This is a genomic window from Paraburkholderia sp. IMGN_8 (genome assembly GCF_038050405.1).
Taxonomy (GTDB): Bacteria; Pseudomonadota; Gammaproteobacteria; order Burkholderiales; family Burkholderiaceae; genus Paraburkholderia.
Map to the genome: position 1 here is coordinate 3,904,307 of NZ_CP150900.1, position 57,671 is coordinate 3,961,977.

Below are 57,671 nucleotides of genomic sequence, written 5' to 3' on the forward strand. Positions count from 1 at the left end.
TTCGTGCACCAGCGCCGACTGGCGTTGCAGCCAGCCTGGCGGCATCGGCCGCGCATAACCGCCGACGCCCTGCGCGGCTTCGCGCTCCTCATCGGTTTCGTACGGGACATCGAGAAACTTGGCGCCTAGCGATTCGATCTGCTCTTTCACCGCCGGACGCACGTCGGACGCTTCGATCACCGCGCCCAGGCGCTTGGCCGTCGCAATCGCCTGCAAACCGGCCACGCCCGCGCCGAGAATCAGCACGCGCGCCGCTTTGACGGTGCCGGCCGCCGTCATCAGCATCGGCATGAAGCGCGGGTAGAACGTCGCCGCCACCAGCACCGCCTTGTACCCGGCGATGTTCGCCTGCGACGACAGCACGTCGAGGCTTTGCGCGCGGGTGGTGCGCGGCGCGGCCTCGAGCGCGAACGCGGTGACGCCGGCCGCGGCGAGTTTCAACGCGTTTTCGGCGTTGAAAGGATCGAGCATGCCGACCAGCGTCGCGCCGCGCTTCAGAAGCGGCAGCTCGGCATCGGTTGGGGACTGGACTTTGAGAACGAGCTCTGCGCCGAACGCGGTGGCCGCATCGACGATTTCCGCGCCGGCGGCTGTAAAGGCATCGTCAGGGAAGCTCGCGCCGGTGCCGGCGCCGCTCTGGATCGTGACCCGGTGGCCCTGGGTCACATACTTCCTGACCGTTTCGGGCGTCGCGGCGACGCGGGTTTCGTGCGCGCGCGTCTCAGCTGGCACTCCGATGTGCATCGTTGTTCCTCCTCGACTTCCTGTTTTACGACAGATCCGCCGACGAGGCACGCCGGCTTGCAAGTGCAACGGCTAACGCGTCACTTTAACCGAAACAGGGGGGTTCGCCGAAATCGGGGACAATCCGGGGGTCCTGGCCCTGCGGGGCGGCTTGCTGGCTGGGCCACCTGGCGCTCGCTGCCGGCAACCCTGCTACCGCCCCGGCCGCTGCCCTAGTCGATGTTCCGCCCACGGCCCCCGTTGCAGCCCCGCCCATCGCCGGTCGCCCCCCGCCGGTCGCCCCCCGCCGGTCGCCCGCTTCCCGGCAGCCCAGGCCCATAGGCGGTAAAATGCGCTCCCATGAGACCGGAAACCTGGGTGCCGCACGTCACCGTTGCGGCCATTGTCGAGCGTGACGGACGTTTTCTCGTGGTCGAGGAACATACCGTCGACGGCCTGCGCCTGAACCAACCTGCCGGCCATCTGGAGGCGGGCGAAACGCTTCTGGAAGCGGTCATCCGCGAAACGCTCGAAGAAACCGCCCATCCGTTCACGCCCGAGGCGCTGGTCGGCATGTATATGACCCATATCGAGCGGCCCGGCGATGAAGGCGTGACGTATCTGCGCTTCACCTATTGCGGCAAGAGCGGCGAAGAGGACGCGAAGCGCGCACTCGACCCCGACATCGTCCGCACGCTGTGGATGAGCGCCGACGAATTGCGTGCATGTCCCGAACGGCACCGCACGCCGCTCGTCATGCAATGTATCGACGATTACCTCGCGGGCCGGCGTTTCCCGCTCGACTTCGTGCACACGCATTCGGTCGGGCCTAATCAGTCCACAAACGCGGTCAATGACCGATCAATGAAGTCAGGCAGCACGCAGTGAGCACCTTATGAGCAAGCAGAAAGTCGTAGTAGGCATGTCGGGCGGCGTCGATTCGTCGGTCACCGCGTGGCTGCTGAAGGAACAAGGCTACGACGTGGTCGGCCTGTTCATGAAAAACTGGGAAGACGACGACGACAGCGAGTACTGCTCGACGCGGCAGGACTGGATCGACGTCGTCTCGGTGGCGGACCTGATCGGCATCGACGTCGAAGCGGTCAACTTCGCCGCCGAATACAAGGACCGCGTGTTCGCCGAATTCCTGCGCGAATATTCGGCCGGCCGCACGCCGAATCCGGACGTGCTGTGCAACGCTGAAATCAAGTTCAAGGCCTTCCTCGACCACGCGATGTCGCTCGGCGCGGAAACCATCGCGACCGGCCACTACGCACGCGTGCGCGAGAACAACGGCCGCTTCGAACTGCTGAAGGCATTCGATCACACGAAGGATCAGTCGTACTTCCTGCATCGGTTGAATCAGGCGCAGTTGTCGAAGACGCTGTTTCCGTTGGGCGAGATTCCGAAAACCAAAGTGCGCGAAATCGCCGAACAGATCGGGCTGCCGAATGCGAAGAAGAAGGACTCGACCGGCATCTGCTTTATCGGCGAACGGCCGTTCCGCGATTTTCTGAATCGCTATCTGCCGACCCAACCCGGGCCGATGAAAACCACCGACGGCAAAGTAGTCGGCGAACACATCGGTCTCGCGTTCTACACGTTCGGTCAACGCAAGGGCATCGGCCTCGGCGGCAGCAAGGACGGCAGCGGCGAACCGTGGTTCGTCGCCGGTAAGGATATTGCGTCGAACACGCTGTATGTCGCGCAAGGTCACGATCATTCGTGGCTGCTGAGCCATACGCTCTGCGCGGGCAATACGAGCTGGGTGGCGGGCGAACCGCCGGCGGAAGGCTTCGCGTGCGGCGCGAAAACCCGCTACCGGCAAGCAGACGCGCCCTGCACGTTTAGCGCGGCGGCTAGCGCGGCGGGCGTCGCCGAGGGCCTGTTCGAGCTGAATTTCGACGCGGCCCAATGGGCTGTCACACCGGGGCAATCGGCCGTGCTCTACGATGGCGAGGTCTGTCTGGGCGGCGGCATCATCGAACACGCGGTGACCGGGCAGCCGACTGCGCGTCAACCACAAAAGGCGGCGTTGCTCACCGCCCGCTAAGCAAAAGTCCTATCGTGCGGCGGCACTTACCGCCGCTGCACGCGCTTCACCCGCTCGTTTCATCTTCAAGCCGCAGCTTCACCATAAAAGGTCAGCTGTTCGTTTCCCTTCCCGGCGGATTCCGCTTGCGCCCACGGCGTTGGCGATCCCTCCGTGACGACCTTCACTGCACTGGAGACCCCATGTTTTCTCGACGTTATCTGGCGATGTGGTGCGCAGTCGTGCTGCTCGCCGTCTGCGCGGCGCTCGTCGCGACGCATCACATTTCGTGGCTCTGGATCGCCGTGCCGGTGGCGCTCGTCGCGCTCGGCATCTTCGATCTGACGCAGGAGCATCATGCGATTCTGCGCAACTATCCGCTGTGGGGCCACTTCCGTTTCCTGTTCGAATTCATCCGGCCGGAAATCCGCCAGTATTTCGTCGAAGGCGATACCGACGAGAAACCGTTCTCTCGCGCGCAACGCAGCATCGTCTATCAGCGCGCGAAGAACGACGTCGACAGCCGCCCCTACGGCACTGAACTCGACGTTAAAGCCGTCGCGCATGAATGGATCAGCCACTCCCTCGCGCCGACGACGCTCGACAATCACGACTTCCGCATCGTGGTCGGCCCGGATCGCGCGCAGCCTTACTCGATGTCGATTTTCAACGTGTCCGCGATGAGCTTCGGTTCGCTGTCGGCGAACGCGATCATGGCGCTGAACCTCGGCGCGAAGAAAGGCAACTTCGCGCACGACACCGGCGAAGGTTCGATGTCGAAATATCACCGCGAGCATGGCGGCGACATCATCTGGGAAATCGCGTCGGGCTATTTCGGCTGCCGTAACGACGACGGCACCTTCAGCGCGGAGAAGTTCGCGAAGCAGGCCGCCGAACCGCAAGTGAAGATGATCGAGGTGAAGCTGTCGCAAGGCGCCAAACCCGGTCACGGCGGCGTGCTGCCGGCCGCCAAGATCACACCGGAGATTGCGGAAACGCGCGGCGTGCCGATGGGCCGCGACTGCATCTCGCCGGCCACTCACTCCGAGTTCTCGACGCCGCGCGGCCTGCTCGAATTTATCGACCGCCTGCGCACGCTGTCCGGCGGCAAACCGACCGGGTTCAAGCTGTGCATCGGACATCCGTGGGAATTTTTCGGCATTGCGAAGGCGATGCTGGAGACGGGCATTTTGCCGGACTTTATCGTGGTCGACGGCGCTGAAGGCGGTACGGGCGCCGCGCCGCTGGAATTCACCGATCACGTCGGCGTGCCGTTGCAAGAAGGGCTGCTGATGGTGCACAACACGCTGGTGGGTATCGGCTTGCGCCAGCGCATCCGCATCGGCGCGAGCGGCAAGATGATCACCGCGTTCGACATTACGAAGACGCTGGCGATCGGCGCCGACTGGGTCAACGCGGCGCGCGGCTTCATGTTCGCGGTCGGCTGCATCCAGGCGCAGACCTGCCACACCGGCCGCTGCCCGACCGGCGTCGCGACGCAGGATCCGGTGCGCCAGCGCGCTTTGGTCGTGCCGGACAAGGCTGACCGTGTCTTCAACTTCCATCACAACACGCTGCACGCGTTGAAGGAAATCATTCAGGCAGCGGGGCTCAAGCATCCGGCGGAACTGCGCGCGCATCACATCGTGCGGCGCGTGTCGTCGCATGAGGTGCAGTTGATGTCGGAACTGCTGAAGTATCTCGAGCCGAACGATCTGCTCAATGGCAACTATCGTTATTCCTTGTACGAGAAGTGGTGGCCGGTGGCGCAAAGCGATTCGTTTGCGCCCAAGATGGAACTGGCCGCGACGTAATTTGGGAGTGGTGGCGATCGGCTCGTGGGCCGATCGTCGCAAAGTCTCGGGTGTTGACGACGAAGGGCCGCTTTGCGCGACCCTTCGTCGTTTAGAGATCCCTCCAGGCCCGTCCGACCCCGCAAAACGGACACCCCCCTCCCTTTCCGTTAAAATCTACTGTTTAGCACTTCGCTCCACGGCCAGCTCGCGCGCTTCGGCGCTTGCGGCGCGGCCCTATGCCCGAAAGGCACTTCATGCTCACGTTTCAGCAAATTATCCTGACACTGCAATCCTATTGGGATAAGCAGGGTTGCGCGTTGCTCCAGCCGATCGACATGGAAGTCGGCGCGGGCACGTCCCACGTCCACACGTTCCTGCGCGCGATCGGCCCGGAACCGTGGCGAGCCGCCTATGTGCAGCCGTCGCGCCGCCCGAAAGACGGCCGCTACGGCGAGAACCCGAACCGTCTGCAGCATTACTACCAGTACCAGGTGGTACTGAAGCCGGCGCCGGAAAACATCCTCGACCTGTACCTCGGCTCGCTCGAAGCGCTCGGCTTCGATCTGAAGCAGAACGACGTGCGTTTCGTCGAAGACGACTGGGAAAACCCGACGCTCGGCGCGTGGGGCCTCGGCTGGGAAGTGTGGCTGAACGGCATGGAAGTCACCCAGTTCACCTACTTCCAGCAAGTCGGCGGTCTGGACTGCAAGCCGGTACTCGGCGAAATCACCTACGGTCTCGAACGTCTCGCGATGTACTTGCAGAAGGTCGAGAACGTCTACGACCTGGTCTGGACCGAGTGGGAAGAGCAAGGCCCGAACGGCCCGGAAATCCGTCGCCTGACTTACGGCGACGTGTATCACCAGAACGAGGTCGAACAGTCGACCTACAACTTCGAGTACGCGAACGTCGAGTTGCTGTTCTCGATCTTCAACAGCTACGAAGCGGAAGCAAAGCGGATGATCGAAGCGCAGATCGCGCTGCCCGCTTATGAACTGGTGCTGAAGGCCGGCCATACATTCAACCTGCTCGACGCGCGCGGCGCGATTTCCGTCACGGAACGCGCGGCATATATCGGCCGCATCCGTGCGCTGTCGAAGCTCGTTGCACAGGCTTACTACGACTCGCGCGAAAAGCTCGGCTTCCCGATGCTCGGCAATCCCGTGCACCCCGTGCCCGGCCTCACGACCGACGCACAAGATGCCGCGATGCCCGCGTGGGCGCCGCCGCTGAAAGTCGAACGCAAAATCGATCAGGACTGACGAGAACACCTGGAAATGACTCATCCCCATCAAGCTACCCTGCTCGTCGAGCTGCTGACCGAAGAACTGCCGCCGAAAGCGCTCGCGCGTCTCGGCGACGCATTCGCCGAAGGCATTGCGCAGCGCCTCGCGGCGCGCGATCTGATCGAAGGCGAACTGTCGTTCGAACGTTATGCAACGCCGCGCCGGCTCGCGGTCACGATCAAGAACGTGCGCACGGTCGCGCCGGAAAAACACGTGCGCGAAAAAGTGCTGCCGGTTTCCGTCGCGCTGGACAAAGACGGCCAGCCTACCGCGCCGCTCGCCAAGAAACTCGCCGCGCTCGGCTTCCCCGATTTTTCGGTGAACGACCTGGAACGCGCGTCGGACGGTAAGGCCGAAGCCTTCTTCCTGCGCTACGCCGCGCCGGGCGCGACGCTCGCCGAAGGCCTGCAAACCGCGCTCGACGAAGCGCTCGCCGTGTCGAAGCTGCCGATTCCGAAGGTGATGACGTATCAGCGTCCGGACGGTACCAACATCCAGTTCGTGCGCCCGGCGCAGCGTCTGACAGTGCTGCATGGCGACCAGATCGTACCGGTCAGCACACTGGGCATCGACGCCGACGACACCACGCTCGGCCACCGTTTCCTGTCCGAAGGCTTTGTGCAGATCCAGCACGCGGATGCGTACGCCGAGACGCTGATGCGCAAAGGCCGCGTGGTCGCGAATTTCGCCGACCGCAAGGAAACGATCCGCACGCATCTGCTCGCGCAAGCGAACGGCGACCAGGTCGTGATGCCGGAAGCGCTGCTCGACGAAGTGACGTCGCTGGTCGAATGGCCGATCGTCTACGCCTGCCGTTTCGAGGACGAATTCCTGCAAGTGCCGCAGGAATGCCTGATCCTGACGATGCAGACGAACCAGAAGTACTTCGCGCTGACGGATGCGAACGGCAAGCTGCGCTCGCGCTTCCTGATCGTGTCGAATATCGAAACGGCGACGCCGGGCGATATCGTCGAAGGCAATGAGCGCGTGGTGCGTCCGCGTCTGGCCGACGCCAAGTTCTTCTTCGAGCAGGACAAGAAGAAGCCGCTGGCCGATCGCGTGCCGCTGCTCGCGAACGTCGTGTATCACAACAAGCTTGGGTCGGCGCTGCAACGCGTCGAGCGCGTCGAAGGGCTGGCCGGTGCAATTGCCACGCTGATCGGTGCCGATGTCGCGCTCGCCAGGCGCGCCGCGCGTCTGGCGAAGGCGGATCTGATCACCGACATGGTCGGCGAATTCCCCGAGCTGCAAGGCACGATGGGCACGTACTACGCGCGCCACGACGGCGAGCCGGAAGAAGTTGCGCTCGCGTGCTCGGAACACTATCAACCGCGTTTCTCCGGCGACGCATTGCCGGCCACCGCAACCGGCACCGTCGTCGCGCTGGCGGACAAGCTCGAAACGCTGGTCGGGATCTGGGGCATCGGCCTGCAACCTACCGGCGAGAAAGACCCGTTCGCGCTGCGCCGCCATGCGCTCGGCGTGCTGCGGATTCTGGTCGAGAAGCAGTTGCCGGTCGATCTCGTCGAACTGCTGCGCACCGCTTACGCGCAATTCGCCGCGGTGCCGAACGTCGCCGATTCGACGCAAGCGATCTACGAGTTCTGCATGGACCGTCTGCGCGGCTTGCTGCGTGAACGCGGCCACGCGCCGGGTGAAATCGATGCGGTGCTGGCCCTGAACCCCACGCGCCTCGACGACATCGTCGCGCGACTCGATGCGGTGCGCGAATTCGCGACGCTGGTTGAAGCGGCATCGCTCGCTGCGGCCAACAAGCGCATTTCGAACATTCTGAAGAAGTCGGACGGCGCCACGACCGGCGGTGTGCAGGTCACGCTGCTGACCGAAACGGCGGAAAAAGCCTTGCATGCGCAGCTCGAACAGGTCGCGCCGCGTGTGCAATCGCAACTCGCCGCACGCGACTACACGGGCGCCTTGACCGCGCTCGCAGCATTGCGCGAACCGGTCGACACGTTCTTCAACGACGTGATGGTCAACGCCGAAGATCCGGCGTTGCGCGCCAACCGTCTGGCCTTGCTCGGCACGCTGCATCAGCAGATGAATTGCGTCGCCGACATTTCCCGACTCGCCGCCTGAGCCCCGCGCCATGCCGACCAAAAAAGTGGTGATCCTCGACCGCGACGGCGTAATCAACGTCGATTCCGACGCGTTCATCAAGTCGCCGGACGAGTGGGTCGCGTTGCCCGGCTCGCTCGAAGCGATTGCCCGTCTGAACCAGGCCGGTTATCGCGTCGCGATCGCGACCAACCAGTCGGGGATCGGCCGGGGTCTTTTCGACATGAACGCGCTCAATGCGATGCATCTGAAAATGCACCGCATGGCGGCGGCGGTCGGCGGGCGCATCGACGCGGTGTTCTTCTGCCCGCACACGGCGGAAGACCATTGCGAATGCCGCAAGCCGAAGCCCGGCATGCTGAAGATGATCGCCGAGCGCTTCGAAGTCTTGCCGGAATATACGCCGGTGGTCGGCGATTCAATGCGCGACCTGCAAGCAGGCGCCGTGCTCGGACATCCGACCCATCTGGTGCTGACCGGCAAGGGCCGCAAAACGCTCGAGGCCGGCGGCTTGCCCGAGGGCACGCGCGTGCACAACGACCTGCGCGCGTTCGCACTCGACTTCCTCTCCGACGATCACGCGTGATGCGCAGCGAGCGCGTCCCCAACCCTCACTGACCACGCCGATGCGCTTCATTCGTTCTTTGCTGCTGCTGATCTACTTCGTCCTGTTCACGGTGCCGTACGCGATCGCGTGCTTCATCGCGTTTCCGTTCATGCACGCCGACAACCGCTACTGGATGGCTGCCGGCTGGTGCCGCGCAACGCTCCACACGGTGCGCTGGCTGAACGGCATCCGCTACAGGATCGAGGGCTACGAGAATCTGCCCGACGGTCCGGCCGTGCTGCTGTCGAAGCATCAATCGGCGTGGGAAACGCTGGCGTTTCCGGCGCTGATGCCGCGGCCGCTGTGCTACGTGTTCAAGCGCGAGCTGCTGTACGTGCCGTTTTTCGGCTGGGCGCTGGGTATGCTGAAGATGGTTCACATCGATCGCAAGGAAGGCAAGTACGCGTTCGAGTCGGTCATCAGACAAGGCAAAGCGCGCATGGCCGAAGGCGCCTGGGTCATCATGTTTCCCGAAGGCACGCGCACGCCGACCGGCAAGCAGGGCAAATACAAAACCGGCGGTGCGCGTTTCGCGATTGCCAGCGGCGCGCCGGTCGTGCCGATCGCGCACAACGCGGGACGTGTGTGGCCGCGCAACTCGTTTCTCAAATATGCGGGTATAGTCACGGTGTCGATCGGCAAGCCGATCGAGACGACGGGGCTCACGCCCGATGAAGTGAACACGCGCGTCGAAACGTGGATCGAAGCTGAAATGCATCGCATCGATCCTACCGCGTACCGCGCGGCGGAAAGCACCTCCGCCGCCGCACCAATCTGACGCGCCCGCGCCCTCGATGGCGCATTTGCGCGAAGCCGAATCCGATGCAGAAGTCTCCTACGCCGCAGCCCGCTGCAGCGCTCGATAGCCGGCAACTCGATCTCCCGCTCTTCGCCGAGGCGGGTTCGACGTCGTCGTCTCCTTCACCGTCTACACCTTCGTCCGGCGCTTCGCCGAGCTCGCAGAACGGGCAACAGCCGGCCGTGCCGCTCGCGCCGGACGGCAGCAAGCTGCGCAGCCTGACGATCGGTTCGCAGATACTGCACTACCAGCTCAAGCGCTCGGCACGCCGTTCGATCGGTTTTGCGATCGACAGCAGCGGCCTGATGATTACCGCACCACGCTGGGTCACGCTCGCCGATATCGAAACCGCGATCACCGAAAAGCAGCGCTGGATTTTTGCGAAGCTGATCGAGTGGCAAACGCGTGTCGAGCAACGCGCGTTGCCCAAGGTCGATTGGAAAGATGGTGCGGAAGTGCCGTATCTCGGCCAGCCGGTACGCGTGAAGCTCGGCTCGCCGCAAGGCACGCTGGCGTTCAACGCAGATGAAGCGGCGCTCGCACTGCCGCTGCCGTTGCAAGCCGATCCGCAGCAGATCAAAGACCGCGTGCAAGGCTGGCTGCAAGGCGAAGCGAAGCGTCTGTTCGGCGAGCGCCTCGCGATTTACGCGGAGAAGCTGGGTGTCAACTATCGTGCGTATGCGCTCTCGTCGGCGGCGACGCGCTGGGGCAGCTGTTCGAGCGACGGTAAGATCCGCCTGAACTGGCGGCTGATTCACTTCCCGCTGTCGATCATCGATTACGTCGTCGCGCACGAACTCGCGCATCTGCGCGAGATGAATCACAGCCCGCGCTTCTGGCAAACGGTCGAATCGATTTTTCCGGAATTCCGCGAGGCGCGGCAGACGTTGAAGTCGCACCCGCCGGAGTTGCTGCCGACGCTTTAAAGCGCCGGCGCTTCAGGCTGAAACGCCGGCCTTCTGAAGCCCGCGCGCGGTTTCAAGCCGTGCAGAAGGTTTCCTGCAGATGACGCCACGTCACCTTGCCGTGCGCGTCGATGTCCATCACCGCCGTCGAGCGCCGCACGTTTGCGTTGCCCGCGTCGTCGCGCTGATATTCACGATACTTCACCACCGCGCCCGACGGATACTCCGCCACGATCTCCATATCGCGGATCTTGATCTGCGAGCCGGGACGCGCACCGCGGAGCTTCGCGAAAATCTCGCGCACGCCGGCGTGGTCCAGTGCGACGCCCGACGTCATGACCAGCGTGAACTGCGGCGCGAAGCGCGCCATGATCCGCTCCAGCGCGCCGGCATCCGCCGAGCCATCGAACAACGCCTGAATTTCGACGTGGGTAGTGTCCAGTTCTTCGAAGTAGGGATTGTTGTTGTTCATTGCTTGAATCCTCGCCGCGGCGCGTGCGTTATTTTTTCTTCTGGATGAACTCGATCTTGTAGCCGTCCGGATCGGTGACAAAGGCAATCACGGTGGTGCCGTGTTTCATCGGGCCGGCTTCGCGCACAACCGTGCCGCCCTGCGCCTTGATTTTGTCGCATGCGGCGTACGCGTCTTCGACTTCGACGGCGAGGTGCCCGAAGCCGGTGCCGAGGTCGTACGACGGCGTATCCCAGTTGTGCGTCAGTTCGATGACGGTGCCATCACGCTCGTCTTCGTAGCCGACGAAAGCAAGCGTGAACTTGCCGTCCGGATAGTCGTCGCGGCGCAGTAATTTCATCCCGAGCAGTTCGGTGTAGAACGCGATCGAACGGTCCAGGTCGCCGACCCGGAGCATGGTGTGAAGCAGGCGCATCGTGTACTCCCTGTTGCGTGATGTCGAGAACGTAAATGTACCCGGAATCACACTGCGCTGCAGGGCGCGGAACGCGTCGTGCGGCGCGCGTCCGCTCCCTTTTCAACCCACGTTCTTCACTTCGTCGCGCAGCGCGCGCCGCAGAATCTTGCCGACGTTGGTCTTCGGCAGTTCGGTGCGGAACTCGACGATCCGGGGGCGCTTGTAGCCCGTCAGTTGTTCCTTGCAGAACGCGAAAACGTCCGCTTCGGTCAGCGCCGGATCTTTCTTCACGATGTAGAGCTTCACCACCTCGCCCGACTCCGCATCCGGCACGCCGACCGCCACCACTTCGAACACGCCCGGATGCTTCGCGACCACGTCTTCCACTTCGTTCGGATAGACGTTGAAGCCCGACACCAGAATCATGTCCTTCTTGCGATCGACGATCTTCACGAAGCCCTCTTCGGTCATCACGCCGATATCGCCCGATTTGAAGAAGCCGTCGGGCGTCATCACCTTCGCAGTCTCGTCCGGCCGGTTCCAGTAACCGGCCATCACTTGCGGGCCGCGAATGCAGATCTCGCCGCGCTCGCCAAGCGGCACTTCGTTGCCGGCATTGTCGCGAATCGAAATGTCGGTGGACGGCAACGGCAAACCGACCGTGCCGGTGAAGGTGGTGGAAGTCGGCAGATTGGTGGTGGCGCACGGCGAGGTTTCCGACAGCCCGTAGCCTTCGACGATCGGCACGCCGGTCAGCGCCTGCCAGCGTTGCGCGACCGCTTGCTGCACGGCCATGCCGCCGCCGGTCGATTGCACCAGCTTCGAGAAGTCCAGGGTTCTGAAGTCCGGTTCGTTCAACAGCGCGTTGTACATCGTATTGACGGCGGGGAACGAGTTGATCGCATAGCCTTGCAATGCCTTGATGAGGCCGGGCAGATCGCGCGGGTTCGGAATCAGGATACCCATGCCGCCGCAACGCATCGTCAGCAAGCCGCAGACCGTCAGTCCGAAGATGTGGTACAGCGGCAGCGCGACGACTGTGATGTACTGCTTGATATCAGAACGCCCGCGATATGCCGGCTCTCGCCACAATTCCGATTGCAGGATGTTGGCGATCAGATTGCTATGCAAAAGCGTCGCGCCTTTCGACACGCCGGTCGTGCCGCCGGTGTATTGCAGCGCGGCGATATCGTCGCCGGTCAAGGCAACGGGCGTGAAGGCCGTTTCCGCACCACGTGCAATCGCATCGTTCAGCGCGATGCGCGACGACGGTGCGTCTTCCGCAATCTCAGGGCTGCCTGTGCCAAGCATTTCACCGACGGACGTCAGCACGACATGCTTGATCGAGGTGTGCGCCTGCACGGCATCGAGCGTTTTGGCGAACGTATCGAGCAGCACGATCGCTTCGGCGCCGCTGTCGTTCAACTGATGCTCGAGTTCGCGCGGCGTGTACAGCGGATTGACGTTCACCACGACGTAACCCGCACGCAGAATGGCGGCCATCGTCACCGGGTATTGCAGCACGTTCGGCAGCATCACCGCGATGCGCGCGCCGCGCGCCAGGCCTTGCGATTGAAACCACGCCGCCAGATGACGCGAGCGCGTGTCGAGTTCGCCGTAGGTCAACTCGCGTCCCATGCAAACGAACGCGCGTTCTGCCGTGTACTTCTGAAAACTCTGCTCCAGCAAATCCGCTACGGAGCTGAACTGCACCGTATCGATCCCGGCCGGCACACCCGGCGGATACGACTTCAACCAGATTTTTTCCATGTCTCCTCCCTTGGTTTCGCATCTCGATGCGCTAGTGCATGATGCGCCACTGCAACCTCAATACTTCTAGCGCGCAGCCCGCGCGGGCTGGTCAAAGCATTCGAAGAATGTACGCAACTGATCGGCCGTACCGAATGTCTCCTTGAAAGATTCGGTTGCGTCTCGCGAAAGCTCGCCGTCTGTCATTCATCCGAATTATCGGAAACGGAATTCTTGTTCCGATTATCCCGTAAAAAAATCAGCCGTCCGGCAATCCGAGGCAGCGCCGCAGCCGGATTTTCAACCATGCCGGCAGTTGCCGGCTGGAGAGCGACAAAGGACCCGGGTCGTTCAGCACGCTATTGACCAGCATGCCCAAGATCATTTGCAGCGTTGCGCGCACTTCGAATTCGAGCGACCGGCTGGTATTTTCATCGGCCTTGACGCCGCGCGCTTGTGCCAATGCGCTGACGAAGCGCGGCACGATCAGCGCCAACACCTCGTGATTGGTGGCCTTCGCGGCGTCCCAGTTGGCTTTGCGCTGCGACGCGCGCAACAGCGACGCGTGATACAGCCCGCGATTGCGCCGGAACGTCTGCACGTAGAACGAGATGACCGCATCGGCGAGCGTGGCCGCATCGTTCGAACGCCACGCCGGGTCGCGCTCGACCGTCTCGCGCACTTGCTCGAGCCCCTGCTTCATCGCCGCGTCCTGGACGACTTCGAAGAAGCTGTCCTTGTTGTCGAAGCGCCGATAGAAAGCGCCGATCGAGGTGCCCGCTCGCTCGACGATATCGTTGATCGACAGATCGTCGAGATTGCCGCTCGCTTCGATCAACTCGCGCCCGGCTTGCAGCATGCGTGCGAGGCCCTGCTGGCTGCGCGCCTGACGCGGCGCCGCGATGGCGCTCGGCAACGGTTCGCGGCTGCGCGATGAAATCGTCGTCATACGGTGTTCAATCTCGGTTCGCTGCTCAGGACAAGTTGAAGATTCGCCCAGAACCGGAATCTTGATTCCGGATAGTCGGCGATCAGAACCGTCTTGTCAATCGAGCCCAGGGTAATTACCGGGCCACCTGTTTGACCACTCATCTGACCCGCTTAGCGGGCGATGCATCGGGATGCAGCAGGCCATGCGCGGCGCGATCGGCGTCTTCCATCACCTGCTCGGCGAGCCCGAGCGCCGAATGCGCGGCCGGCGATGGGCGCGGCTATGATGTGAACGCCGAGCACCGCAGCAGCGTCGAGGGCAATGCCGGGGCGCGTTGGAGCGGGTGATCAAAACTGATGCCGCACGCCCGCCATCACGCCGATCTGCGTTCCCTTCTGGGCCAGTCCGACGCCGTTGACGCCTTGCAGCTGAGCGCCGATCAGATCGCCCCGGTACAGCGAGTAGTCGCCTTCCAGATAAACATCCGTGCGCCTGGACAGGTTGTAGTCGGCAACCAGCTGGTACTGCCATGCTGAGCCGTCCTGAGCGGCTTTCTTGCCGTCCTGCAGCGTACGCCACATATTCGCCGCGAAGTGCCACGCGTTGCCGACCTGCTGCGTGATGCCGCCCATGATCATGCGACGCCGCGAAAAGTCGGTGTACTTGAGCGCGGCCAGCGCGGGTGCGGTGAACGGTCCGTTGGCAAAATTCGAAAAACCGGCGTCGTTCTGATTGACGATGTAACCGACCGCGAAGCGCGTCTTGTCCCACGTGTACGAACCGCCGAAGCTCCACGCCTTCAGGGCTGCGCCGTTGACCGAGTCTTTCGACTCTTCGTAGGCGCCGCCAATGGTGAACGGACCGGCGGTCGGCGCATACGCCGCAGCGGCGCCGATCTGGCTGCCGTATGAATTTCCCGCGTTGCCGCCGAACGCGTAGCCGGCGGCGAACATCAAGCCGTTGTAGTGCGCCTGATACTGCACCTGGTTGCTGGTCCAGATACCGCCGGTCATCGTCACTTCCGGCTGGAAGCTGAAATCGTATGGAATCCAGGGATTGCTGCCGTAGCCGCCGATCGTGACACCTTCGATCATCACGTTGTACTGGCGGCCCAGGATCACCTGGCCATAAGAATTCGAGCGCACCCCCACTTGCGCTTCGTTGAAGAACGGCAAGGTGGGATCGCTTTGTCCGCTATTGATGTAAATACGGTTTTCGAGCTTGAAGAACGTGGACCAGCCGCCGCCCAGATCCTCGACGCCCTTCAGTCCCCAACGGCTTTCGGTCATGCCGCCACTGCCGAGGCCAACCGATGAATCGCCGGCTTTGTTCGCATGGGTCAGGTACCGCACGCTCTCATCGACCACGCCGTACAGCGTCACGCTCGATTGCGCGTGCCCCATCTGACAGGCCAATGCCGCGGCCACCATCGCCACCGCCCACTTGCTCACGTTTTTCATAACGCTCCTCATATGGGTTCCGCTTGTCGCGGATATGGGTCGTTCGTTTCGCTCTTCGGGCACACATCAGTCAGGCTTTCAGGCGAGCGGCCCATCGCATGACGCGTAGGCATCCTGTCTTTTTAGCCGCCGTCTCGTGCCGTCGACGCCGCCCGCCTGATGTAAAGTACCGGCGCCGCACCGGTTGGGAGCCACGCCAATGACCTGACGAAATACGCGTGAGTGGAACCATATCCTGAAATGGGCATGGCAAGAAAATAGACTGTGCCGGTGTTGCGCAGGTGCTGTTAAGTCAGCGAACTACTTGCAGTGCGTCAGAAGCACGCGTAGGCGGTGGAGTCATCGCATGGCAGCATGGACGGGTTTGTTATCGTATGACTTATGATCGCCGCGCTGTCAGCTTGCCGGCTTCGCCATTTAAGCGCGCCGTAGGACGCAGCGCGCTTCCTTCAAGGCTTAAGCCGTGAAACTCAGGCGTCGCCGTTCTCAGCGGCCGCGGCGCCGCGCGACGGCAACGCCGCCACGGCCTGCGCCACGCGCACATATTCGGCGACCGGCACATCTTCGGCGCGGCGTTGCAGATCGAAGCCGAGCGCGTCGAAATCCACCGAGTCACGATAGGCTGCCAACGTATTGCGCAGCATCTTGCGCCGTTGCGAGAACGCCGCCGTCACCACTTCGCCGAGCACACGCTCGTCCACCGGCGGCAATTCGTGCAGTTCGTACGGGATCATCCGCACGATCGCCGAATCGACCTTCGGCGGCGGCTGGAACGCTTCGGGCGGCACGTCGAGTTGCTTGTCGATCACGTAGCGGTATTGCAGCATCACCGAGAGCCGGCTGAACGCCTTGGTGCCCGGCTCCGCCACCATCCGCTCGACCACTTCGTTCTGCAGCATGAAGTGCTGATCGATCACGCGATGCGCGAACGACGTCAGATGAAACAGCAGCGGACTCGAAATGTTGTACGGCAGATTACCGACAATGCGCAGCGACGCCTTGTCGCCCGGCGCCGCAAGCGAGCCGAAGTCGAACGTGAGTGCGTCGCCCGCATGCAGCTCAAGCAGGTCGCCGAATTTCTTCTTGAGCCGGCCGATCAGATCGCGATCCAGTTCGACCGCGTGCAGCGGCGCTTCAGGCGTCGCCAGACGTTCGATCAGCGGTTCGGTGAGCGCGCCCAGCCCCGGCCCGATCTCGACCATGCGCTCGCCGCGCTGCGGCCGGATCACGTCGACGATCGAATCGATCACGCCCATATCGACCAGAAAATTCTGGCCGAAACGCTTGCGTGCGGTATGACCCTGATGCTGGGCCCGTTGCTGTCTGCTGGTGGACATCGAAGAAACGCTAGGAAGAGAACTGCTTAAAAAAGGAAACGCCGGAAACGCGGGTAAAGCGATGCTGGTGAAACGCTGCTGGTGAAACGACAAGCAGCGTGAATTAGCCCCCGCGACGATGCTGCGCCATCGACACAGCCGTATCGATCGCGGCGAGCAGGCTGCCGGAATCGGCGCGGCCGGTGCCGGCCAGATCGAGCGCGGTGCCGTGATCGACCGAGGTGCGGATGATCGGCAAGCCGAGCGTGATATTGATGCCTTCGCCGAAAGTCGCGTACTTCAACACCGGCAGCCCCTGATCGTGGAACATCGCGAGCACGCAATCGGCTTCGTTCAGATAGCGCGGCTGGAATAGCGTGTCGGCCGGATAGGGACCGCGCGCGTCGATGCCCTGTTCGTTCGCGAGCTTCAGCGCCGGCGAAATCACGTCGATTTCTTCGCGGCCAAGATAGCCATTTTCGCCCGCATGCGGGTTCAACCCGGTCACGAGGATGCGCGGCGCCGGCAGACCAAAATGGTGGCGCAGATCGTGATCGATGATACGCAGTGTCTCGCCGATGCCGTCGATCGACAACGCCGCCGACACGTCTTTCAACGGCAGATGCGTGGTGGCGAGCGCGACGCGCAATGGGCGCTTGCCGGTGCCGGCCAACATCATCACCACGCGCGGCGTGTGCGTGCGTTCGGCCAGGTATTCGGTGTGGCCGGTGAACGGCACACCGGCATCGTTGATCGTACTTTTTTGCAGCGGCGCGGTGACGATCGCGTCGAACGTACCGGCCACCGCGCCGTCGATCGCGCTGTCGAGCAGATCGAGCACGTAGCGGCCGTTCGCGGCGTCGAGCTTGCCTGCCTGCGACGGCGCGCCGAGCGGCCGGTGCTGCACCCGCACGCGCTTGCCGTCAGCCACCAGCGCAGTCCAATCGACGCCTACCGCGCGGGCGCGTTCGGCGAGCAAGCCCGCATCGCCCAGCACGGTGAATTGCGCGCCGGGCCAATGCGCCGCCGCCCCGGCCAGCGCCTGCGCCGTCAACTCAGGGCCGACGCCGGCCGGTTCGCCGGTCGTGATCGCGATTTGCAACGGGGCGCTGGCGAACTGGGCGGCGGTTGTCATGACGTTTATGGCAAGCTTGCTTGAGCGGGTTTTACGTCGACATACGCAGTGTCGCGCAATTCACGCAGCCAGTCGGCGTAGGCCTGTTCCGCCTTGCGCTGACCGATTGCCTGACGCGCCAGATCCATCTGCTGCGAGACCGAGCCTTCCGATTCGCGGCGGCCCAGCACCTGGATCAGGTGATAGCCGTATTCGCTGCGTACCGGATCGCTGATTTGACCGTCCTGCAGGCTGTTCATCGCCCGCTCGAATTCCGGCACCGTCTCGCCCGGGCTGATCCAGCCCAGGTCGCCGCCTTGCGACGACGAACCGTCTTGCGAGTAGGTGTGGGCGAACTTCGCGAAGTCGCCGCCGCCGGCAATCTGGTTCTTGATTTCGAGCAGCTTCTGACGTGCTTGCGGCTCCGACATGCCGTCGCCGACGCGCAGCAGAATGTGGCGCACGTGCGTCTGCACGAGCTTTGTCGCATCCGCCGAACTCGCGCCCTGGCCCGTGCGACGATCGACGAGGCGCACGATTTCGAAGCCGTCGCTGGTGCGGATCAGATCCGGATTGACCTGACCGGGGCGCAATGCCGCGGCGGCCTTAACGAATTCAGGCGGCAGCTTGGACGGCGGCACGAAACCCGTATCGCCGCCCTTCGAGGCATCCGGCGCTTGCGAATTCGACTTCGCGAGCTTTTCGAAGTTGGCGCCGCCTTTGGCTTCCGTCAGCAGCGCCTGGGCCTTTTGCTGTGCCGCTTCGATATCGGTTTCCGACGCGTTCTGCGGCGCCTTCAGGAAAATGTGCTGGAAGTGCAGATCGCTCGTCAGGCCGGCGTTCGGGCCACGCTGACTGGCGATGTAGTTCGCGACTTCCGCGTCCGACACCGTGACCTTGCTGTCCACTTCCTTCTCGCGCAGACGCGAGAGCGTCAGTTCGGTACGGGCGTCGCTCGTGAACGTGCTCCAGGGCACGCCTTGCGCCTCAATCCGCGCGCGGTACATGTCGAGCGTCATGTTGTTCGCTTGCGCGAGCCGTTCGAGCGTTTTTTGCACGGCGGCGTCGTCGACATTGATGCCGTCTTCTTTCGCCTTCTGCAACTGGATGCGCTCCAGCACCATCTGGTTGAGCACCTGCTGGCGCAACTGGTCCATCGGCGGGACCGGCGCGTTCTGCTGGTTCAGCCGGCGGGTAATCAGGCCCATGCGCTCGTCGAGCTCGCGCCGCGTGATGACGCCGTTATTGACCACTGCGGCGATGGTGTCGACCGTCTGGCCGCTATCGCCGCGCAGCGCCTGCGCCTGAACCGGCGCGACCGACAGGAAAGACGCCACTGCGGCGAGACCGGCCGCAAGCGTTGCCAAGCGAAGCTTTTTCATGATTGCCACAGATACTCCAATGATGTCGGGCGCGCCTGGCCCGTCTTTTCGCATTCTATAAATGATCGGACGAGCGTCATTCGTAATTGGTGAAACGCGCTTCCGGCGGCGGTGGCGGTGGCAACGGCGTGTAGCCGGCCACGCTGGAGCGGAACGCGGCCATCAGCCCGTTGTCGACGCTCGACAAGCCCTTGAACGTCAACTGCGCGAGAAACCGCGTGCCCGCCTGATGCTGCCCCGAGGTATTCAGACCGTTCGCATAACGCTGGATCCCGGCGCCGAACGTCCAGCAGTCGGCGTCGTATTGCAGGCCGACCAAGCCGTCGACGATCCGGTGCCCGCCCAGGTCGTAATTGAAACGGCCCACACCAAACACCCGATGCGACAACGGCCATTGCCCCGAGACCAGCACCTGATTGATCGGCTGATTGTCCAGCGTGGTGTTCGCGCGGGTGTAGCGGTACCCGACATTGACCACCCGGCCGGTGCCCGGACTGAACCCGAAACCGACGCTCGTTTTCACCAACTGGTTGTTGTCGGCATTATATTGGAACGCCGTTTCCGAAGCGAAACCGGCGCCGAGCTTGAGCGACGCACCCGCGATCAGGTCCGAATGGGTGGCTTGCGTGCTGGTCTGCGTAGGCAGCAGCGTGACGCGCTGATCCTGGAAATAGTACTGCTGCGCGAGCACGAAGCGCGCGCGCTCGTCGCCGGTAGCCGGGTTGATGAAGCGCGTGGTGATGGCCGCGGTCAGCCGGTTCGCGTCGGCGATACGGTCGTTGCCGACGAAGGTATTCGGCGTGAAGATTTCCGCCAGGCCGAAGTCGGAGTCGGCGGTATCGAACAGCGGCGCGGACGCCTGGTTCCGGAACGGCGTGTACACGTAGTAAAGCCGCGGCTCCAGCGTCTGAATGTAATCCTGACCGAAGATCCGCACCGAACGGTCGAAGATCAGCCCGGTGTCGAAGCTGAGCGTCGGGATCGATTCGGTGAAGTTCTTCGGCGTGCCGGCCGGCACGTCGTTGCTGATGTTGCGCAGGTTGTACGACGCAAAGTGCCACTGCACCTTCGGCGTGACGAAGTAGCCCGGCCCGACCACCGAATACGAGATGTACGGGTTGAACATCAACCGCTGACCTTCGGTCTTGTCCGCGGTCGTGATGCGGAAATTCGTGTAGTCGGCTTCCGCGCCGAAGTCGAAGCCGCCGACGTTGTACTTTGCGTACTTCACGTTCAACTGCGGCTCGCGACCGTACGGCGCCACTGACGGCGTCAGCGTCTGCCAGTGCTGTTCGCGTGCGAGCACCGACCACGGCCCGTTGTTGTAAGTCAACCCGGCCTCCTGTTGATACAGGAGCTGGGTGCCGTTCATAAACTGACTGACCGACGACGACAGGTCTTCCGGATACGTGTTGTCCGAAACCTTGTTGTAGTAGATGTAGCCGCCGAACCCGTTGCCGAAGTTCTGGTTGTGCTGGATGTACAGCGCGTAGCGGTTGGTCTTCGTCAGGCGGTCGTTCGGCAGGAACTCGCCGGTGATCGAGCCGGAATAGGTCGGCGACAGATAGCGGAAGGTCGACTGCAACTGCACGCCGCGCTTCGAGATCAGACGCGGTGTGACCGTCAGATCGCGGTTCGGCGCGAGGTTGAAGTAATACGGCACCGACAGTTCGAAGCCGTTGCCCGAACTGAGCGAGAACGTAGGCGGCAGCAGGCCGCTACGGCGCTCGCCCGACAGCGGGAACGACAGCCATGGCGAAGCGAATACCGGCACGCCCTGGAAAAACAGCACGCCGTTGTGCGCGATGCCTTCGTCGGCGCCGGTGTCGAAGTCGAACTCGCTGCCTTTGATGTACCACGCCGGATCGTCCGCGCACGCGCAGGCCGTGTAAGTGCCGTGCGTGAAGACCGACCGCTCGTTGTCGAGCAGATCGACGCGCTCCGCGCTGCCCGAGCCGCCCGTCAGGTTGAAGCGGTACTTCGGCGAGGTCATGAAGCCTTCGCTCGAATCCACTCGCATATGCGCTTCGGGGCCGACGAACGTATTGCCGTTGTTGATCACGTGGACCTGGCCGTAGGCGTCGGCCATATCCGTGTCCTGATCGTAATGCAACGCGTCGGCCTTGATCGCGACCGTATTGCGACGCACCTCGGCCGAGCCTTTGGCGGCCATGTCCTGATCGGTGGTGCCGCTGGTGGTGTCGCCGAGCACGAAGGTGGCCGGCTTCTGGCCAGGCTTCAACGGATGCTCTTCGAGTTGTGGGGCGAGTTGCATGCCCCAGGGGGCGTCAATAGGCTGCGGCTGCGCGGCTTCCCCCGTCAACTGGGCGTGCGCAAGCGCGGGCATCAGGCCCGGAACGGCGATCAACGCCGCGACGAGCCGCCTTTTGCGCGGCACAACAGCACAAGAGGGAGTCGTTTGGGAAAGCTGTCTAGGCGGCATGTATCGTTTGGCGAATCGGCTCGTCAGGCAGCTTCTGCAGTCACGGTCCACCGCCTGCACACCCCGACCGTGACAGTCGGCTGCACATCAATATTTACAATCTGTCGAACGGTGAGGCGGGCGGTAAAGCGGAATACGCGAAAGCTGGCGTAAGTCGCGTCAAAAAAGTCGTGGGGTATTATATGGCAAGACGTTGCCCCTCTGAATTTGCCGCCGGTTTTCATGACGCTGCCCCCTTCCCAAGACACAACCGATACCCGTCTCGACCTGCTCACAGCCTGGCTGAACGGCCACGCAGCGCGTTATGCGCTCGAGCTCGCCACCCTTGCACCGGCCTCCTCCGACGCCAGTTTTCGCCGCTATTTCCGGCTCGCCGGTAAGGCGGCGGAAGGCGAAAGCATCGGCACGGTGATCGCAGTCGACGCCCCGCCGCCCGAAAAGTGCCGCGAATTTGTGCAGATCGCACAGTTGCTCGACGCAGCCGGCGTGCATGTGCCGCGTGTGCTGGAGGTCGATTTCGACGCGGGCTTCATGCTCGTCACCGATCTGGGCACCGAGTCGTACCTCGGCGCGCTGAACGAAGCACAGAAGGACGACAAGCCCCGTGAGGCCCGCACGCTGATGCGCGACGCGCTCGATGCGTTGATCCGTTGGCAGCTCACTTCGCGCGAAGACGTGCTGCCGCCGTTCGACGAAGCCTTCCTGCGCCGCGAGATGGAATTGATGCCGGAGTGGTTCATCGGCCGACATCTGGGCCGCGAGGTCGACGACAAGACCCGCGGGCTGCTCGATCGCACCTTCGCGCTGCTGATCGCAAGCGCCCGGGCGCAGCCGCAAGTGTTCATGCTGCGCGATTTCATGCCGCGCAATCTGATGATCGCCGCAGCGCCCAGCCCCGCGAACCCCGGTGTGCTCGACTTCCAGGACGCGGTGTACGGCCCGATCACCTACGACGTCGCTTCGCTGCTGCGCGATGCGTTCCTCAGTTGGGACGAGGAGTTCGAGCTGGATTGCTTCGTGTACTACTGGGAGCGCGCAAAAAAAACCGGCCTGCCGGTCGACCCGGACTTCGGCGAGTTCTACCGTCAACTCGAATGGATGGGTCTGCAACGACACATCAAGGTGTTGGGTCTGTTCTGCCGGATCAATTATCGCGACGGCAAACCGCATTACATGAAGGATCTGCCGCGCTTCATCGGCTATGCGCGCAAGGTCGCCGAACGCTACGCGCCACTGCGCCCGTTCGCGAAGCTGCTCGACGATCTTGAAGGCCGCGCGAATGAAGTCGGCTACACCTTCTGACCGATGACAATGTCTCTGAAGAAAGCGATGATTTTCGCCGCGGGCCGCGGCGAACGCATGCGTCCGTTGACCGACACACGCCCGAAGCCCTTGCTCGAAGCGGGCGGCAAACCGCTGATCGTGTGGCAGATCGAACGGCTTGCGCGCGCCGGCTTTCAAACCATTGTGATCAATCATGCCTGGCTAGGCGAGCAGATCGAAGCCGCGCTCGGCGACGGTTCGCACTGGGGCGTGCAACTGCGCTACTCGGCCGAGCACGAAGCGTTGGAAACGGCAGGCGGTATCGTGCAGGCGCTGCCGCTGCTGGAAGACGCTGGCCGCAGCGAGGTGTTCGCCGCGGTCAGCGGCGACGTTTATGCGGATTTCGATTACGCGGCGCTGAATGATCGCGCCGGCAAGCTCTCGACACTGCCCGAACCGGGCATGCATCTGGTGATGGTGCCGAACCCGGCGTTTCACCCGGACGGCGATTTTGCCTTGATCGACGGCGTGCTGTCGCTCGACGCGCAACCTCGCTTCACGTTCGGCAATATCGGTCTGTACGACACGCGGATGTTTCGCGATCTGCCGCGCGGCACGCGGCGTGCGCTCAAGCCGTACTACCGCGACACGATTGCGCGCGGCCTTGCGAGCGGCGAGCTATATGAAGGTTTGTGGGAAAACGTCGGCACGCCGGCGCAATTACAGGCGCTGGATCAACGTCTGAGCGCACGCTAAGCCTCGAACGTGCGTCGAACGTCCGCCGTGTTGGCAGACGCCGTGCGGTAACTCGCCGTTCAATGCTCAACGCGTCATACAACAGGCAAACGCGGCGCATTCCGCCGCCGCTTGCTTACTATCGCCCGCCGGCTCCACCCTCTCCACCATCGCCCGCGCCCACCGTTTCGGCGGCCTCGGGCGCCTCTGCCGCGCGTTGCTGCTGCAACGCCCACATCTGCGCGAACAACCCGTTCGCGCTCAGCAATTCGGCGTGCGTACCGCGCTCGACGATGCGTCCTTTGTCCATCACGATGATCTGCTGAGCGTGCACCACGGTCGAAAGCCGGTGCGCGATGATCAGCGTCGTGCGCTCGCGGGCGATCTGATCGAGTTCGTGCTGGATCGCGCGCTCCGAACGCGAATCGAGCGCTGAGGTCGCTTCGTCGAACAGCAGGATCGGCGGATTCTTCAGGATGGTCCGCGCGATCGCGACGCGCTGCTTTTCACCGCCCGACAACTTCAAACCACGCTCGCCGACAGGCGTGTCGTAACCCTTCGGCAGACCTTCGATGAAGTCGTGAATATGCGCGGCGCGCGCCGCCGCGATCACCTCGTCACGCGTGGTCGACGGTCTGCCATAAGCAATGTTGTAGTAGATCGAATCGTTGAACAGCACCGTGTCCTGCGGCACGATGCCGATCGACGCGCGCAGCGAATCCTGCGTGACGTCGCGAATATCCTGGCCGTCGATCGTGATCGCGCCGCCGCTCGCCCGATCCAGATCGTAGAAGCGGAACATCAGCCGCGCGAGCGTCGATTTGCCCGAGCCGCTGTGGCCGACCACCGCCGTCGTGGTGCCCGCCGGAATCGTGAAACTCACATCGTGCAGAATCTTCCGCGCGGGTTCGTACGCGAAGTTCACGTGTTCGAAGCGGACCTGCGCGCCGCTCACTTGCAACGCGGGCGCATTCGGCACATCCGGCACCTCCTGCGAGGCGCCGAGCAGCGTGAACATGCGGTCCATGTCGGTGAGACTCTGCTTCAGCTCGCGATACACGACGCCGAGAAAATTCAGCGGAATGTAGAGCTGCAACATGAAGGTGTTGATCAGCACCAGATCGCCGAGCGTGAGGCGCCCGGCCATCACACCTTCAGTGGCGCGCCACAGAATGAACACCAGCCCAGTGCCGATGATCGCCTGCTGACCGAAATTCAGCGCCGACAACGAGCGCTGCGATTTGATCGCCGCCGTGCGATAACGCTTGAGATTTTCGTCGTAGCGCTGCGCTTCCCACTCCTCGTTGCCGAAGTACTTGACGGTCTCGTAGTTGAGCAGCGAATCGATCGCGCGCGAGTTCGCCCGCGAGTCGAGATCGTTCATCGTGCGGCGAAAATGCGTGCGCCATTCGGTTACTTTGACGGTGAACGTGATGTACACGGCCAGCGCGATAAACGTGACGATCGCGTAATACGCTTCGTATTTGACGACGAAAAAGCCGAGTACGAGCCCGACTTCGACGAGCGTCGGCAGAATGCTGTACAGCGAATACGAAATGAGCTGCGTGATGCCGCGCGTGCCGCGTTCGATATCGCGCGACATGCCGCCCGTCTGCCGCTCGAGGTGAAACCGCAACGACAGCGCATGCAAATGGCGGAACACTTTCAACGCGAGTTGCCGCACCGCGCTCTCGGTCACTTTCGAAAACAGAATCTCGCGCAACTCGGTGAAAAGCGACGTGGACAGCCGCACCACCGCATACGCAACGACCAGCAAACCGACACCGCCCAGCAACACGATGCCCGGCGAATCGTGCGCGCGGCCGAGCGCCGTCAGATGCTGCACGGAGGCGAGGTTGTCGACGATCCGCTTCATCACGATCGGCACGCCGAGGTTGGCGATCTTCGCGCCGATCAGGCAGCTCAGCGCGAAGACGACGCGCCATTTGTAGGTGGCGAGGTAGGGCAGCAACGACAGGATCGTCTGCCAGTCGTTGCGCGGCTGGGTCGAGATCGGTGAAGGTTCGGAGGCGGGCGTGCGGCGCATGGAATCGGCTGGGGGAGGGTGTGGAAGCGACGGAGTTCGCAGCGGCGCCGACAGGCAGTTGGCAAACTGCTTTTTGTCGCGCGACCCGGCTGGGCGCTTTCCCGTACAATTCCTGATCTTTCTATTGTCGCAGAAGCCGGCTGGCGCCGCTTTTCATGGGCTGTGCGGCCGTCAGTGACGCGCGTCTCGTTTACGCGCTGGTCATGCCGCTGTGTCGTGCAGTTGTCGTGAAATCCCCCGCCTGCTGGTCGAGCCGACCGAGCCAATACGTTTCTCAAGGGTGCCCCGATGACCAATCTTCTTCAACTCCCGCAAAAGTCATGTGCGCTGCGCGTCGTGCCGCAGCCGTCGGACGCGAACGTCCACGGCGACGTGTTCGGCGGCTGGATCATGGCGCAAGTGGATATCGCCGGCTCGATTCCGGCGAGCCGCCGCGCCAACGGGCGGGTGGCGACCATTGCGGTCAATTCGTTCGTCTTCAAGCAGCCGGTGTTCGTCGGCGATCTGCTGAGCTTTTACACGGATATCGTGAAGACGGGCAACACCTCGGTGACGGTGTCGGTCGAGGTATACGCGCAGCGCATGAGCCTGACCGAAGAAGTCGTGAAGGTGACCGAGGCGATCCTGACCTACGTCGCGACCGATAGCGACCGGCGCCCGCGGGCATTGCCGGTGCTGGACTGACCGGTACCCACGCTCAACCACCCTCGCGCAAATATTCGTCGACCTGCTCTTCGATCCATTGCGCGAAGTGCGCCTGCTTCGCATTGAGGCTCTCGCGTTGGGGCCACACAAGCCAGTAGGAATACCGATACGGCACGCGGATATCGGTGATCTGCACCAATTCGCCTTTCGCCAACGCACGCGCGACCAGACTGCGCCGCTCGAGCGCAACGCCCTGCCCGAGCAATACCGCGCCCAGCACAATGTTCGAATCGTTCGCCGACATGACGATGCCCTGGGCGGGCGGCTCCGCCACCTGCGCCGCCTGGCACCATTCGCTCAACGGCGTGTTCGGACTGGAGATCAGCGGGCACGCCACTACGTCTTCGGCGGTCACCGGAAAGCGGCCGTGAGGGCCGCCCGTGAAATGCGGCGCCGCGACCATCAGCATTTCGTCGTCGAACAGTTTCTGTTGCGCGACATCGGCCCAATGGCCCTGCCCCATGCGGATACCGATGTCGCTCACACCATGGCGCAAATCCTCGACCTGCAGCGTCGTCAGCAACCGGATCCGATAGTACGGATGCGCTTCGCGGAAGCTGGCAAGGCGCGGCACGAGCCAATGCTGCGCGAACGACGGCACGGTCGCGATGATCAGTTCGCTCTCGTGCGGGCGCGCCTGCGCACGGCGCGTTGCGTTCGTGATGTCGCGCAGCGCCGCCCGTATTTCAAGCGCGTAGAGCCGCCCGTCCTCGGTGAGCCGCAAACCGCGCGCTTCGCGCATGAATAGCGCGACGCCCATCGAATCTTCCAGCACCTTGATCTGCTGACTGACCGCCGAATGGGTCACATGCAACTCGCGCGCGGCCCGCGTCACGCCGCCGAGCCGGGCGACGGCTTCGAAGCAGCGGAGAGCGGCGAATGGCGGGATGGGTTTCATGTAAGAAATTCTGACGTAAATCGTCGATTAATGTCGCTTTTTTTACCGTCAGAAGATGCTTAATCTGTTGGTTGAACGCAATTGGAGCACGCCCCGGCGGACTTGGGCGCGCCATGATAGATCTTCTAACGGGATAGCGATGAAACTGATCGGAATGCTTGACTCGCCCTATGTGCGCCGCGTCGCCATCTGCCTCAAGTTGATGAAGCTCGACTTCGAGCACGAATCGATCTCGGTATTCAGGCACTACGACGAGTTCGCGAAGATCAACCCGGTCGTCAAAGCGCCCACGCTGGTGCTCGACGACGGCCAAACCGTGATGGAATCGACGGTGATTCTTCAGTACGTCGCCACGCTCGCCGGACCGGATGAGCGGATTTTCCCGTCGCAGCCGGAGCATTGGACGCGCGCAGCGCGCCTGACGGGGCTGGCGCTAGCCGCATGCGAAAAGTCGGTGCAAATCGTCTACGAACGCAATCTGCGGCCGGCGGAGAAGCAGCATGAGCCGTGGGTCGATCGTCTGAACGGGCAATTGCATGCCGCTTATCGCGAACTCGAGGAGGAACTCGCAGCCGCCCCACTGCCGATCGAGCCGGACCGCTTTGGCGCGGCGGACGTCACCGTGGCGGTCGCGTGGAACTTCACGCAGATGTTCCTGCCGGAAATCGTCGCGAAGGCGGCGTATCCCCGTCTGCAGGCTTTTTCCGAATCAGCCGAACAGTTGCCGGCTTTCGTCAGCACGCCGGCTGTTTGAGGCTGCACGTCGCGGGACGGACCGCGACTTAGGCTTACGGTCCGTTGCACGCGCCAAGGCGCGCGCCTGAGCCCGCGCTAACACTCAGACTGCGACGATCTCCCGGCCCACTCCGCCCTGGAACAACGCGGAGATCGCGTCCGTCGACAACGGTTTGGCGAAGTAGAAACCTTGCATCTCGTCGCACGCGCGCTCTTTCAGGAAGTCGAGTTGAGCTGAGGTCTCCACGCCTTCCGCGATCACCTGCAACTTCAGCGAATGCGCGAGCGCGATGATCGCCGAGGTGATCGTTTCGTCGTCGCCGCTAACGCCGATGTCCGACACGAACGAGCGGTCGATTTTCAGGCGGTCCACCGGGAAGCGTTTCAGATAGCTGAGGCTCGAATAGCCGGTGCCGAAGTCGTCGATAGCGAGACCGATACCCAGCGCGTGCAGTTCGTTGAGCATCGACACCGCTTCTTCGGCGTTGCGCATGATCGTGCTTTCGGTCAGTTCGAGTTCGAGGTATTGCGGCTCGAGGCCCGTCTCATCGAGCACCTGCATCACCAGCTTGGCAATATCGCGCTGCTGGAACACACGCGCCGACAGATTCACCGACACCCGCGCCGGCGGCAAGCCCTGATCCTGCCAGGCCTTGTTCTGCCGGCACGCTTCGCGCAACACCCACTCCGACAGCGGCCCGATCAAGCCGCTTTCTTCCGCGACCGGAATGAACGACGACGGCGGGACCAAGCCGACTTCCGGATCGCGCCAGCGCACCAGCGCCTCGGTGCCGACAATCTGCCCGCTCTCGATATCCACCTGCGGCTGGTAGTGCAGCAGGAATTCGTCGTCGCGCAACGCACGGCGCAAACGCCGTTCGAGATTCAACCGAGCGCCCGCGCTCGCGTTCATCTCCGGCTGATAAAACTGGAACGTGTTGCGGCCCATGTCCTTCGCGCGATACATCGCGAGGTCGGCCTTTTTCATCAGTGTTTCCGCGTCGTCGCCGTCCTGCGGGAACAGGCTCGCGCCCATGCTGCAGCCGACATACAGCTCGGTGCCGTCAAGCCACACCGGCTCGGAAATCGACGCGCGCACACGCTCCATCCACGCGATCAGCGACTGTTCGTCGACGGTGTCGGTCATCACGATCACGAACTCGTCGCCACCGTGACGGGCCACCGTGTCGCTCGTGCGCGTACAGCGAGCGAGCCGCTCGGCGACCACGCTCAGCAGGCGGTCGCCGACGCTGTGACCGAGACTGTCATTGACGTTCTTGAAGCCATCCAGATCGATGAACACCACCGCGACGCCCTTGTGATGCCGCTGCGCGACGATCAGCGCATGCTGCAGGCGGTCACGCAGCAGGTTGCGATTGGGCAGCCGCGTCAGGCTGTCATAGTTGGCCTGATATTCGAGTTGTTCCTGATAGCGGATCAGATCGGTCACATCGTTGATGACGCCGATGTGATGCGTGATGACGCCCTCCGCGTTCGGTACCGGCGCGATGAAAAGTTGATTCCAGAACAGCGCGCCGTCCTTGCGATAGTTGCGCACCACGGCGCTGACCTCGCGGTTCGCCGCGAGCGCCTGACGAATCTCGGCGACGCCCTCCTGATCGCGGTCGTCGCGTTGCAGCACGCGGCAATCGTGACCGATCAATTCGGCCGGATCGTAGCCGGTGATGCGTTTGAACGCAGGGTTCACGTATTCGATCAGATTGCCCGACGGCGACGGCGCGGTAATCAGAATCGCGTTGACGCTCGCATCGAGTGCGCGGCTTTGCAGACGCAAGGCCAGGTCGGCGCGCTTGCGTTCGGTGATGTCCGTATAGGAACCGAGCACGCCGATGACGCGGCCGTCGCTATCGGTGAACGGCAGCTTGCTCGTGACCGTCGTACGGTGCACGCCGTCGATGATCACGTCGACTTCGAAGCTCATCTTCGGCACGCCGGTGCTCAACACCTCTTCGTCGTGCCCGCGCAGCTGGTCGGCGAACGCGCGCCACGGCATATCGACATCGCTCTTGCCCACCACCTGCTCCGGATAAGCGAGCCCCGCGTCGCGCGCGAACGCCATGTTGCAGCCGAGATAGCGCGATTCCCGGTCCTTCCAGAAAATGCGCTGCGGAATGTTGTCGATCACCGTCTCCAGCATCTGGTTCGAGCGCTGCGCTTCGGCTTCGGCATTGATCTGCTCGGTGACATCGTCGGCCAGCACGAAGAAGGCGGCGCGCCCCATGAAGTTCAGCGCGTGGTACGAAATATCCGCGCTGATGGTCGAGCCATCCTTGCGCCGGTGATGCCAGACGCCTGCCATCGTGCGGCCGCGCGACACCGCGTCGCTACGCTGCATGTGCGATTCGAGGCGCCCGATTTCGGAATTTGGCCGGATCGCGCGGATCGTCATGCCGAGAAATTCGCTCTCCGTGTAACCGTATTGCTGAACGGCGGCCGCGTTGACAGCCAGAAAGCGCAGCGTGTCGCGATCGAAGATGTACATCGGCACTGGATGGTCGTCGAACAGGCCGCGAAAGCGGTCGTCGTGGCGGCCCAGCGCGCGAACCATGCGCAATTTCTCGCGCGCGCTGTTTTCGCGCGCGCCGAACGTGTAGATCAGCAGCGCGCTGCCGGCCAGCATCGTCAGGATCAGGAACAGCATCGCGTGCCGGGTTTCATGCGTGGAGGCCGCGAGCGACGCCTGCAACGCATGATTCTCCTGCGCCCGCAGCGCTGCCAGCCCGGCTTCGACGCGGTCCTGTCCCATGCCGAGACGCGTGTAGGCCGACGACGCCCAGGCGCGCGACTCGTTCGGCGCGGCGCTCGCGCCGCGCAACAGCGCCGCATCGATGTCGCGTTGCAGCGCGTGGCTATCCGCGCTCAGTTTGCCGAGTGCATCGAGCATGGCCGGCTCTCCGGCCAGATCGCTGCGCAACTCGCGCTCCAGCCGGGCCAGCGACGCCGCCACAATGGCGGTCTCTTTCGCAGGCGGAACCTCGCCCGACGCTTCGAAACGGCCGAGCGCGGCGAGGCCGCCGTCGAGCGCCATCTGGTAGGCGTCGAGGTCCTCGCGCACGCTTGTCGAACGCAGCACGCGCGCGTCGATGTCGCGCTGGCCGCAAATCTGCGTATAGGCGACGAACGCGTTCGCGCCGACCGCCGCGGCGACGACCGCCAGATTGATCAGCAGCCGCTTCGATAAAAAAGGAATCATGGGTTCCGAACGTCAATCGTTCTGGGGGCGGGAGCGCGAGCTCGCGTCGATACGAGTTTTTTTGCGCGCTATCCCATGGATAACGGCAGGGTTCGGAACAGCTTGAGGGTGTCGAGAGAAAAAATTGGCCCGCCGCACCTAGCCGGCCGCACCAAATTCCTTCATCGCGGGGACAAAGTCGTGGTTACCTTCCGGCTTGCGCGACAGTTTGGCGAGCACGTAGCGCTTGAACGGCGCCAGTTTGGCCCACTGGGCAACGTCCGGCGCGGGCAAGCCGGCGAGTCCCGCCTGGTGCGTGACGCCCTCCGGTACGCTATCCGTGCGGCGCCAGGCAGGCGCTTCGTCGGGCGTGAACCACTCCGGTTCGACGTTCGCGTGGGTGCGCAGCATTTCGAACAGTGCGTGATCGAAATTCGGCTCGATTTCCGTGTCTTCCTCGACCGGAAAACGCGCCAGCAGCTTGCGATCTTCGAGCGGCAGCAACTGCCACTGCGCAAGCGAGATACGCAGCCCGAAACGGTCCAGATTGAAGCGCACGGACATTGGAATGAAAGTGAAATTCTCCGAAGACTCGACTTCGAAGTTGAACAGAAGCGGTGCTTCGTTGAGTCCCATGACAGTATCCCTCTTTGACGGCGGCCGACGCGCAAACCCGCCTTGGGGTATTTTAGAACCTTATTCGCGTAACAGCGGCGCGGACTGGGGCCGCTTTTCTGCGCCAGGCAAGGTTTGAAGCCGCTCGCGCGCAGCATGGCAAAGGAGTGAGGCAACTTGAACGAACTGGAAACGGCTGGACAGCCGGGCGCCGTGGAGCGCCAGGTGCACCGGCACCGCGGCGCGGCGGTCGAAACCGTCACCGATCACGTCGGTCAGGAGTGGCCGGTCGCACTCGTCTTCAATGGCATTTCGCACGCGGTGATGATGTGCACGCCGCGCGATCTGGAAGCGTTCGCGGTGGGTTTTGCGATTTCGGAAGGGATCGTGGAGCGCGGCAGCGACATTCAGGACATCGAGGTCGAACTGCATGACGACGGCGAATTGCCGCATGCCGAAGTGCAATTGCAAGTGGTGCAACAGGCTTTCGTCGCGCTGAAGGAAAAGCGCCGCGCACTGGCCGGGCGTACCGGCTGCGGCGTATGCGGGATCGAAAGCATCGATCTGCTGGATCTGAAACCGGAACGCGTGCCGGACACCGGTTTTCTGCAACGGCTCGCGCCGGATGCGATCGCTCGGGCCGCGCGCGAATTGCCCGGGCACCAGGCGCTGACGCGCTTGACCGGCGGATTGCACGCTGCCGCATGGTGCGATGCGGCAGGCGCGATCCGCTACGCATTCGAAGATGTCGGCCGTCACAACGCGCTCGACAAACTGATCGGCCAACTGGTGCTCGATCGCGCGGATACGAAAGAGGGTTTTGTGTTTCTGTCGAGCCGCGCCAGCTACGAGCTGGTGCGCAAGGCGGCGCGCGTCGACGTGCCGATGGTCGCCACCATTTCGGCGCCGTCGTCGCTGGCGATTGCGATTGCGCGCAAGGCCGGCGTGCGGCTCGTCAGCTTCTGCCGCGAAACCAGCTACGTCGACTACGACACGTTGCAGCCGACGCAGCCTTGAACGTCTGAACGCTGCCGATCAATCGAATTGCCGGAAGTCCGGCTTGCGCTTCTCGAAGAACGCCTTGAACGCCTCGCGCGCTTCGGGCGCGATCAGCATCTTGCCGAAATGCACCGCTTCCTCGGACATCTGCGTTTGCAGCTCATGCTGGCTCGCGCGCTTCATCAGACTCTTCGTCACGCGCAACGATGAGGCCGGCAGCGCCGCCAGCTTCGCTGCTTGCGCTGCCGCGAATGCGTCGACTTCAGCCGCGGGCAGCAGGCGATTCACGAAGCCCATGCGTTGGGCTTCGCGCGCGTCGAACGCTTCGCCGAGCAGCAGCTTTTCAGCCGCGGCCTGATAACCGGCGACGCGCTGCAACAAGAGACTCGAGGCCGCTTCCGGGCACAACCCAAGCTGCGCAAACGGCAGTGAGAAGGTGGCTGTGTCGGCGGCGTAGACCAGATCGCAATGCAGCAGCAGCGTCGTGCCGATGCCGACAGCCGGACCCGCCACGGATGCCACCACCGGCTTTTCCGCCGAACTGATCGCACGCAGGAACTGGAATACCGGCGAATTTTCGCCGCCTGGCGGCTTCTTCATGAAGTCTTCGAGATCGTTGCCGGCGCTGAAAATGCCGACGCTGCCACGAATCAGGATCGCCCGGACCGATGCGTCGCCGTGCGCTTCTGCCAGCGCATCGGCCATCGTCTGATACATCGCGGCCGTAATCGCGTTCTTCTTGTCCGGCCGGTTGAAGGCAATCGTCAGCACGCCGTCCGCGCGCTCGACCAGAATATCCATTGTCATCTCCTCACACTGCTGAATGGAAAAACGGTTCGCAGGCCAGTCGGCCTGCGAACCGTTCATGTGGTCCTTAAGGGATCACTGTGGGGTTCCCCTCGGGGACCAGAGCGAACACGATTACAGACGTTCGATGATGCCCGCGGCGCCCATGCCGGTGCCGACGCACATTGTCACCATGCCGTACTTGTAGTTACGGCGCCGCAAGCCGTGCACCACCGTCGACGCACGGATCGCGCCGGTCGCGCCCAGCGGGTGGCCGAGTGCGATCGCGCCGCCGAGCGGGTTGATCTTCGACGGATCGAGGCCGAGGTCCTGAATCACCGCCAGCGATTGCGCGGCGAACGCTTCGTTCAGTTCGATCCAGTCGAGGTCGTCCTGCTTCAGGCCAGCGGCCTTCAGCGCAGCCGGAATCGCTTCCTTCGGACCGATGCCCATGATTTCCGGCGGCACGCCGCGCACGGCGAAGCTGACAAAACGCGCGAGCGGCGTCAGGTTGAACTGCTTGAGCATCTTCTCCGACACGACGATCAGCGCGCCCGCGCCGTCCGACGTCTGCGAGCTGTTGCCCGCCGTCACCGAACCCTTGTTCGCGAACACCGCGCGCAGCTTCGCCAGGCCTTCCATCGACGTGTCCGCACGCGGGCCTTCGTCGAGCGCGACCTCGCGCGTCTTGACCCGCACTTCACCGGTGGCGAGATCAGGGAAACGCTCGGTGATCGTGTACGCGGCGATTTCGTCGTTGAATTCGCCGGCTTGCTGTGCGGCGATGGCGCGGCGATGCGACTCGACCGAGAACTGGTCTTGTGCTTCGCGGCTGATCTTCCAGCGCTCGGCGACCTTCTCGGCCGTCAGGCCCATGCCGTAAGCGATGCCGATATCTTCATTACGATCGAAGATGTGCGGCGACATCGACGGCTTGTTGCCCATCATCGGCACCATGCTCATCGATTCGCAGCCGCCCGCAAGCATCGCGTCCGATTCGCCGACGCGAATGCGGTCAGCCGCCATCGCCAGCGCTGTGAGGCCCGATGCGCAGAAGCGGTTCACCGTCACGCCGCCGACCGTATTCGGCAGGCCGGCCAGCAGCGCGCCCATCCGCGCGACGTTCAGCCCCTGTTCGGCTTCCGGAATCGCGCAGCCGATGATTGCGTCTTCGATCACCTTGGTGTCGAGACCCGGCACTTGCGCCACGGCCGACTTGATCGCGTGCACCAGCAGTTCGTCCGGGCGCGTGTTCTTGAACATGCCGCGCGGCGCCTTGCCGATCGGCGTGCGGCTCGCGGCGACGATGTATGCGTCTTGCAATTGCTTTGTCATTTAAAGCTCTCCTTTGTCGACCAGAGTTGGCGCTTTAGTGCCTTACTCTGGTCCCATGCAGTCTTATCGCAGTCGACCAGAGTTGGCGCTTTAGCTGTCGACCAGAGTTCGCGCTTTAGCGCGTTACTCTGGTCCCATGCAGAGCACTTACTCCGGTCCCATGCATATGGATGCTGCCCGCTCGTCGCTTAGTTGCGCACCGGCTTGCCGGTTTGCAGCATGCCCATGATCCGTTCCTGCGTCTTTTGCGTGCCGAGCAGGTCCACGAACGCACGACGCTCGAGTTGCAGCAGCCATTCTTCATCGACCAGGCTGCCCGCTTCGACATCGCCGCCGCACACCGCTTCGGCGATGCGACCAGCGATCAGGAAATCGTGCTCGCTGATGAAGCGGCCATCGCGCATGTTGACAAGCGATGCCTTGATGGTCGCAATCGCCGAGCGGCCCGCGACCGGTACTTGCGTCACGCGCAGCGGCGGACGGTAACCCGCTGCGGACAGTGCACGCGCTTCCTTCTTCGCGACGTCGAGCAGTTCAAACACGTTGAAGACGATCGTGTCGGACGGCTTCAGATAGCCCATCGCGCGGGCGTCGAGTGCGGAGGCCGACACCTTCGCCATCGCCGCATTTTCGAACGACTTCTGCACGAACTTCAGCAGGTCGTTGGTCGCGCCGGCTTGCGTCGCGGCTTCCGCTGCGCGCAGTGCCGCTTCCTTCAGACCGCCGCCGGCCGGCACGAGACCCACGCCGACTTCAACCAGACCGAGATAGCTTTCGATGTGCGCGACACGCTTCGCGCTATGCAGCGCCAGCTCGCAACCACCGCCGAGCGCAATACCCGACACGGCCGAGATGACCGGCACGCTCGCGTACTTCACGCGCAGCATCCCTTGCTGGAACTTCTTCACGAACGGCTCGATACCCTTCGCGCCACCCATCATGAACGCCGGCATCGCTTCTTCGAGGTTCGCGCCTGCGGAGAACGGGCCACCCGGCGTGCCGAGTTTCAGCGACGTCGGCTGCCACACGACCAGACCCTTGTAGTCTTTTTCGGCCAGTTCGATGGCTTGCGTCATGCCGTCGATCACCGACGGTCCGATCGTGTTCATCTTGCTCTTGAACGACACGATCAGGACGTCGTTCTCGCCTGCACGGTCGTCGACCCATGCGCGCACAGCGTCGGTTTCGAACAGCGTCTTGCCGTAGGTCTTCGGATCGGCCGCCGTTTCGCCGACCAGCGGCGCACGGAACACCTGTTTGTCGTAGACGCTAAGGGACGAGCGCGGCACGAACGTTTTCGAAGCCGGTGACCACGAACCTTCGTTCGTATGCACGGCGCCCTTCTCGGCGACGGGACCTTCAAGGACCCACGACGGCAGCGGCGCGTTCGACAGCGCCTTGCCTGCCGCGATGTCTTCCTGCACCCACTCGGCGACCTGCTTCCAGCCGGCCGTCTGCCAGCCTTCGAACGGGCCTTCGTTCCAGCCGAAGCCCCAACGGATAGCCAGATCGACGTCGCGCGCGTTGTCGGCGATCGACTCCAGATGCACACCGATGTAGTGGAACACGTCGCGGAAGATCGACCACAGGAACTGCGCCTGCGGGTGTTCCGATTCGCGCAGCAGCTTCAGACGCTCTGCCGGCGGGCGCTTCAGAATGCGTCCGACCAGTTCGTCCGCCTTCGCGCCGCCGTCGACGTACTCGCCCGTCTTCGGGTCGAGCACCTTGATCGCCTTGCCTTCCTTCCTGTAGAAGCCGCCGCCGGTCTTCTGACCGAGCGCGCCCTTCTTCACCAGTTCGGCGAGCACGGCGGGCGTTTCGTAGACCGGGAAGAACGGATCGTCCTTCAGGTTGTCTTGCATCGTCTTGATGACGTGCGCCATCGTGTCGAGACCGACCACGTCCGCGGTGCGGAACGTCGCCGATTTCGCTCGGCCGAGGCGGCTACCCGTCAGGTCGTCCACTTCGTCGAAACGCAGGCCGAACTTCGCGGCTTCGGTAATGACGGCGAGGATCGAGAAAATACCGACGCGGTTCGCGATGAAGTTCGGCGTATCTTTGGCGCGCACGACGCCCTTGCCGACCACGCTCGTCAGGAACGATTCGAGTTGATCGAGGATTTCCGGACGCGTCGTTGCGGTCGGAATCAGTTCGACCAGATGCATGTAGCGCGGCGGATTGAAGAAGTGCACGCCGCAAAAGCGTGACTTCAATTCATCCGGGAAACCATTCGACAGTTCGGTAATCGACAGACCCGACGTGTTGGTCGCGAAGATCGCATTCGACGCGATGTGCGGCGAAACCTTCTTGTACAGGTCGTGCTTCCAGTCCATGCGTTCGGCGATCGCTTCGATCACGAGGTCGCACTCGGCGAGCTTTTCGATGTCGTCGTCGTAGTTGGCCGGCTGGATGTATTGCGAGTCGTCCTTCACGCCGAACGGCGCCGGCGACAGCTTCTTCAGATTCTCGATCGCCTTCAGCGCGATCGCGTTCTTCGGGCCTTCCTTTGCGGGCAGGTCGAACAGCAGCACGGGCACCTTGGCGTTGATCAGGTGCGCGGCGATCTGCGCGCCCATCACGCCGGCGCCGAGCACGGCTACCTTGCGAATGATCAGATTGCTCACGTCGTTCCTCCGGGGAGTTATGCGGGGTCGCGAATGTTTCATCAGCTTTTCGCGATGTGTGTGGCTGGCGGAGCGCCACACTCTTTTGCGAGCGTGGCGCTTGCCTCGATGGGTGCTTAGAACAGCGCTTCGTCGACTTCCATCAGCGACTTCGAACCAGCGCGCGCCTGACGGATCGTCATCGCCGTTTCCGGCAGCAGCTTCGCAAAGTAGAAACGTGCGGTGGCCAGCTTCGCCTTGTAGAACGCATCGCCCGATGCTTCCTTGTCGAGCGCGATGCGCGCCATGCGCGCCCAGAAGTACGAGAACACCAGGTGGCCGACGGTACGCAGATACGGCACAGCCGCGGCGCCGACTTCGTCCGGGTTCTGCATCGCCTTCATGCCGATTTCCATCGTCAGCTTCTGCACCTTTTCACCGATGTCGGCGAGCGGGTTGATGAACTCCTGCATTTCCGGCTTCACGCCTTCGGCTTCGACGAACTCCGACACCAGCTTGCCGAATTTCTTCATCTTCGCGCCCATGTCGCCGAGAATCTTGCGGCCCAGCAGGTCGAGCGCCTGAATCGCGTTGGTGCCTTCGTAGATCATATTGATGCGCGCGTCGCGCACGTATTGCTCCATGCCCCACTCGGCGATGAAACCGTGGCCGCCGTAGATCTGCATCGCGTGATTGGTGCCTTCGAACGCGTTGTCCGACAGGAAGGCCTTCAGGATCGGCGTGAGCAGCGCGACCAGATCGGCGGCTTCTTTACGCACCGATTCGTCGGCGTGCGACAGTTCCTTGTCGATGTGCAGCGCGGACCAGTACGAGAAAGCGCGCGCGCCTTCAGCGTAGGCCTTTTGCGTGAGCAGCATGCGGCGCACGTCCGGGTGCACGATGATCGGGTCAGCCGCCTTTTCCGGCGCCTTCGGGCCGGTCAGCGAGCGCATTTGCAAACGCTCTTTCGCGTACGTCAGCGAGTTCTGGTAAGCGATTTCGGTCAGGCCCAGGCTCTGCATGCCGACGCCTAGACGCGCGGCGTTCATCATCACGAACATCGCGTTGAGGCCCTTGTTCGGCTCACCGACCAGCCAGCCCTTCGCGCTGTCGAGATTGATCACGGCGGTCGCATTGCCGTGGATGCCCATCTTGTGTTCGATCGAGCCGCACTTCACTGTATTGCGTGCGCCCGGTTCACCCGCCTCGTTCGGCACGAACTTCGGCACGATGAAGAGCGAAATGCCTTTGGTGCCCATCGGCGCATCCGGCAGACGCGCGAGTACCAGGTGAACGATGTTCTCCGACAGATCGTGTTCGCCGCTGGAGATGAAGATCTTCGTGCCGCTGATCGCGTACGAGCCATCGCCGTTCGGCTCGGCCTTCGTGCGCAGAATGCCGAGATCGGTGCCGCAGTGCGGCTCGGTCAGACACATCGTGCCCGTCCATACGCCCGACACGAGCTTCGGCAGATAGGTTTTCTGCTGCTCCGGCGTGCCGTGCGCATGCAGACATTCGTACGCGCCGTGCGACAGCCCCGGATACATCGTCCAGGCCTGATTCGCCGAGTTGAGCATTTCGTACAGCGCGTTGTTGACGAACGCGGGCAGGCCCTGCCCGCCGTATTCCGGATCGCAACCGAGTGCGGGCCAGCCTGCTTCGACGTACTGTCGATAAGCTTCCTTGAAGCCCTTCGGCGTGGTCACAACGCCGTCGCCGACGTACGTGCAGCCTTCCTGGTCGCCGCTCTGATTCAGCGGGAACAGGACTTCGGAGCAGAACTTGCCGGCTTCTTCGAGCACCTGGTTGATCGTGTCGGCATCGAGATCCGCATGCTTCGGCATCTGCTTGATCTCAGCTTCGACGTTAAGCAGCTCGTGCAACACGAATTGCATGTCGCGCAGCGGCGCGGCGTACTGTCCCATGACTCTCTCCAAAGTTTGACAAGAAGCCAGGCTGTCAGTTGGGTCCGTGGAAACGGACTTTCAGCGCCGCTGAATCTGCTTAAGTTCGGCGGCCCTGCTAACGGCTTTCGCTCTGATACGAAATAATCAATTTTTCCAGCGCGGCCCACGTGAGGCGCACCGCATCCGGCAAGTGCAGGAAGCGCGCGTCGTGATGCAGGCCGAGCGTGAAGCTGTACAGTTCGAACAGCATCAACTGCGGATCGGTATCGGCACGCAGATGCCCTTCTTCCATCGCCTGCGAAATCGCGCGAGTGAGCGCCGCACGCCAGATCGTCACGCTCGACACCAGTTGCTCGCGCACCGGGTTGTCCGCGCGATCGTCATACTCGACCGCGCCGCTGATATAGATGCACCCAGTCGTGACTTCCTGAATGCGCTTCTCGATCCAGCGGGAGATCATTGCGCGCAGACGCGGCAAGCCGCGGGGCTCGCGCAAACTCGGGAAAAATACCTCGTCTTCAAAACGACGGTGATATTCGCGCACGACTTCGACCTGCAAATCCTCGCGCGACCCGAAATGCGCAAACACACCGCTTTTGCTCATCTGCATACGCTCGGCCAGCAGCCCAATCGTCAGACCTTCTAGTCCGTCGCGGCTTGCCAGATCAAGTGCTGCTTCGAGAATCGCGGCTCGCGTTTGTTCGCCTTTTCGCATAGCTTTTTTTACCGTTCTAATGTGACCGAAAGAAAATCGAACGGCCGTACTATTATTGAGTGCCGCCGTCCGCGAAACAAGGACTTTATTAGAAACCGGTTTCTAACCCGGTTTCAATTCTGCTGCATCCGTCAATCGGAGGAAGGAGATTTTTTAGAGGCGTTTGCCTTCTTTTTTATCCTTACCTTGGCGCCGCGCCCTTGCGCTTATGTGAGAGAGGAGGACGCACTAGTCATAGCCGCCCACCGTCAGTAGCTTCATCACGGCCCGATAGGTCGTGTAAGCGAGCCAGTTGAGGAAGCGCTCGCCGGCCGGACGGGCACGGTAACGCACCTCTTCGATCCGCCGTGAATCCTTGAACGCCACGAGGATCGCTTCGCGCAGCGCATTGATCTGTGGGTCGTTCACCAGCACCACGTTGGCTTCGTTGTTGAGCACGAGGCTAAGCGCGTCGAGGTTCGACGAGCCAACGGTGGCCCAGTTCGAATCCACCACCGCGACCTTGCCGTGCAGCATGGTTTTCTCGTACTCGGCGATCTCCACGCCTGCTTTGAGCAGCGCACGATACAGGAACGGCACCGCGTAATCGAGCGCGGCAAACTCCTTGCGCCCGATGATCAGCTTTACATCGACGCCACGCCGGGCCGCAAACACCAGCGCACGCCGCAGCTTGCGGCCCGGCATGAAGTAGGGATTGGCCAGCAGCACTTCGCTGCGCGCCTGGCCGATCGCGGTCAAATAAGCTTTTTCGATGGCGCGCCGGTTGATCAGGTTGTCGCGCGCGACGAAGGCCACGCATGGCTGTCCGCCGGCCCATAGCGCCTCGTTGCGGTTGCGGTTGCGGCGGCGGCGCCGCCGCAGCGTGCCGAGCGACGCGCCGGTCTTCGGCGCAGGATCGGGCTCCATAGACTCTAAGGGCCGATGGCCAAGGCGAATCCGCTGCCATTGCAGCTCGAATGCCTGGCGGATATCGCCGACCACCGGCCCGTGCAACTCGACTGCGAAATCCCAGCGCCGGTACGGCAGCTTCTCACCGTTGTTCTCGTAATCGTCGACGATATTGATGCCACCGCAATACGCGAACTGATCGTCCACCACCGCCAGTTTGCGGTGCGTGCGCGAGAAGCCGAAGCGGCCGAACAGATGCGGGTTGTAGATGCGGTGTTCGATGCCGGCGAGTGTCCATTCGTTGAACAACGGCAGGCGCGCGGTGCCGATGCCGTCGGTGATCACGCGCACCTTCACGCCGCGCGCGACGGCGCGCAGCAGCGCCGCGCTAACGGCATGGCCGGCGCTGTCGTCGCAGAAGATATAGGTTTCGAGAACGACGTCGGTCTGCGCCGCGTCGATACGTCCGGTCAGCACCTCGAAGAACTCGTCGCCGGAACGCAGCAGCTTGACGTCGTTGCCGCTGGTGAAGCGATATCGCTGCCAGTAGCGGCGGCCAAGCAGCGATTGCCGGAGTCGCGCGAAACGGCGCGCGCCGCCGACGCTCACCGGGCACGCTCCTTCAGGCGCTCATCGAGCCGCCCATTCAGCCTCTTGGGTAACTGCAAGATCGCGTCGGCATTCGACGACGAAAAGCAGCGCGACGCAGCCTCTTCATACGGCAGCCACAGGAACGCGGTGTGCTCGCGCGGCGCGAGCGTCACCTCGATCTGCTCGGGCACTTGCAGGCTGAACCAATGCTCGGTGTTATGGATCACGCCCTCGGCATAGCGATGGCGAAACTCCGGGTAAATCTCGTACTCGATCTCGTATTGCCAATCGAATAGCGCGCTCTGCGGCACCGGCATACTGCCAACCACGATGCCGGTCTCTTCCGCGACTTCGCGCACGGCCGTTTCGGCGAGCGGCTCGTCGAGATGGTCTTTGGAACCTGTCACCGACTGCCAGAAGCCTTCATGGTCGGCGCGCTCGATCAGCAGCACCTCGAGCGCGGGCGTATGGATGATGACGAGTACAGATTGCGGGATCTTCGGCGGTTTCGGCATGGCGTTAAAACTGGGCGCAATGCTTGCGCGGTACATGTCGGCGAGTGGTCCGATGAGCGCTCGAGACCGGTTGCTTCGACTGTAACGCAAAAAACGAAAAAGGCGCATCACGCGCCTTTTTCGTCTCGCTTTTCGTCTACCTCTTGCTGTCGTTTTCAGAGAGCTTTGGCTTGACCCGTTTCCGGTTACACCTTCGGTTCCGGCGTACGCAGGCGGATGTGCAACTCGCGCAACTGGCGCTCGTCCACTTCGCTCGGCGCCTGCGTGAGCAGACACTGCGCGCGTTGCGTCTTCGGGAACGCGATCACGTCGCGGATCGAATCGGCGCCGGCCATCATCGTGACGATGCGGTCCAGACCGAAGGCGATACCGCCGTGCGGCGGCGCGCCGTATTGCAGCGCGTCGAGCAGGAAGCCGAACTTGGCTTGCGCTTCTTCCGCGCCGATCTTCAACGCGCGGAACACCTTGCTCTGCACTTCTTCACGGTGGATACGCACCGAACCGCCGCCGATTTCCCAGCCGTTCAGCACCATGTCGTAAGCCTTCGCGAGGCAGCGCGCCGGATCGGTTTCCAGATACTCGAGGTGCTCGTCCTTCGGGCTCGTGAACGGGTGATGCGCGGCGACGTAGCGGTTGTCTTCTTCGTCGTATTCGAACATCGGGAAGTCGACCACCCACAGCGGCTTCCAGCCGGACTCGACCAGACCGTTGGCCTTGCCGAATTCCGAATGACCGATCTTCAGACGCAGTGCGCCCAGGCTGTCGTTCACCACCTTCGCGCGATCCGCTGCGAAGAAAATGATGTCGCCGTCTTGCGCGCCGGTGCGCTCGATGATCGCCTTGACCGCTTCGTCGTGCAGGTTCTTGACGATCGGGCTTTGCAGACCGTCACGGCCCTTCGCGACTTCGTTGACCTTGATCCACGCCAGGCCCTTCGCGCCGTAGATGCGCACGAATTCCGTGTAGCTGTCGATGTCGCCACGCGAAAGCTCGCCGCCCTTCGGAACGCGGATTGCCGCGACGCGGCCGTCTTTCGTGTTGGCCGGCGTGCTGAACACCTTGAAGTCGACGTCCTTCACTGCATCCGTCAGGTCCGTGAATTCGAGCTTCACGCGCAGGTCCGGCTTGTCCGAACCGAAGCGGCGCATCGCTTCCGAATACAGCATGACCGGGAATTTCTCGTCCAGCGAAACGCCGATCGTTTCCTTGAAGACGTGACGGATCATCGCTTCGAACAGATCGCGGATTTCCTGTTCCGACAGGAACGAGGTTTCGCAGTCGATCTGCGTGAATTCCGGCTGACGGTCGGCGCGCAGGTCTTCGTCGCGGAAGCACTTGACGATCTGGTAGTAGCGATCGAAGTTCGCCACCATCAGCAGTTGCTTGAACAGCTGCGGCGATTGCGGCAGCGCGAAGAACTGGCCCGCGTTGGTACGCGACGGCACGAGGTAATCGCGCGCGCCTTCCGGCGTGCTCTTGGTGAGCATCGGCGTTTCGATGTCGATGAAGCCTTGCGCATCCAGATACTTGCGCACTTCGATCGCGACGCGGTAACGCAGACGCAGGTTGTGCTGCATCTGCGGACGGCGCAGGTCGAGCACACGGTGCGTGAGACGCGTGGTTTCCGACAGGTTGTCGTCGTCGAGCTGGAACGGCGGCGTGATCGATGCGTTCAGCACGATCAGCTCATGGCACAGCACCTCGATCTTGCCGCTCTTCAGCGCGGCGTTCGTCGTGCCTTCCGGCCGGCTGCGCACCACGCCCTTGATCTGCAGGCAGAACTCGTTGCGCACGCCTTCGGCGGCTTTGAACATCTCCGCGCGATCCGGATCGCAGACGACCTGAACGAGGCCTTCGCGATCGCGCAGGTCGATGAAGATGACGCCGCCATGGTCGCGGCGGCGGCTTACCCAGCCGCACAGCGAGACGGTTTGGCCCAGCAGTTCTTCGGTCACCAGACCGCAGTATTCAGATCTCATCGACATGATGTTTGTCTTTCGTTTTGCATTGGTTGAACGGCGCGCCGCAATGAAACACTGCGTGAAACGCTGCGCGCCGGAATTACAGCGGAGGCTCGACCGTCGTGCGGCGCACCGGCGCCGGCGGCGACGGCGACGGCACGGACGGCGCCACGACGCCCATCGAGACGATGTACTTGAGCGCAGCGTCGACCGTCATGTCGAGCTCGATCACTTCGCTCCTGGGCACCATCAGGAAGAAGCCGGAGGTCGGATTCGGCGTAGTCGGCACATACACGCTGACGTAATCTTCTTTCAGGTGATTGACCACGTCGCCGCCCGGGATGCCGGTCAGAAACGCAATCGTATAGGAGCCGCGGCGCGGATACTCGATCAGCAGCGCCTTGCGGAACGCATTGCCGCTGCTGGAGAGCAAGGTGTCCGACACCTGCTTGACGCTGGTGTAGATCGGGCCGACCACAGGAATGTGCGCGACCACGACTTCCCACCACTTCACGAGCTTCTGCCCGATGAAGTTCTGCGTCAACAGCCCGACGACAAAGATGAACGCCAGCGTCAGCACCGCGCCGAGACCGGGCAGACGGAAGCCGAGCGCGCGCTCCGGCTGCCACGCACTCGGCAGCAGCAACAGTGTCTGGTCCATTGTGCCGATGATCAGGCCGAGCACCCACAGTGTGATGGCCAGAGGCACCAGCACCAGCAGGCCAGTCAGGAACACCGATTTGAGCGTCGTTTTTTTCGTCGTCATGTGTACCGCCAGAAAGCCGCGCGAGCCAAGGCTCGAGGCGCGGTGTGTGCGCCGCCCCGTGGGCGGCAGTCCTGCTAGGCGCTGCCCGAACCGCTCGATGTTGCCGAAGCGGCCGGTGCGGCTGAGGGCGCGGCCGGCGTTGCGGCTGCGCTCGAAGTACTGGCTGCGGCCGTGCTGCTGGCCGAACCCGAGTCTGAATTCGCGGCGCCGTTATTCGCAGACGCGCCGTTCTCGCCCGAGTTCGCATTCGAACCCGCATTCGCGTCGGGCTTCGCCGGCGCGCTCGCGCCGCCATTACCACCGCGAAAATCGGTGACGTACCAGCCGGAGCCCTTCAGCTGGAAGCCGGCGGCAGTCACCTGTTTGCGAAAGGTGTCTTTCCCGCATTCGGGACACTGCGTCAACGGAGAGTCGCTCATCTTCTGAAGCACATCCTTCCCGAAGCCGCACGATTCGCAACGATAAGCGTAGATCGGCATGATCCTTTCCCTACTGAAATCTTGTAAACGCTTGCAAAGCTTTGAATTATAGCCGCAAACGGCACCCCACCCCCGGATTTCCGGGTCAAGCGCCCGACGCAGCCGCCGTCGCTCTAAATGAGGGCGGCCGATAGCGGATCAAGTGCTATTTCAGCGGCGGCGCCAGGTCAGCCAACGCTCGCGTCCGGCAAACACAGCAATCGAATCGTTCACGGCTTCGTCTTCGATCAGATCGAAATGTGGCGTGAGCAGCGCGTCGAGTTCGGCGCGCTCCATACCGAACGGCGGCCCTTTGAGCGTCGCGCCGAGGAAAAAAAACCCCGCCAGCAGAGCTCCGCCGGGCAACAGTTCGGCCATCCGTTGCGCGTAGTCCGCGCGGCGCGCTATCGGCAGCGCGCAGAGGAACGCGCGCTCATAGATCCACGCGGGTGCAAACGGCGGCTGGTACGTAAAAAAGTCCGCCCGCTCGACCAGATCCGTATGCTGCGCACCCAATTGCTCACGTGCTGCGGCTACGGCGGCCGGTGAAAAATCGATCGCACGGACCGGATTGCCGTGCTCGGCCAGCCAAAGCGCCTCGTAAGCACTGCCGCAGCCCGGAATCAGCACGGCCACGCCGCTATGCCGCTCGGCGAACGACCGAAACGCCGCCGGCACCCCGGCCTGATCCCACGGCGTGTAATGGCGTTCGAAGCGCTCGTTCCAGAAATCCGGCGAGTTCGGATCGCGGCTGGCGAAGTCAGGCGCGGAAGGTTCGTTCGGGTCGCTCATTGGACGCCTCGTGTGTATTAACCGCCGTAAGCGACCGCCAGAAACGCTCGCGCCAGCACCGCGCCGACACCGACCGCCACGCCGAACAGCAGCAGCCCTTGCAGCAACCGGTTGGTACGCCTTTGCTCGAGCAGGATCTGGTGAATCATGTCGTCGTTCGCGCCGCGGGTGTTGTCGTGACGCTCGGCCAGCACGTGATGGATCAGGCGCGGCAACTGCGGCAGCGTCTTGCTCCACTGCGGCGCCTCGATCTTCAGCCGCTCGTACCAGCCGCGCACACCGATCTGCTCGTTCATCCAGCGTTCGAGGTACGGCTTGGCGGTCTTCCACAGATCCAGCTCAGGATCGAGCGAGCGGCCGAGCCCCTCCACGTTCAGCATGGTTTTTTGCAACAGCACCAGCTGCGGCTGGATCTCGACGTTAAAGCGGCGCGACGTCGAGAACAGGCGCATCAGCACCTGCCCGAGCGAAATATCCTTCAGCGCGCGATCGAAATACGGCTCGCAGACCGCGCGGATCGCGCTTTCCAGTTCTTCGACGCGGGTGGTCGGCGGCACCCAGCCGGACTCCAGATGCAGCGTGGCGACGCGATGGTAATCGCGCTTGAAGAACGCAAGGAAGTTTTGCGCGAGGTAGTTTTTATCGAAGTCCGACAGCGCGCCGATGATTCCGAAGTCGAGCGCGATATAGCGGCCGAAGTGCGCCGGATCGAGGCTCACCTGAATGTTGCCCGGGTGCATGTCGGCATGGAAAAAGCCGTCGCGGAACACCTGGGTGAAGAAGATCTCGACGCCTTCGCGCGCCAGCTTCGGGATATCGACGCCCGCCGCGCGCAGCGTGTCCACCTGGCTGATCGGCACGCCGATCATGCGCTCCATCACCAGCACGGTGGGCGTGCAGAACTCCCAGTACATTTCCGGCACCAGCAGCAGATCGAGCCCGGCGAAGTTACGGCGCAACTGGCTGCCGTTGGCCGCCTCGCGCATCAGGTCGAGCTCGTCATGCAGGTATTTGTCGAACTCGGCGACCACCTCGCGCGGCTTCAGACGCTTGCCGTCCGCCCACAGCCGCTCGGCCCACATGGCGATGTCACGCAGCAGTGCCAGATCGGAATCGATCACCGGCAGCATGTTCGGCCGCAACACCTTGACCGCGACGTTCTTGCCCGCGTGCTGGCCGGCCTTCACCTTCGCGAAGTGCACCTGCGCAATCGACGCGCTCGCCACCGGTACCCGCTCAAAGTCGTCGAACAGCACGTCGACCGGTGCACCGAGCGACTTCTCGACCAGACCGATCGCTACTGCCGAATCGAACGGCGGCACCTGATCCTGGAGCTTGGCAAGCTCGTTGGCGATATCGACCGGCAGCAGATCGCGCCGGGTGGAGAGCACCTGGCCGAACTTGACGAAGATCGGCCCGAGGCTTTCCAGCGCGAGCCGCAGCCGCACGCCCGGCGGTTGTTCGAACTTGCGGCCGATGGTGGTGATACGCAGCAGCAAACGCACGCGCCGGTCGTTGACGCGGCTGAGCATCATCTCATCGAGACCGAAGCGGATGACTGTGAAAAAAATCTTGAGGAAACGCAGAAAACGCATAGTTGAGCCCGGTGACTAGCGCGTGCCGCGCAACGTGGCGGCGCCGCCCGACGCATCGGCACCACGGGCTTCGACCTTCTGTTCGAGACGTTCGAGGCGCTTTTCAACGCGCGCCAAAGCATCGCGTGCACGTGCCAGTTCGACGTTGAAATCGTCGAGCGCGGCGCGCCGCACCAACTGCGGATTCTCATCGAGCAGATATTCGGCGGCCGTATCGAGCAGGTTGCGGCCGGTGCGCCGCGCATGTTCGCCGACCGTGCGCACGACCGACGCAACCCGCCATGCCGGACCATCGCCGATCAGTTTCGCCAGGTCCTCTTCCGGCTCCCAGCGCAGATGCTCGGCGAGCTTCGCGATCACGGTTGCGAACTCGGCGTCGCCTTCGATCTTCACGTGCTTCATCACGCCGGTCTGGCCGCCTTGCACGAAGGCCGGCAGCGCGTCGGACGGCACCGCGATGGTCACATCGAACTGTTGCGCCTCGGTTTCGCCGACCGCGCTCAGGTAGCCATCGGGTTGCACCAGCAGCGTCAACACGACCGGCGGACACGACAGTCTGGCGGTTTTGCCCGCGTACGGGGCGAGGCGCTCACGAGCCCACGATTCACGGGCGAGCAGGTGATTGACGGCAGCAGCGAAGGGCTTGGCGGCGAGGGTCATTGAAAGTGGCAAGAAAAAACCCGCGCGGGCGAGGTGCCCGCGCGGGTTCCTATTGTAACGTCCGTTCGCTTCGCGGCTTGCTATGCCGAACGGCCAATGCTTTGTGCGAAGTCAGGACGAGCGGTGCTGCCTTAGCGTTGTCTTAGTGCTGTGCCACTTGCTGAATGCCCGCCAGCAGCCAGCCTTCGCCGGCGCGGTTCGACTTCGACAAATTCCAGACTTCGACAAACGGCTCGGCCGCCGCACCCGCCGATTCGCGGATCAAGCCGGAGAAGCGCACGCTGGCGAAGTGCTCGTTCGCGCGCTCTTCGACGCCCAGCAGCTCGGCGTTCAGTTGCACCACGTCCGTCTGATTCGACTCCGCACCGCGCGAGCTCAGATCGACCTTCACTTCGGCGAACATTTCCGGCGTCGTGAATTCGCGGATGTCTTCCATGTTGCCGACGTCCCATGCCGCTTGCAGGCGCACGAAGTACACCTTGGCGTTACGCAGGAACGCTTCCGAATCAAAGCCAGCCGGCACAACGGGCGCGGCGTTGATGGACGGCGTGCTCAGCGGATTGCCTTGCGGTTCGAGGTACGAGCCGGTGGGCGGTGCGCCGTAGCGCGGTTCCTGCGCGTAGCCGGTGCCGCCCGAGTTCAGCGACGGCGAGCCGCCCGCGTAAGCCGGTTGCCCCGCATCGCGCTTGCGGCCCATGAAGCGGCGGATCAGCCAGATACCGATCATCGCGATCACGGCGATCACGATGATGTTGGCCATGGCGCCGGCAAACGCGCCGCCAAGACCGAAGTGCGACAACAAGGCAGCGATGCCGAGACCGGCCGCGAGACCGGCGATCGGGCCGAGCCAGCGCGAGCGGTTAGGCTGTGCGGCCGGTGTCGGCGCGGGCGCCGGAGCCGGCTGCGCACGCTGCTGCATCGCCTGATTGCTTTGGGACGGCTGCGCCGGCGCAGATTGCTGCTGAACCGTATTCGACTGACGGCCGATGCTGCGGCTGCCGCCCAAGCGGCGTGCTTCGACATCGAGCGAGGCGAGAGAGCCGGCCATGATCAGACCGACCATCGCGATCAGTCCGATTCTTCTCACCAACGACCTCGAAACCTTACGGGGAGATAACACACCTGAATCGGACATTTTCGTACTTTCCTTTAAAAAACGATGGGTTAGGAACCCTAGTATTTGGTCCCCACATGTAAAGCTACCACGCCAGCTGACAAATTGTAATATTTGACGCCGTCCAGGCCCGCTTGTTCCATCATTGTTTTTAAAGTTTCCTGATCCGGGTGCATTCGGATCGATTCCGCGAGGTAGCGGTAGCTCTCGGCGTCTTTCGCAAAGCGGTCGCCGAGCCACGGCAACACCTTAAAAGAATAGACGTCGTAGACCTTTTTGAGCGGATCCCACACCTTCGAGAACTCCAGTACCAGCAGACGGCCGGCCGGTTTCAGCACCCGGCGCATTTCCGCCAGCGCAACATCTTTGTGTGTCATGTTGCGCAGGCCGAATGCCACGGTGACCACATCGAAGTAATTGTCCGGAAAGGGGATCTTTTCGGCGTCGCAGAGCAGCGCCGGCGTGATCACGCCCTTATCTAGCAGGCGGTCGCGGCCCACGCGCAGCATCGATTCGTTGATGTCGGTGTGCCAGACTTCGCCGGTCTCGCCTGCCTGTTTGGCGAACGCCTTGGACAGATCGCCCGTGCCGCCCGCGATATCGAGCACCTTGAAGCCCGGCCGCACGTTGGCCTGGGCGATCGTGAACATCTTCCACGCCCGGTGCAACCCGCCCGACATCAGGTCGTTCATCAAGTCGTAGTTAGCGGCAACCGAGTGGAACACGCCCGCCACCTTCTGCGCTTTTTCCTGTTCGTCGACCGATTGAAAGCCGAAGTGGGTTTTGCTCATCGCGCTTGTCCTTTCGCGTATTCTGAAATGTTGCGCCGCATCAGTGCGGCGATCAGGGCGAATCGTATCAGTGACAGTGCCCGTGCGCAGCGCCGGATGGGGTCATGGGCGCATCGCGGTCGACGCCGGCCGCTTCCAGTTTGGCGAGATAGGCGCGCCAGAGTTCATCCTGACGGACTGCAAGGTCGTACAAGAGGTCCCAGGAATAGAGACCGGTGGCATGGCCATCGGAGAAAGTCGGCTGCAACGCGTAGTTGCCGACACCTTCGATCATCGTGATCGTCACGTCGCGCTTGCCGGTCTGCAAGGTTTCCTGGCCGGGCCCGTGGCCCATCACTTCCGCCGACGGCGAATACACGCGCAGCAATTCGAACGGCACGCGATACGTCTCGCCGTTTGCGTACTGCAGTTCGAGCACGCGCGATTTGGAATGCACGACCACACCGGTCGGCACCGGAGTATCGGGAGTCAGTCCGCTCATGATGGCCTCAGGCGAAAGCTTGTTCGATTTCCTGGCGCACCGCATCGCGCAGCAAGGTAGCCTGCGCGCGGCGCGACGACAACAATGCTTCGGATACCGTGCGTTGCCGCGGCGCCCAGATCGGCAGCGGGAAATGCGCGTCGTTCGAAAAACGCGGAATCACATGCCAATGCACGTGCGGCACCTGGTTGCCGAGGCTCGCCAGATTCACTTTGACCGGCTGCATGATGCGCCGCATCGCGTGTTCGACCGCACACACGGCCCGCATCACGCGATCGCGGTCGTTTCCGGCAAGATCGGAAAACTCGGCTACGTGCCTGTTCCAGATCACCCGGCAGAAGCCCGGGTAATCGTGTTCGTCGGCGAGGACGACACGCAGGGTGTCGTCCTGCCACAGCACGTCGCCGCCTTCTTCGCGGCAAAAAACACAGTCCATCGTCGTCCTCAGGCAGAAATCTTCGGTAGTGCCATTAGACCAGCACGCGCTCGATTCCGCCATTGTTCGCCCGTTGGACGTAATCCGCCATCCAGTCTTCACCGAGCACGTGACGCGCCATCTCGACGACGATGTAGTCCGCCTCGGTGTTCGTGTCTTCGTTATAGCGCGACAGACCTTGCAGGCAGGACGGGCAGCTCGTCAGGATCTTCACGTCGGTGGCGCCCTTCGGCTGCGAACCGTCGCCGGCCTTGAGCGCCGAACCGTTGTTCGACGCACCCACCGCACCTTCGGCGACCAACGGAATGTCGCGCAACCTGGCAGCGCCCTTGCGGATTTCTTCTTCCTTGCGGAAACGGACCTGCGTCGAAATGTCAGGGCGCGTCACTGCGAGTGTGCCGGATTCGCCACAGCAGCGGTCGTTCTTCTCGATCTTGTAGCCGTCTTTTTCCGAGCCCATCAGTTCATTGACGAGCTTGACCGGATCCATTGTCTTGATCGGCGTGTGGCACGGGTCGTGATACATGTAGCGCATGCCGCTCACGCCTTCGAGCTTGATGCCCTTCTCCAGCAGGAACTCGTGGATGTCGATGATCCGGCAGCCCGGGAAGATCTTCTCGAATTCGTAGCCCGCGAGCTGGTCGTAACACGTGCCGCACGACACCACCACCGTCTTGATGTCGAGGTAGTTCAGCGTATTCGCGACGCGGTGGAACAGCACGCGGTTATCGGTAACGATCTGCTCGGCCTTGTCGAACTGGCCCGAGCCGCGCTGCGGATAGCCGCAGCACAGATAGCCCGGCGGCAGCACGGTTTGCACGCCCGCTTCCCACAGCATCGCTTGCGTAGCCAGCCCCACTTGCGAGAACAGCCGCTCCGAGCCGCAGCCCGGGAAGTAGAACACCGCTTCCGTATCGGCGGTGGTCGTCTTCGGATTGCGGATGATCGGCACGATCTTGTTGTCTTCGATGTCGAGCAACGCGCGCGCCGTTTTCTTCGGCAGATTGCCCGGCATCTTCTTGTTCATGAAGTGGATCACCTGCTGCGTGACCGGCGGCTTGCCGACCGTCGCCGGCGGATGCGCCGTCTGCTTCTTCGCGAACTTCTTCAGCACGTCGTTGCCAAGGCGCTGCGCCTTGTAGCCGATCCCCATCATCGCGGTGCGCGCAAGGTTGATGGTCTGCGGATTGGTGGCGTTCAGGAAGAACATGCCGGCCGCGTTGCCCGGATTGAACTTCTTCTTGCCCATCTTGCGCAGCAGGTTGCGCATATTCATCGTCACGTCGCCGAAGTCGATCTTCACCGGGCACGGCGTCACGCATTTGTGACAGACGGTGCAGTGATCGGCGACGTCGTTGAACTCGTCCCAGTGCTTGATCGACACGCCCCGGCGGGTTTGCTCTTCGTACAGGAACGCCTCGACCAGCAAGGACGTTGCGAGAATCTTGTTGCGCGGGCTATACAGCAGGTTCGCGCGCGGCACGTGGGTCGCGCACACCGGCTTGCACTTGCCGCAACGCAAACAGTCCTTGATCGAATCGGCGATCGCACCGATATCGGACTGCTGCATGATCAGCGATTCATAGCCCATCAGGCCGAAGCTAGGCGTGTAGGCGTTACGCAAGTCGGCGCCTTCGAGCAGCTTGCCCGCATTGAAGCGGCCATGCGGATCGACGCGCTGCTTGTAAGCGCGGAATTCGCCGATCTCGTCTTCGGTGAGGAATTCGAGTTTCGTAATACCGATGCCGTGCTCGCCGGAAATCACGCCGTCGAGCGAACGCGCCAGCTTCATGATGCGTGCGACCGCCGCGTGGGCGTCCTGCAGCATCTCGTAGTTGTCGGAGTTGACCGGCAGGTTCGTGTGCACGTTGCCGTCGCCGGCGTGCATGTGCAGCGCGACAAACACACGACCACGCAGCACCTGCTTGTGGATCGCCTGGGCTTCGTCGAGGATCGGCTTGAACTCGCCGCCGTTGAAGATCTGACGCAACTCAGCCCGGATCTCGGCCTTCCACGACACGCGCACCGTACGGTCTTGCGTGATGTGGAATACGGTCGCATCCGGCTGCGCGTCGACGCGATCGGCGAACTTCTCCGCCAGCCCTTCGTAGCCGAGGCCGACCAGATAGTGCTGCGCCTCGCGCAAGGACAGATCGAGCTTGTCGCGCAGGAATTCCCAGCGCCTGCGCACCTTCTTCAGCAGATCGAGCGCCTGTTGCACGCGATCTTCGAGCAACTCTGCGCTCGGGATTTCATTGGCGTCGTCGCTCTTGCCGAGCGGCAGCTTACCGCCCTTGAAGAACGCTTCCAGCGCGTCGACCAGTTGCAGCTTGTTCTTGATCGACAACTCGATGTTGATGCGCTCGATGCCGTCGGTGTACTCGCCCATCCGGTCGAGCGGGATCACCACGTCTTCGTTGATCTTGAACGCGTTGGTGTGCTTCGCGATCGCGGCGGTACGGCTGCGGTCGAGCCAGAAACGCTTGCGCGCCTCGGCGTTGACCGCGACGAAACCTTCGCCGCTCTTGCCGTTGGCCATCCGCACGACTTCCGACGTGGCCTGCGCGACCGCATCGGCATCGTCGCCGACGATGTCGCCGATCAGCACCATCTTCGGAAACGCGTTGCGCTTGCTCTTGGTCGCGTAGCCGACCGCCCGCAGATAGCGCTCGTCGAGGTGTTCGAGGCCGGCGAGAATCGCGCCGCCCTGCTTCGACGTTTCGAACAGGTAGTCCTTGATTTCGACGATGCTCGGAATCGCTTCGCGCGCCTGGCCGAAGAATTCGAGGCAGACCGTGCGCGTGTGCGCCGGCATCTTGTGCAGCACCCAGCGCGCCGACGTGATCAACCCGTCGCAGCCTTCTTTCTGCACGCCCGGCAGTCCGGCGAGGAATTTGTCGGTGACGTCCTTGCCGAGCCCTTCCTTGCGGAACACGCGGCCTTTGATGTCGAGCGCTTCCGTGCGCAGCAGCTTTTCGCCCGGTGCGTAGTTGCCGTCGAACCATTTCAGTTCGAAACGCGCGACTTCGATGTCGTGGATCTTGCCGAGGTTATGGTCCAGACGCGTGACTTCGAGCCAGTTCCCTTCCGGGTCGACCATGCGCCACCAGGCGAGGTTATCGAGCGCCGTGCCCCACAACACCGCCTTCTTGCCGCCCGCGTTCATCGCGACATTGCCGCCAACACACGATGCGTCCAGCGATGTCGGATCGACCGCGAACACGTAGCCTGCCTGTTCGGCCGCTTCGGTCACACGGCGGGTGACGACGCCCGCGCCGGAGAAAATCGTCGGCACTTTGCGCTCGACGCCCGGCAGCACGGTCAATTCGACCGCGCCGAGTTGTTCGAGCTTTTCGGTGTTGATGACGGCCGAGAACGGCGTAAGCGGCACCGCGCCGCCCGTGTAGCCCGTGCCGCCTCCGCGCGGAATCACGGTCAGACCGAGTTCGAAACACGCCTTGATCATGCCGGCGATCTCGGCTTCGGTATCCGGCGTCAGCACGACGAACGGGTACTCGACGCGCCAGTCGGTCGCGTCGGTCACATGCGACACTCGCGACAAGCCGTCGAACTTGATGTTGTCTTTTTCCGTGACGCGGCCCAACACCTTGTTCGTGCGGCGGCGCAGATCGGTCGTCTTCTGGAATTCGGTCTCGAAATCGTCGACGGCGCGGCGTGCGGCCGTGACCAGTGTTTCGACGCGAGCGGCCCGGTCAACGCCTGCTGCATCGCCGTGCTCGACCAGATCGGCGCGACGGCGCTTCTCGATCTCGGAGAGACGATGATGCAGTGCCTCGATCAGCAGCGCGCGGCGCTTCGGATTGTCGAGCAGGTCGTCTTGCAGGTAAGGATTGCGGCGCACCACCCAGATGTCGCCGAGTACTTCGTACAGCATCCGCGCCGAGCGGCCGGTGCGGCGTTCCGCGCGCAGTTCGGCCAAAGCCGCCCAGGCTTCGTCGCCGAGCAGACGGATGACGATTTCGCGATCGGAAAACGATGTGTAGTTATAGGGGATTTCGCGCAGACGCGCTTCGGGATCGGCGGCCACCGCGGCGGCGGCCCCGTGCGGATCGAAACTTTGAGGTGCGTTCATGTTCGGACGACTCGGTGGGTCAACCCGGCGGGCTCATAGACGAGGCGCCGGCTGACAGTGCGCGTGGTGCGCAATGCTGGAAATTTTCTTGTGGAGCGAAGCACGACCGACGGTCTACCCACATCAGTCGCTTCGCGGCGCTCAGAGACAGCTACACGATCGCGCGTGGCGGACGTGACGCTCCGCCGCGGGGCGAGACTCACGCGGGGCGGGCATCAAATGGGCGATCCGAGGCTGCCAGTGCATCTTCCGATCCTTATTCCAAAATGGAATTCTACCGCATGATCCAGCTGCGCGTTGACGCGTAAAATCCGGGCTGTGGCGGGGCTTTGGCCGCTTTCCTGTCGGACGACGCGTGGCAGCGCCCGCGACAGATTTTCCGACCGAACGGTCGGGCGGGCCTCCGACCGAAGCCCCGAGCGATACGCTGAGGGTCAGAGAGCGCACCGTTGGCGCTATCATTGACCCTTTCCCGTCTCACAAAGCGCACCGCGCCACCCGCATGGCTTCCCACGACTATCTGAAGAAAACCCTGACCGCGCGCGTCTACGACGTGGCCCGCGAGACCGAACTCGAACGTGCGCCGAATCTGTCGTCACGGTTGCGCAATCCCGTCTATCTGAAGCGCGAGGACAACCAGCCGGTGTTCTCGTTCAAGGTGCGCGGCGCGTACAACAAGATGGCGCATATTCCGGCCGAGGCGCTGGAGCGTGGCGTGATTACCGCGTCGGCGGGCAATCATGCACAGGGCGTGGCGCTGTCGGCGGCGCGCATGGGCGTGAAGGCGATCATCGTCGTGCCGGTGACCACTCCGCAGGTGAAGGTCGATGCGGTGCGCGCGCATGGCGGGCCGACTGTCGAAGTGGTGCAGTTCGGTGAGTCGTATAGCGATGCGTATGCGCACGCCGTCACGCTACAGGAAGCGCGCGGGCTGACCTTCGTGCATCCGTTCGACGATCCGTATGTGATCGCCGGCCAGGGCACGGTCGCGATGGAGATCCTCAGCCAGCATCAGGGGCCGATCCACGCGATCTTCGTGCCGATCGGCGGCGGCGGACTGGCGGCAGGCGTGGCCGCGTATGTGAAATCGGTGCGCCCGGAGATCAAGGTGATCGGCGTGCAGACCGACGATTCGTGTGCGATGGCGGCGTCGCTGAAAGCCGGCGAGCGTGTCACGCTGAATGAAGTCGGCCTGTTTTCGGACGGCACGGCGGTGAAGCTGGTCGGCGAAGAAACCTTCCGCCTGTGCCGCGAATATCTCGACGACGTGCTGCTCGTGAATACTGATGCTTTGTGTGCGGCGATCAAGGATGTGTTTCAGGACACCCGCAGCGTGCTGGAGCCCGCCGGCTCGCTCGCTGTAGCCGGCGCGAAACAGTATGCCGAGCGCGAGGGCATCGAGAACCAGACGCTGATCGCGATCACCTCGGGTGCGAACATGAACTTCGACCGGATGCGTTTCGTCGCCGAACGGGCCGAAGTCGGTGAAGCGCGCGAAGCGGTGTTCGCCGTGACAATCCCCGAAGAGCGCGGCAGCTTCCGGCGTTTCTGCGAGCTGGTCGGCACGCGCAGCGTGACCGAGTTCAACTACCGGATCGCGGATGCGAATTCCGCGCATATCTTCGTCGGCGTGCAGATCCGGAATCGCAGCGAGTCGGCGCAGATCGCGGGCGCGTTCGAAGCGCACGGCTTTGCCACCGTCGATCTGACGTTCGATGAGCTCTCGAAGCAGCACATCCGCTATATGGTCGGTGGCCGTTCGCCGCTCGCGCATGATGAGCGCCTGTTCCGCTTCGAGTTTCCGGAGCGGCCGGGTGCGCTGATGAAGTTCCTGTCGTCGATGGCGCCGAACTGGAATATCAGCCTGTTCCACTACCGTAACCAGGGCGCAGACTACAGTTCGATTCTGGTCGGCATTCAGGTGCCGGAAAGCGAGAACGGCGAGTTCGAGCGCTTTCTCGCGACGCTCGGTTATCCCTACTGGGAAGAGACCGGCAACCCGGTGTATCGCTTGTTCCTCGCTTGATTTTTTTGGACTGAGACGCGCAGATGGCTCTTTCGCTTGCCGACAAACTGGTCGTGGCAATTTCGTCGCGCGCGCTGTTCGACTTCGAGGAAGAGAACCGCGTGTACGAGGACGGCGACCTGCGCGCGTATGAAGCGTTGCAGCGCGACCGCCTGACCGTGCCTGCGAAACCGGGCGTCGCGTTTCCGTTGATCCGCAAGCTGCTGGCGTTGAACGCCGGTGGCCATCGCGTCGAAGTGGTGATCCTGTCGCGCAGCGATCCGATCAGCGGACTGCGCGCATTCCATTCGTGCCGCGAGCATGGGTTAGCGATCGAGCGAGGCGTCTTTACGCGTGGACGGGCGCCGTTTGGCTATCTGAAGCCGCTGAACGCGTCGCTGTTTTTGTCTGCGAATCAGGACGATGTGCGCGACGCACTGGCCGCTGGTTTTCCGGCTGCGCGCGTATTGCCCGAATCGGCGAAAATGGCGAGCAAGTATC

The 57,671-nt window shown here is 62.8% G+C and carries 47 protein-coding genes (2 of these 47 running past the window's edge); 15 read left to right on the plus strand and 32 right to left on the minus strand.

Annotation, left to right across the window (positions count from 1 at the left end):
- On the minus strand, nucleotides 1–744 hold the 5' portion of the coding sequence (locus WN982_RS17750) for a Re/Si-specific NAD(P)(+) transhydrogenase subunit alpha (RefSeq protein WP_341313220.1). Its footprint begins 399 nt before the window's first position; 744 of the gene's 1,143 nt are visible here — the first part of the coding sequence; the start codon lies at nucleotides 742–744; its stop codon lies off the left edge, out of view.
- Nucleotides 745–1,083: 339 nt separating this feature from the next.
- On the opposite strand from WN982_RS17750, the gene WN982_RS17755 reads away from it, so the two are divergent.
- The 8 genes from WN982_RS17755 (at nucleotide 1,084) to WN982_RS17790 (ending at nucleotide 10,245) form a co-directional block, all read left to right on the plus strand.
- Nucleotides 1,084–1,611: an NUDIX hydrolase gene (locus WN982_RS17755; protein ID WP_341313221.1), complete on the plus strand. Its 528-nt coding sequence runs from the start codon at nucleotides 1,084–1,086 to the stop codon at nucleotides 1,609–1,611.
- Between the two features lie 7 nt (nucleotides 1,612–1,618).
- Nucleotides 1,619–2,776 carry a tRNA 2-thiouridine(34) synthase MnmA gene (gene mnmA / locus WN982_RS17760; protein ID WP_341313222.1) on the plus strand — a complete coding sequence of 386 codons (1,158 nt, stop codon included), beginning with the start codon at nucleotides 1,619–1,621 and terminating at the stop codon, nucleotides 2,774–2,776.
- A 182-nt stretch (nucleotides 2,777–2,958) separates the two neighbouring features.
- Nucleotides 2,959–4,569, plus strand: a complete 1,611-nt coding sequence (locus tag WN982_RS17765; protein ID WP_341313223.1) for a glutamate synthase-related protein — start codon at nucleotides 2,959–2,961, stop codon at nucleotides 4,567–4,569.
- Nucleotides 4,570–4,805: 236 nt separating this feature from the next.
- A complete protein-coding gene (gene glyQ / locus WN982_RS17770; protein WP_341315832.1) occupies nucleotides 4,806–5,813 on the plus strand; it encodes a glycine--tRNA ligase subunit alpha in 1,008 nt (335 codons plus the stop codon).
- Nucleotides 5,814–5,828: 15 nt separating this feature from the next.
- Nucleotides 5,829–7,934: a glycine--tRNA ligase subunit beta gene (gene glyS, locus WN982_RS17775; RefSeq protein WP_341313224.1), complete on the plus strand. Its 2,106-nt coding sequence runs from the start codon at nucleotides 5,829–5,831 to the stop codon at nucleotides 7,932–7,934.
- Between the two features lie 10 nt (nucleotides 7,935–7,944).
- The gene (gene gmhB, locus WN982_RS17780; protein ID WP_341313225.1) at nucleotides 7,945–8,499 is read left to right on the plus strand and encodes a D-glycero-beta-D-manno-heptose 1,7-bisphosphate 7-phosphatase; all 555 of its coding nucleotides are present in this window, start codon (nucleotides 7,945–7,947) and stop codon (nucleotides 8,497–8,499) included.
- A 40-nt stretch (nucleotides 8,500–8,539) separates the two neighbouring features.
- A complete protein-coding gene (locus WN982_RS17785; RefSeq protein WP_341313226.1) occupies nucleotides 8,540–9,298 on the plus strand; it encodes a lysophospholipid acyltransferase family protein in 759 nt (252 codons plus the stop codon).
- 44 nt (nucleotides 9,299–9,342) lie between these two features.
- Nucleotides 9,343–10,245: a SprT family zinc-dependent metalloprotease gene (locus tag WN982_RS17790; RefSeq protein ID WP_341313227.1), complete on the plus strand. Its 903-nt coding sequence runs from the start codon at nucleotides 9,343–9,345 to the stop codon at nucleotides 10,243–10,245.
- A gap of 52 nt (nucleotides 10,246–10,297) precedes the next feature.
- On the opposite strand, the gene WN982_RS17795 is transcribed toward WN982_RS17790, so the two are convergent.
- The 9 genes from WN982_RS17795 to WN982_RS17835 form a co-directional block, all read right to left on the minus strand.
- On the minus strand, nucleotides 10,298–10,696 hold the full coding sequence (locus WN982_RS17795) for a hypothetical protein (RefSeq protein WP_341313228.1): 399 nt from the start codon (nucleotides 10,694–10,696) through the stop codon (nucleotides 10,298–10,300).
- A gap of 28 nt (nucleotides 10,697–10,724) precedes the next feature.
- The gene (gene gloA / locus WN982_RS17800) at nucleotides 10,725–11,111 is read right to left on the minus strand and encodes a lactoylglutathione lyase (RefSeq protein ID WP_341313229.1); all 387 of its coding nucleotides are present in this window, start codon (nucleotides 11,109–11,111) and stop codon (nucleotides 10,725–10,727) included.
- 102 nt (nucleotides 11,112–11,213) lie between these two features.
- On the minus strand, nucleotides 11,214–12,863 hold the full coding sequence (locus WN982_RS17805) for a long-chain-fatty-acid--CoA ligase (protein ID WP_341313230.1): 1,650 nt from the start codon (nucleotides 12,861–12,863) through the stop codon (nucleotides 11,214–11,216).
- A gap of 238 nt (nucleotides 12,864–13,101) precedes the next feature.
- Entirely contained in the window at nucleotides 13,102–13,791 is a 690-nt protein-coding gene (locus tag WN982_RS17810; RefSeq protein ID WP_341313231.1) for a TetR/AcrR family transcriptional regulator, read from the minus strand.
- A 329-nt stretch (nucleotides 13,792–14,120) separates the two neighbouring features.
- On the minus strand, nucleotides 14,121–15,233 hold the full coding sequence (locus WN982_RS17815) for a porin (protein ID WP_341313232.1): 1,113 nt from the start codon (nucleotides 15,231–15,233) through the stop codon (nucleotides 14,121–14,123).
- Nucleotides 15,234–15,703: 470 nt separating this feature from the next.
- The gene (gene rsmA / locus WN982_RS17820; RefSeq protein WP_341313233.1) at nucleotides 15,704–16,570 is read right to left on the minus strand and encodes a 16S rRNA (adenine(1518)-N(6)/adenine(1519)-N(6))-dimethyltransferase RsmA; all 867 of its coding nucleotides are present in this window, start codon (nucleotides 16,568–16,570) and stop codon (nucleotides 15,704–15,706) included.
- Between the two features lie 103 nt (nucleotides 16,571–16,673).
- Nucleotides 16,674–17,684, minus strand: a complete 1,011-nt coding sequence (pdxA, locus tag WN982_RS17825; RefSeq protein ID WP_341313234.1) for a 4-hydroxythreonine-4-phosphate dehydrogenase PdxA — start codon at nucleotides 17,682–17,684, stop codon at nucleotides 16,674–16,676.
- 5 nt (nucleotides 17,685–17,689) lie between these two features.
- Nucleotides 17,690–19,054, minus strand: a complete 1,365-nt coding sequence (locus tag WN982_RS17830) for a peptidylprolyl isomerase (RefSeq protein ID WP_341313235.1) — start codon at nucleotides 19,052–19,054, stop codon at nucleotides 17,690–17,692.
- A 67-nt stretch (nucleotides 19,055–19,121) separates the two neighbouring features.
- Nucleotides 19,122–21,488 (minus strand): LPS-assembly protein LptD, encoded by a 2,367-nt coding sequence (locus tag WN982_RS17835; protein ID WP_341313236.1) that lies wholly within the window; start codon nucleotides 21,486–21,488, stop codon nucleotides 19,122–19,124.
- A 222-nt stretch (nucleotides 21,489–21,710) separates the two neighbouring features.
- On the opposite strand from WN982_RS17835, the gene WN982_RS17840 reads away from it, so the two are divergent.
- Together WN982_RS17840 and murU are read left to right on the plus strand one after the other, a co-directional pair.
- The gene (locus WN982_RS17840) at nucleotides 21,711–22,790 is read left to right on the plus strand and encodes a phosphotransferase (protein ID WP_341313237.1); all 1,080 of its coding nucleotides are present in this window, start codon (nucleotides 21,711–21,713) and stop codon (nucleotides 22,788–22,790) included.
- A 3-nt stretch (nucleotides 22,791–22,793) separates the two neighbouring features.
- On the plus strand, nucleotides 22,794–23,507 hold the full coding sequence (gene murU / locus WN982_RS17845) for an N-acetylmuramate alpha-1-phosphate uridylyltransferase MurU (protein ID WP_341313238.1): 714 nt from the start codon (nucleotides 22,794–22,796) through the stop codon (nucleotides 23,505–23,507).
- 118 nt (nucleotides 23,508–23,625) lie between these two features.
- Here murU and WN982_RS17850 read toward each other — a convergent pair whose 3' ends face one another.
- Nucleotides 23,626–25,533 carry an ABC transporter ATP-binding protein/permease gene (locus WN982_RS17850; RefSeq protein WP_341313239.1) on the minus strand — a complete coding sequence of 636 codons (1,908 nt, stop codon included), beginning with the start codon at nucleotides 25,531–25,533 and terminating at the stop codon, nucleotides 23,626–23,628.
- Between the two features lie 288 nt (nucleotides 25,534–25,821).
- Between WN982_RS17850 and WN982_RS17855 the strand changes: the two genes are divergently transcribed.
- Nucleotides 25,822–26,217, plus strand: coding sequence for an acyl-CoA thioesterase (locus WN982_RS17855; RefSeq protein ID WP_341313240.1), 396 nt, complete (start codon nucleotides 25,822–25,824; stop codon nucleotides 26,215–26,217).
- 13 nt (nucleotides 26,218–26,230) lie between these two features.
- On the opposite strand, the gene WN982_RS17860 is transcribed toward WN982_RS17855, so the two are convergent.
- Entirely contained in the window at nucleotides 26,231–27,136 is a 906-nt protein-coding gene (locus WN982_RS17860; protein ID WP_341313241.1) for a LysR substrate-binding domain-containing protein, read from the minus strand.
- A gap of 139 nt (nucleotides 27,137–27,275) precedes the next feature.
- On the opposite strand from WN982_RS17860, the gene WN982_RS17865 reads away from it, so the two are divergent.
- Nucleotides 27,276–27,890 (plus strand): glutathione S-transferase, encoded by a 615-nt coding sequence (locus WN982_RS17865; protein ID WP_341313242.1) that lies wholly within the window; start codon nucleotides 27,276–27,278, stop codon nucleotides 27,888–27,890.
- A gap of 84 nt (nucleotides 27,891–27,974) precedes the next feature.
- Here the strand turns inward: WN982_RS17865 and WN982_RS17870 are convergent, their stop codons facing one another.
- Both WN982_RS17870 and WN982_RS17875 read right to left on the minus strand, forming a co-directional pair.
- A complete protein-coding gene (locus WN982_RS17870; RefSeq protein WP_341313243.1) occupies nucleotides 27,975–31,085 on the minus strand; it encodes an EAL domain-containing protein in 3,111 nt (1,036 codons plus the stop codon).
- A gap of 138 nt (nucleotides 31,086–31,223) precedes the next feature.
- Nucleotides 31,224–31,700 carry a nitrate reductase associated protein gene (locus tag WN982_RS17875; RefSeq protein ID WP_341313244.1) on the minus strand — a complete coding sequence of 159 codons (477 nt, stop codon included), beginning with the start codon at nucleotides 31,698–31,700 and terminating at the stop codon, nucleotides 31,224–31,226.
- A gap of 156 nt (nucleotides 31,701–31,856) precedes the next feature.
- Here WN982_RS17875 and fdhD point away from each other — a divergent pair, with 156 nt between their 5' ends.
- Nucleotides 31,857–32,696: a formate dehydrogenase accessory sulfurtransferase FdhD gene (gene fdhD, locus WN982_RS17880; RefSeq protein WP_341313245.1), complete on the plus strand. Its 840-nt coding sequence runs from the start codon at nucleotides 31,857–31,859 to the stop codon at nucleotides 32,694–32,696.
- 18 nt (nucleotides 32,697–32,714) lie between these two features.
- Here the strand turns inward: fdhD and WN982_RS17885 are convergent, their stop codons facing one another.
- From WN982_RS17885 to WN982_RS17970, 18 genes are all read right to left on the minus strand, one after another.
- The gene (locus WN982_RS17885; RefSeq protein WP_341313246.1) at nucleotides 32,715–33,485 is read right to left on the minus strand and encodes an enoyl-CoA hydratase; all 771 of its coding nucleotides are present in this window, start codon (nucleotides 33,483–33,485) and stop codon (nucleotides 32,715–32,717) included.
- A 114-nt stretch (nucleotides 33,486–33,599) separates the two neighbouring features.
- A complete protein-coding gene (locus tag WN982_RS17890; protein ID WP_341313247.1) occupies nucleotides 33,600–34,799 on the minus strand; it encodes an acetyl-CoA C-acyltransferase in 1,200 nt (399 codons plus the stop codon).
- A gap of 188 nt (nucleotides 34,800–34,987) precedes the next feature.
- Nucleotides 34,988–37,423, minus strand: a complete 2,436-nt coding sequence (locus WN982_RS17895; RefSeq protein WP_341313248.1) for a 3-hydroxyacyl-CoA dehydrogenase/enoyl-CoA hydratase family protein — start codon at nucleotides 37,421–37,423, stop codon at nucleotides 34,988–34,990.
- A gap of 116 nt (nucleotides 37,424–37,539) precedes the next feature.
- Nucleotides 37,540–39,327, minus strand: coding sequence for an acyl-CoA dehydrogenase C-terminal domain-containing protein (locus WN982_RS17900; RefSeq protein ID WP_341313249.1), 1,788 nt, complete (start codon nucleotides 39,325–39,327; stop codon nucleotides 37,540–37,542).
- 97 nt (nucleotides 39,328–39,424) lie between these two features.
- Nucleotides 39,425–40,024: a TetR/AcrR family transcriptional regulator gene (locus tag WN982_RS17905; RefSeq protein WP_179736094.1), complete on the minus strand. Its 600-nt coding sequence runs from the start codon at nucleotides 40,022–40,024 to the stop codon at nucleotides 39,425–39,427.
- A 228-nt stretch (nucleotides 40,025–40,252) separates the two neighbouring features.
- Complete coding sequence (clsB, locus tag WN982_RS17910) at nucleotides 40,253–41,521, minus strand: cardiolipin synthase ClsB (RefSeq protein WP_341313250.1); 1,269 nt, start codon at nucleotides 41,519–41,521, stop codon at nucleotides 40,253–40,255.
- Nucleotides 41,518–42,018, minus strand: coding sequence for a dihydroneopterin triphosphate diphosphatase (gene nudB, locus WN982_RS17915; RefSeq protein ID WP_341315833.1), 501 nt, complete (start codon nucleotides 42,016–42,018; stop codon nucleotides 41,518–41,520). The genes clsB and nudB overlap by 4 nt, the downstream gene beginning before the upstream one ends.
- 185 nt (nucleotides 42,019–42,203) lie before the next feature.
- Nucleotides 42,204–44,003 carry an aspartate--tRNA ligase gene (gene aspS, locus WN982_RS17920; RefSeq protein WP_341313251.1) on the minus strand — a complete coding sequence of 600 codons (1,800 nt, stop codon included), beginning with the start codon at nucleotides 44,001–44,003 and terminating at the stop codon, nucleotides 42,204–42,206.
- Between the two features lie 76 nt (nucleotides 44,004–44,079).
- On the minus strand, nucleotides 44,080–44,745 hold the full coding sequence (locus WN982_RS17925; RefSeq protein WP_341313252.1) for a DUF502 domain-containing protein: 666 nt from the start codon (nucleotides 44,743–44,745) through the stop codon (nucleotides 44,080–44,082).
- Between the two features lie 74 nt (nucleotides 44,746–44,819).
- Complete coding sequence (locus WN982_RS17930) at nucleotides 44,820–45,224, minus strand: FmdB family zinc ribbon protein (RefSeq protein WP_341313253.1); 405 nt, start codon at nucleotides 45,222–45,224, stop codon at nucleotides 44,820–44,822.
- A gap of 150 nt (nucleotides 45,225–45,374) precedes the next feature.
- Nucleotides 45,375–45,995 carry a methyltransferase domain-containing protein gene (locus tag WN982_RS17935; RefSeq protein ID WP_341313254.1) on the minus strand — a complete coding sequence of 207 codons (621 nt, stop codon included), beginning with the start codon at nucleotides 45,993–45,995 and terminating at the stop codon, nucleotides 45,375–45,377.
- Between the two features lie 17 nt (nucleotides 45,996–46,012).
- Nucleotides 46,013–47,590 carry a ubiquinone biosynthesis regulatory protein kinase UbiB gene (gene ubiB, locus WN982_RS17940; RefSeq protein WP_341313255.1) on the minus strand — a complete coding sequence of 526 codons (1,578 nt, stop codon included), beginning with the start codon at nucleotides 47,588–47,590 and terminating at the stop codon, nucleotides 46,013–46,015.
- A gap of 15 nt (nucleotides 47,591–47,605) precedes the next feature.
- Complete coding sequence (locus tag WN982_RS17945) at nucleotides 47,606–48,250, minus strand: SCP2 sterol-binding domain-containing protein (RefSeq protein ID WP_341313256.1); 645 nt, start codon at nucleotides 48,248–48,250, stop codon at nucleotides 47,606–47,608.
- Nucleotides 48,251–48,392: 142 nt separating this feature from the next.
- Entirely contained in the window at nucleotides 48,393–49,385 is a 993-nt protein-coding gene (locus WN982_RS17950) for a TIM44-like domain-containing protein (protein ID WP_341313257.1), read from the minus strand.
- A 38-nt stretch (nucleotides 49,386–49,423) separates the two neighbouring features.
- Complete coding sequence (gene ubiE, locus WN982_RS17955; RefSeq protein WP_341313258.1) at nucleotides 49,424–50,155, minus strand: bifunctional demethylmenaquinone methyltransferase/2-methoxy-6-polyprenyl-1,4-benzoquinol methylase UbiE; 732 nt, start codon at nucleotides 50,153–50,155, stop codon at nucleotides 49,424–49,426.
- Between the two features lie 67 nt (nucleotides 50,156–50,222).
- On the minus strand, nucleotides 50,223–50,636 hold the full coding sequence (locus WN982_RS17960) for a DUF971 domain-containing protein (RefSeq protein WP_341313259.1): 414 nt from the start codon (nucleotides 50,634–50,636) through the stop codon (nucleotides 50,223–50,225).
- Between the two features lie 7 nt (nucleotides 50,637–50,643).
- Nucleotides 50,644–51,072, minus strand: a complete 429-nt coding sequence (locus tag WN982_RS17965; protein WP_341313260.1) for an HIT family protein — start codon at nucleotides 51,070–51,072, stop codon at nucleotides 50,644–50,646.
- Between the two features lie 34 nt (nucleotides 51,073–51,106).
- Nucleotides 51,107–55,165, minus strand: a complete 4,059-nt coding sequence (locus WN982_RS17970) for an FAD/FMN-binding oxidoreductase (protein WP_341313261.1) — start codon at nucleotides 55,163–55,165, stop codon at nucleotides 51,107–51,109.
- A 502-nt stretch (nucleotides 55,166–55,667) separates the two neighbouring features.
- On the opposite strand from WN982_RS17970, the gene ilvA reads away from it, so the two are divergent.
- Together ilvA and WN982_RS17980 are read left to right on the plus strand one after the other, a co-directional pair.
- A complete protein-coding gene (ilvA, locus tag WN982_RS17975) occupies nucleotides 55,668–57,191 on the plus strand; it encodes a threonine ammonia-lyase, biosynthetic (RefSeq protein WP_341313262.1) in 1,524 nt (507 codons plus the stop codon).
- 23 nt (nucleotides 57,192–57,214) lie between these two features.
- On the plus strand, nucleotides 57,215–57,671 hold the 5' portion of the coding sequence (locus tag WN982_RS17980) for a 5'-nucleotidase (RefSeq protein ID WP_341313263.1). Its footprint extends 446 nt past the window's final position; the window shows 457 of its 903 coding nt (coding positions 1–457); its start codon is at nucleotides 57,215–57,217; its stop codon lies beyond the right edge, outside the window.

Bases quoted from the DNA above. Each gene is read 5' to 3' on its own strand.
- rsmA (WP_341313233.1), bottom strand. From the start codon at position 16,570: ATGTCCACCAGCAGACAGCAACGGGCCCAGCATCAGGGTCATACCGCA.
- WN982_RS17945 (WP_341313256.1), bottom strand. From the start codon at position 48,250: ATGACCCTCGCCGCCAAGCCCTTCGCTGCTGCCGTCAATCACCTGCTC.
- gmhB (WP_341313225.1), top strand. From the start codon at position 7,945: ATGCCGACCAAAAAAGTGGTGATCCTCGACCGCGACGGCGTAATCAAC.
- WN982_RS17860 (WP_341313241.1), bottom strand. From the start codon at position 27,136: ATGAAACCCATCCCGCCATTCGCCGCTCTCCGCTGCTTCGAAGCCGTC.
- WN982_RS17850 (WP_341313239.1), bottom strand. From the start codon at position 25,533: ATGCGCCGCACGCCCGCCTCCGAACCTTCACCGATCTCGACCCAGCCG.
- mnmA (WP_341313222.1), top strand. From the start codon at position 1,619: ATGAGCAAGCAGAAAGTCGTAGTAGGCATGTCGGGCGGCGTCGATTCG.
- WN982_RS17785 (WP_341313226.1), top strand. From the start codon at position 8,540: ATGCGCTTCATTCGTTCTTTGCTGCTGCTGATCTACTTCGTCCTGTTC.
- WN982_RS17890 (WP_341313247.1), bottom strand. From the start codon at position 34,799: ATGACAAAGCAATTGCAAGACGCATACATCGTCGCCGCGAGCCGCACG.
- gloA (WP_341313229.1), bottom strand. From the start codon at position 11,111: ATGCGCCTGCTTCACACCATGCTCCGGGTCGGCGACCTGGACCGTTCG.
- WN982_RS17795 (WP_341313228.1), bottom strand. From the start codon at position 10,696: ATGAACAACAACAATCCCTACTTCGAAGAACTGGACACTACCCACGTC.
- ubiE (WP_341313258.1), bottom strand. From the start codon at position 50,155: ATGAGCAAAACCCACTTCGGCTTTCAATCGGTCGACGAACAGGAAAAA.
- WN982_RS17925 (WP_341313252.1), bottom strand. From the start codon at position 44,745: ATGACGACGAAAAAAACGACGCTCAAATCGGTGTTCCTGACTGGCCTG.
- nudB (WP_341315833.1), bottom strand. From the start codon at position 42,018: ATGCCGAAACCGCCGAAGATCCCGCAATCTGTACTCGTCATCATCCAT.
- glyS (WP_341313224.1), top strand. From the start codon at position 5,829: ATGACTCATCCCCATCAAGCTACCCTGCTCGTCGAGCTGCTGACCGAA.
- ilvA (WP_341313262.1), top strand. From the start codon at position 55,668: ATGGCTTCCCACGACTATCTGAAGAAAACCCTGACCGCGCGCGTCTAC.
- WN982_RS17815 (WP_341313232.1), bottom strand. From the start codon at position 15,233: ATGAAAAACGTGAGCAAGTGGGCGGTGGCGATGGTGGCCGCGGCATTG.
- WN982_RS17805 (WP_341313230.1), bottom strand. From the start codon at position 12,863: ATGGAAAAAATCTGGTTGAAGTCGTATCCGCCGGGTGTGCCGGCCGGG.
- WN982_RS17810 (WP_341313231.1), bottom strand. From the start codon at position 13,791: ATGACGACGATTTCATCGCGCAGCCGCGAACCGTTGCCGAGCGCCATC.
- WN982_RS17835 (WP_341313236.1), bottom strand. From the start codon at position 21,488: ATGCCGCCTAGACAGCTTTCCCAAACGACTCCCTCTTGTGCTGTTGTG.
- WN982_RS17905 (WP_179736094.1), bottom strand. From the start codon at position 40,024: ATGCGAAAAGGCGAACAAACGCGAGCCGCGATTCTCGAAGCAGCACTT.
- WN982_RS17930 (WP_341313253.1), bottom strand. From the start codon at position 45,224: ATGCCGATCTACGCTTATCGTTGCGAATCGTGCGGCTTCGGGAAGGAT.
- WN982_RS17870 (WP_341313243.1), bottom strand. From the start codon at position 31,085: ATGATTCCTTTTTTATCGAAGCGGCTGCTGATCAATCTGGCGGTCGTC.
- WN982_RS17765 (WP_341313223.1), top strand. From the start codon at position 2,959: ATGTTTTCTCGACGTTATCTGGCGATGTGGTGCGCAGTCGTGCTGCTC.
- WN982_RS17865 (WP_341313242.1), top strand. From the start codon at position 27,276: ATGAAACTGATCGGAATGCTTGACTCGCCCTATGTGCGCCGCGTCGCC.
- WN982_RS17790 (WP_341313227.1), top strand. From the start codon at position 9,343: ATGCAGAAGTCTCCTACGCCGCAGCCCGCTGCAGCGCTCGATAGCCGG.
- WN982_RS17755 (WP_341313221.1), top strand. From the start codon at position 1,084: ATGAGACCGGAAACCTGGGTGCCGCACGTCACCGTTGCGGCCATTGTC.
- WN982_RS17885 (WP_341313246.1), bottom strand. From the start codon at position 33,485: ATGACAATGGATATTCTGGTCGAGCGCGCGGACGGCGTGCTGACGATT.
- WN982_RS17970 (WP_341313261.1), bottom strand. From the start codon at position 55,165: ATGAACGCACCTCAAAGTTTCGATCCGCACGGGGCCGCCGCCGCGGTG.
- pdxA (WP_341313234.1), bottom strand. From the start codon at position 17,684: ATGACAACCGCCGCCCAGTTCGCCAGCGCCCCGTTGCAAATCGCGATC.
- WN982_RS17960 (WP_341313259.1), bottom strand. From the start codon at position 50,636: ATGAGCGGACTGACTCCCGATACTCCGGTGCCGACCGGTGTGGTCGTG.
- aspS (WP_341313251.1), bottom strand. From the start codon at position 44,003: ATGTCGATGAGATCTGAATACTGCGGTCTGGTGACCGAAGAACTGCTG.
- WN982_RS17950 (WP_341313257.1), bottom strand. From the start codon at position 49,385: ATGTCCGATTCAGGTGTGTTATCTCCCCGTAAGGTTTCGAGGTCGTTG.
- WN982_RS17900 (WP_341313249.1), bottom strand. From the start codon at position 39,327: ATGGGACAGTACGCCGCGCCGCTGCGCGACATGCAATTCGTGTTGCAC.
- WN982_RS17935 (WP_341313254.1), bottom strand. From the start codon at position 45,995: ATGAGCGACCCGAACGAACCTTCCGCGCCTGACTTCGCCAGCCGCGAT.
- glyQ (WP_341315832.1), top strand. From the start codon at position 4,806: ATGCTCACGTTTCAGCAAATTATCCTGACACTGCAATCCTATTGGGAT.
- WN982_RS17965 (WP_341313260.1), bottom strand. From the start codon at position 51,072: ATGGACTGTGTTTTTTGCCGCGAAGAAGGCGGCGACGTGCTGTGGCAG.
- WN982_RS17840 (WP_341313237.1), top strand. From the start codon at position 21,711: ATGACGCTGCCCCCTTCCCAAGACACAACCGATACCCGTCTCGACCTG.
- ubiB (WP_341313255.1), bottom strand. From the start codon at position 47,590: ATGCGTTTTCTGCGTTTCCTCAAGATTTTTTTCACAGTCATCCGCTTC.
- WN982_RS17855 (WP_341313240.1), top strand. From the start codon at position 25,822: ATGACCAATCTTCTTCAACTCCCGCAAAAGTCATGTGCGCTGCGCGTC.
- murU (WP_341313238.1), top strand. From the start codon at position 22,794: ATGACAATGTCTCTGAAGAAAGCGATGATTTTCGCCGCGGGCCGCGGC.
- WN982_RS17875 (WP_341313244.1), bottom strand. From the start codon at position 31,700: ATGGGACTCAACGAAGCACCGCTTCTGTTCAACTTCGAAGTCGAGTCT.